58 protein-coding genes (2 of these 58 cut by a window edge) are annotated in these 55,561 nt (G+C 61.0%); 8 read left to right on the top strand and 50 right to left on the bottom strand.

Annotated features, from left to right (window positions below):
- On the bottom strand, positions 1-540 hold the beginning of the coding sequence (hrpB, locus tag J5J09_RS01060) for an ATP-dependent helicase HrpB (protein WP_208547872.1). 1,920 nt of this gene lie to the left of the window's left edge; the window shows 540 of its 2,460 coding nt (coding positions 1-540); the start codon lies at positions 538-540; its stop codon lies off the left edge, out of view.
- The gene (locus J5J09_RS01065) at positions 537-1,499 is read right to left on the bottom strand and encodes an ornithine cyclodeaminase family protein (RefSeq protein ID WP_208547873.1); all 963 of its coding nucleotides are present in this window, start codon (positions 1,497-1,499) and stop codon (positions 537-539) included. Before J5J09_RS01065 ends, hrpB begins: the two co-directional genes overlap by 4 nt.
- Positions 1,500-2,370: 871 nt before the next feature.
- On the opposite strand from J5J09_RS01065, the gene J5J09_RS01070 reads away from it, so the two are divergent.
- Entirely contained in the window at positions 2,371-4,140 is a 1,770-nt protein-coding gene (locus J5J09_RS01070) for a methyl-accepting chemotaxis protein (protein WP_208547874.1), read from the top strand.
- Between the two features lie 299 nt (positions 4,141-4,439).
- Here the strand turns inward: J5J09_RS01070 and J5J09_RS01075 are convergent, their stop codons facing one another.
- Both J5J09_RS01075 and J5J09_RS01080 read right to left on the bottom strand, forming a co-directional pair.
- A complete protein-coding gene (locus tag J5J09_RS01075; RefSeq protein ID WP_246745764.1) occupies positions 4,440-5,732 on the bottom strand; it encodes a DUF2778 domain-containing protein in 1,293 nt (430 codons plus the stop codon).
- A gap of 326 nt (positions 5,733-6,058) precedes the next feature.
- Positions 6,059-6,805: a phosphatase PAP2 family protein gene (locus J5J09_RS01080; protein WP_208547875.1), complete on the bottom strand. Its 747-nt coding sequence runs from the start codon at positions 6,803-6,805 to the stop codon at positions 6,059-6,061.
- Positions 6,806-6,897: 92 nt separating this feature from the next.
- On the opposite strand from J5J09_RS01080, the gene J5J09_RS01085 reads away from it, so the two are divergent.
- Together J5J09_RS01085 and J5J09_RS01090 are read left to right on the top strand one after the other, a co-directional pair.
- Positions 6,898-7,596 (top strand): response regulator transcription factor, encoded by a 699-nt coding sequence (locus J5J09_RS01085; protein WP_208547876.1) that lies wholly within the window; start codon positions 6,898-6,900, stop codon positions 7,594-7,596.
- Positions 7,589-8,737, top strand: a complete 1,149-nt coding sequence (locus J5J09_RS01090; protein WP_208547877.1) for a HAMP domain-containing sensor histidine kinase — start codon at positions 7,589-7,591, stop codon at positions 8,735-8,737. Before J5J09_RS01085 ends, J5J09_RS01090 begins: the two co-directional genes overlap by 8 nt.
- A gap of 6 nt (positions 8,738-8,743) precedes the next feature.
- Here the strand turns inward: J5J09_RS01090 and J5J09_RS01095 are convergent, their stop codons facing one another.
- From J5J09_RS01095 to J5J09_RS01125, 7 genes are all read right to left on the bottom strand, one after another.
- Complete coding sequence (locus J5J09_RS01095; protein ID WP_208547878.1) at positions 8,744-9,445, bottom strand: SDR family oxidoreductase; 702 nt, start codon at positions 9,443-9,445, stop codon at positions 8,744-8,746.
- A gap of 126 nt (positions 9,446-9,571) precedes the next feature.
- Entirely contained in the window at positions 9,572-9,982 is a 411-nt protein-coding gene (locus J5J09_RS01100) for a hypothetical protein (RefSeq protein ID WP_208547879.1), read from the bottom strand.
- 136 nt (positions 9,983-10,118) lie between these two features.
- Entirely contained in the window at positions 10,119-11,207 is a 1,089-nt protein-coding gene (ugpC, locus tag J5J09_RS01105) for a sn-glycerol-3-phosphate ABC transporter ATP-binding protein UgpC (RefSeq protein ID WP_208547880.1), read from the bottom strand.
- Between the two features lie 14 nt (positions 11,208-11,221).
- Complete coding sequence (locus J5J09_RS01110) at positions 11,222-12,877, bottom strand: alpha-glucosidase (protein ID WP_208547881.1); 1,656 nt, start codon at positions 12,875-12,877, stop codon at positions 11,222-11,224.
- Between the two features lie 55 nt (positions 12,878-12,932).
- Positions 12,933-14,096 carry a carbohydrate ABC transporter permease gene (locus tag J5J09_RS01115; protein WP_208547882.1) on the bottom strand — a complete coding sequence of 388 codons (1,164 nt, stop codon included), beginning with the start codon at positions 14,094-14,096 and terminating at the stop codon, positions 12,933-12,935.
- 15 nt (positions 14,097-14,111) lie between these two features.
- The gene (locus J5J09_RS01120; protein WP_208547883.1) at positions 14,112-15,353 is read right to left on the bottom strand and encodes a sugar ABC transporter permease; all 1,242 of its coding nucleotides are present in this window, start codon (positions 15,351-15,353) and stop codon (positions 14,112-14,114) included.
- 91 nt (positions 15,354-15,444) lie between these two features.
- A complete protein-coding gene (locus J5J09_RS01125) occupies positions 15,445-16,797 on the bottom strand; it encodes an ABC transporter substrate-binding protein (protein WP_208547884.1) in 1,353 nt (450 codons plus the stop codon).
- Positions 16,798-17,088: 291 nt separating this feature from the next.
- On the opposite strand from J5J09_RS01125, the gene J5J09_RS01130 reads away from it, so the two are divergent.
- A complete protein-coding gene (locus J5J09_RS01130) occupies positions 17,089-18,117 on the top strand; it encodes a substrate-binding domain-containing protein (protein ID WP_208547885.1) in 1,029 nt (342 codons plus the stop codon).
- Between the two features lie 9 nt (positions 18,118-18,126).
- On the opposite strand, the gene folD is transcribed toward J5J09_RS01130, so the two are convergent.
- From folD to J5J09_RS01325, 39 genes are all read right to left on the bottom strand, one after another.
- The gene (gene folD, locus J5J09_RS01135; RefSeq protein WP_208547886.1) at positions 18,127-19,026 is read right to left on the bottom strand and encodes a bifunctional methylenetetrahydrofolate dehydrogenase/methenyltetrahydrofolate cyclohydrolase FolD; all 900 of its coding nucleotides are present in this window, start codon (positions 19,024-19,026) and stop codon (positions 18,127-18,129) included.
- A 134-nt stretch (positions 19,027-19,160) separates the two neighbouring features.
- Complete coding sequence (locus J5J09_RS01140) at positions 19,161-19,991, bottom strand: WecB/TagA/CpsF family glycosyltransferase (protein WP_208547887.1); 831 nt, start codon at positions 19,989-19,991, stop codon at positions 19,161-19,163.
- A gap of 316 nt (positions 19,992-20,307) precedes the next feature.
- Positions 20,308-20,850 (bottom strand): hypothetical protein, encoded by a 543-nt coding sequence (locus J5J09_RS01145; RefSeq protein ID WP_208547888.1) that lies wholly within the window; start codon positions 20,848-20,850, stop codon positions 20,308-20,310.
- A complete protein-coding gene (locus J5J09_RS01150; RefSeq protein WP_208547889.1) occupies positions 20,850-21,215 on the bottom strand; it encodes a hypothetical protein in 366 nt (121 codons plus the stop codon). The genes J5J09_RS01145 and J5J09_RS01150 overlap by 1 nt, the downstream gene beginning before the upstream one ends.
- Before the next feature lie 20 nt (positions 21,216-21,235).
- Positions 21,236-21,790 carry a rod-binding protein gene (locus J5J09_RS01155; RefSeq protein ID WP_208547890.1) on the bottom strand — a complete coding sequence of 185 codons (555 nt, stop codon included), beginning with the start codon at positions 21,788-21,790 and terminating at the stop codon, positions 21,236-21,238.
- Positions 21,791-21,822: 32 nt separating this feature from the next.
- Positions 21,823-22,236, bottom strand: coding sequence for a hypothetical protein (locus tag J5J09_RS01160; RefSeq protein WP_208547891.1), 414 nt, complete (start codon positions 22,234-22,236; stop codon positions 21,823-21,825).
- Between the two features lie 4 nt (positions 22,237-22,240).
- Positions 22,241-22,993: a flagellar biosynthetic protein FliR gene (fliR, locus tag J5J09_RS01165; RefSeq protein WP_208547892.1), complete on the bottom strand. Its 753-nt coding sequence runs from the start codon at positions 22,991-22,993 to the stop codon at positions 22,241-22,243.
- A complete protein-coding gene (gene flhA, locus J5J09_RS01170; RefSeq protein ID WP_208547893.1) occupies positions 22,990-25,077 on the bottom strand; it encodes a flagellar biosynthesis protein FlhA in 2,088 nt (695 codons plus the stop codon). The genes fliR and flhA overlap by 4 nt, the downstream gene beginning before the upstream one ends.
- Before the next feature lie 119 nt (positions 25,078-25,196).
- Complete coding sequence (gene fliQ, locus J5J09_RS01175) at positions 25,197-25,463, bottom strand: flagellar biosynthesis protein FliQ (RefSeq protein WP_208547894.1); 267 nt, start codon at positions 25,461-25,463, stop codon at positions 25,197-25,199.
- Between the two features lie 69 nt (positions 25,464-25,532).
- A complete protein-coding gene (gene flgD, locus J5J09_RS01180) occupies positions 25,533-25,985 on the bottom strand; it encodes a flagellar hook assembly protein FlgD (protein ID WP_208547895.1) in 453 nt (150 codons plus the stop codon).
- Positions 25,976-26,425 (bottom strand): flagellar biosynthesis repressor FlbT, encoded by a 450-nt coding sequence (gene flbT / locus J5J09_RS01185; protein ID WP_208547896.1) that lies wholly within the window; start codon positions 26,423-26,425, stop codon positions 25,976-25,978. Before flbT ends, flgD begins: the two co-directional genes overlap by 10 nt.
- Positions 26,422-26,769 carry a flagellar biosynthesis regulator FlaF gene (gene flaF, locus J5J09_RS01190; RefSeq protein ID WP_208547897.1) on the bottom strand — a complete coding sequence of 116 codons (348 nt, stop codon included), beginning with the start codon at positions 26,767-26,769 and terminating at the stop codon, positions 26,422-26,424. The genes flbT and flaF overlap by 4 nt, the downstream gene beginning before the upstream one ends.
- 37 nt (positions 26,770-26,806) lie before the next feature.
- On the bottom strand, positions 26,807-27,853 hold the full coding sequence (locus tag J5J09_RS01195) for a flagellar hook-associated family protein (protein ID WP_208547898.1): 1,047 nt from the start codon (positions 27,851-27,853) through the stop codon (positions 26,807-26,809).
- Between the two features lie 3 nt (positions 27,854-27,856).
- Positions 27,857-29,302, bottom strand: a complete 1,446-nt coding sequence (gene flgK, locus J5J09_RS01200) for a flagellar hook-associated protein FlgK (RefSeq protein ID WP_208547899.1) — start codon at positions 29,300-29,302, stop codon at positions 27,857-27,859.
- A 33-nt stretch (positions 29,303-29,335) separates the two neighbouring features.
- Positions 29,336-30,556, bottom strand: a complete 1,221-nt coding sequence (locus J5J09_RS01205; protein WP_208547900.1) for a flagellar hook protein FlgE — start codon at positions 30,554-30,556, stop codon at positions 29,336-29,338.
- Positions 30,557-30,685: 129 nt separating this feature from the next.
- Complete coding sequence (locus tag J5J09_RS01210) at positions 30,686-31,357, bottom strand: response regulator transcription factor (RefSeq protein ID WP_208547901.1); 672 nt, start codon at positions 31,355-31,357, stop codon at positions 30,686-30,688.
- Positions 31,358-31,634: 277 nt separating this feature from the next.
- Positions 31,635-32,216, bottom strand: a complete 582-nt coding sequence (locus J5J09_RS01215) for a lytic transglycosylase domain-containing protein (RefSeq protein ID WP_208547902.1) — start codon at positions 32,214-32,216, stop codon at positions 31,635-31,637.
- The gene (locus tag J5J09_RS01220) at positions 32,146-33,585 is read right to left on the bottom strand and encodes a flagellar hook-length control protein FliK (RefSeq protein ID WP_208547903.1); all 1,440 of its coding nucleotides are present in this window, start codon (positions 33,583-33,585) and stop codon (positions 32,146-32,148) included. The genes J5J09_RS01215 and J5J09_RS01220 overlap by 71 nt, the downstream gene beginning before the upstream one ends.
- Positions 33,582-34,868, bottom strand: coding sequence for a chemotaxis protein MotC (gene motC / locus J5J09_RS01225; protein WP_208547904.1), 1,287 nt, complete (start codon positions 34,866-34,868; stop codon positions 33,582-33,584). Before motC ends, J5J09_RS01220 begins: the two co-directional genes overlap by 4 nt.
- 2 nt (positions 34,869-34,870) lie before the next feature.
- Positions 34,871-36,199: a MotB family protein gene (locus J5J09_RS01230; RefSeq protein WP_208547905.1), complete on the bottom strand. Its 1,329-nt coding sequence runs from the start codon at positions 36,197-36,199 to the stop codon at positions 34,871-34,873.
- Entirely contained in the window at positions 36,196-36,831 is a 636-nt protein-coding gene (locus tag J5J09_RS01235; protein WP_208547906.1) for a GTPase, read from the bottom strand. The genes J5J09_RS01230 and J5J09_RS01235 overlap by 4 nt, the downstream gene beginning before the upstream one ends.
- Positions 36,832-37,078: 247 nt before the next feature.
- A complete protein-coding gene (locus J5J09_RS01240; RefSeq protein WP_208547907.1) occupies positions 37,079-38,047 on the bottom strand; it encodes a flagellin in 969 nt (322 codons plus the stop codon).
- Positions 38,048-38,328: 281 nt separating this feature from the next.
- Complete coding sequence (locus J5J09_RS01245; RefSeq protein WP_208547908.1) at positions 38,329-39,501, bottom strand: flagellin; 1,173 nt, start codon at positions 39,499-39,501, stop codon at positions 38,329-38,331.
- 544 nt (positions 39,502-40,045) lie between these two features.
- Positions 40,046-41,230: a flagellin gene (locus J5J09_RS01250; RefSeq protein ID WP_208547909.1), complete on the bottom strand. Its 1,185-nt coding sequence runs from the start codon at positions 41,228-41,230 to the stop codon at positions 40,046-40,048.
- Between the two features lie 239 nt (positions 41,231-41,469).
- Entirely contained in the window at positions 41,470-42,648 is a 1,179-nt protein-coding gene (locus J5J09_RS01255; RefSeq protein ID WP_208547910.1) for a flagellin, read from the bottom strand.
- Between the two features lie 223 nt (positions 42,649-42,871).
- Complete coding sequence (fliP, locus tag J5J09_RS01260) at positions 42,872-43,606, bottom strand: flagellar type III secretion system pore protein FliP (RefSeq protein WP_208547911.1); 735 nt, start codon at positions 43,604-43,606, stop codon at positions 42,872-42,874.
- On the bottom strand, positions 43,603-44,115 hold the full coding sequence (locus J5J09_RS01265) for a flagellar basal body-associated FliL family protein (RefSeq protein ID WP_208547912.1): 513 nt from the start codon (positions 44,113-44,115) through the stop codon (positions 43,603-43,605). The genes fliP and J5J09_RS01265 overlap by 4 nt, the downstream gene beginning before the upstream one ends.
- Before the next feature lie 45 nt (positions 44,116-44,160).
- The gene (gene flgH, locus J5J09_RS01270; protein WP_208547913.1) at positions 44,161-44,880 is read right to left on the bottom strand and encodes a flagellar basal body L-ring protein FlgH; all 720 of its coding nucleotides are present in this window, start codon (positions 44,878-44,880) and stop codon (positions 44,161-44,163) included.
- Positions 44,877-45,350, bottom strand: a complete 474-nt coding sequence (locus tag J5J09_RS01275; protein ID WP_246745881.1) for a MotE family protein — start codon at positions 45,348-45,350, stop codon at positions 44,877-44,879. Before J5J09_RS01275 ends, flgH begins: the two co-directional genes overlap by 4 nt.
- Positions 45,351-45,430: 80 nt before the next feature.
- Positions 45,431-46,555 carry a flagellar basal body P-ring protein FlgI gene (locus J5J09_RS01280; RefSeq protein WP_208547915.1) on the bottom strand — a complete coding sequence of 375 codons (1,125 nt, stop codon included), beginning with the start codon at positions 46,553-46,555 and terminating at the stop codon, positions 45,431-45,433.
- A complete protein-coding gene (gene flgA, locus J5J09_RS01285) occupies positions 46,552-47,037 on the bottom strand; it encodes a flagellar basal body P-ring formation chaperone FlgA (RefSeq protein WP_208547916.1) in 486 nt (161 codons plus the stop codon). The genes J5J09_RS01280 and flgA overlap by 4 nt, the downstream gene beginning before the upstream one ends.
- Before the next feature lie 20 nt (positions 47,038-47,057).
- Positions 47,058-47,846 (bottom strand): flagellar basal-body rod protein FlgG, encoded by a 789-nt coding sequence (gene flgG / locus J5J09_RS01290; protein WP_208547917.1) that lies wholly within the window; start codon positions 47,844-47,846, stop codon positions 47,058-47,060.
- An 18-nt stretch (positions 47,847-47,864) separates the two neighbouring features.
- A complete protein-coding gene (locus J5J09_RS01295) occupies positions 47,865-48,203 on the bottom strand; it encodes a flagellar hook-basal body complex protein FliE (protein ID WP_208547918.1) in 339 nt (112 codons plus the stop codon).
- Positions 48,200-48,619, bottom strand: coding sequence for a flagellar basal body rod protein FlgC (gene flgC, locus J5J09_RS01300; protein WP_208547919.1), 420 nt, complete (start codon positions 48,617-48,619; stop codon positions 48,200-48,202). Before flgC ends, J5J09_RS01295 begins: the two co-directional genes overlap by 4 nt.
- A 4-nt stretch (positions 48,620-48,623) precedes the next feature.
- Entirely contained in the window at positions 48,624-49,013 is a 390-nt protein-coding gene (gene flgB, locus J5J09_RS01305; RefSeq protein ID WP_208547920.1) for a flagellar basal body rod protein FlgB, read from the bottom strand.
- An 86-nt stretch (positions 49,014-49,099) separates the two neighbouring features.
- A complete protein-coding gene (locus J5J09_RS01310) occupies positions 49,100-49,657 on the bottom strand; it encodes a flagellar protein (RefSeq protein WP_208547921.1) in 558 nt (185 codons plus the stop codon).
- A gap of 2 nt (positions 49,658-49,659) precedes the next feature.
- Positions 49,660-51,054, bottom strand: coding sequence for a flagellar protein export ATPase FliI (gene fliI / locus J5J09_RS01315; protein WP_208547922.1), 1,395 nt, complete (start codon positions 51,052-51,054; stop codon positions 49,660-49,662).
- Positions 51,055-51,076: 22 nt separating this feature from the next.
- Entirely contained in the window at positions 51,077-51,811 is a 735-nt protein-coding gene (gene flgF / locus J5J09_RS01320; RefSeq protein ID WP_208547923.1) for a flagellar basal-body rod protein FlgF, read from the bottom strand.
- A gap of 1 nt (position 51,812) precedes the next feature.
- The gene (locus tag J5J09_RS01325) at positions 51,813-52,592 is read right to left on the bottom strand and encodes a DUF1217 domain-containing protein (protein WP_208547924.1); all 780 of its coding nucleotides are present in this window, start codon (positions 52,590-52,592) and stop codon (positions 51,813-51,815) included.
- Positions 52,593-52,768: 176 nt separating this feature from the next.
- On the opposite strand from J5J09_RS01325, the gene motA reads away from it, so the two are divergent.
- From motA to fliG, 4 genes are all read left to right on the top strand, one after another.
- Positions 52,769-53,641, top strand: coding sequence for a flagellar motor stator protein MotA (gene motA, locus J5J09_RS01330; protein ID WP_208547925.1), 873 nt, complete (start codon positions 52,769-52,771; stop codon positions 53,639-53,641).
- Positions 53,638-54,594 (top strand): FliM/FliN family flagellar motor switch protein, encoded by a 957-nt coding sequence (locus J5J09_RS01335; RefSeq protein ID WP_208547926.1) that lies wholly within the window; start codon positions 53,638-53,640, stop codon positions 54,592-54,594. The genes motA and J5J09_RS01335 overlap by 4 nt, the downstream gene beginning before the upstream one ends.
- A gap of 66 nt (positions 54,595-54,660) precedes the next feature.
- Positions 54,661-55,272 carry a flagellar motor switch protein FliN gene (fliN, locus tag J5J09_RS01340; protein WP_208547927.1) on the top strand — a complete coding sequence of 204 codons (612 nt, stop codon included), beginning with the start codon at positions 54,661-54,663 and terminating at the stop codon, positions 55,270-55,272.
- 27 nt (positions 55,273-55,299) lie between these two features.
- Positions 55,300-55,561, top strand: partial view of a flagellar motor switch protein FliG gene (gene fliG, locus J5J09_RS01345; protein ID WP_208547928.1) — the beginning only. It continues 776 nt past the right edge of the window; 262 of the gene's 1,038 nt are visible here — the first part of the coding sequence; the start codon lies at positions 55,300-55,302; its stop codon lies off the right edge, out of view.

A 55,561-nucleotide genomic window follows, 5' to 3' on the forward strand; every position in this document is an offset into this window, starting at 1 on the left:
TTTGATAACGGGTGCCGTTTCGAGCAGTTGCGCCAAGCGATCGACATCCAGCGTCGCGGACATCACAACGATCTTCAGGTCGGGTCGCAGAGCCGATTGAACGTCAAGCGCCAGCGCGAGTCCGAAATCCGCGTCGAGAGAACGTTCGTGAAATTCGTCGAAGATAACGGCAGCGATGCCTGGCAGGTCCGGTTCCTCCAGGATCATCCGGGTGAAGACACCTTCAGTAACCACCTCTATGCGGGTGGCGGACGAGATACGGTTATCAAGACGCATCCTGTAGCCGACGGTCTGACCGACTTCTTCGCCCAGCAGGTCGGCCATGCGGCGTGCGGCAGCCCGCGCAGCAAGTCTTCGGGGTTCAAGAAGAAGTATCCGTCCGTCCTTCCGCCATTCTTGCTCGAGGAGGTGGAGCGGTACCAGCGTTGTCTTGCCGGCGCCGGGAGGGGCAGTGAGAATGGCGCGGTTACCGTCGCTGAGCGCGCGCGACAGTTCACCAAGAACGGACGAAACGGGAAGGTGCGGAAGATCGACAGTCAAGTTGCCTTGATTCCGTGTAACGACGATGTGCTTTCATAAGCCAGGATTGCCGCAGCAAGATCTTCGATCGCCGCGCCAACCGATTTGAAAAGGGTAATGTCGGAACGTTCCGATCGGCCGGGAACACGTCCTGCAACAAGTTCCGACAATTCGCCGATGATGGAGGCCTCGTTGATGACACCGTTTTTTATTGCCTGGACGATATCTCCTGCTTCCGAAAGCGCGCCCGCTCGCGTGTCGACATACACCTTCGCCCGCCGGATGACCTCATCGTCACTTTCACGCATGGACGGCTTGAAGGCACCGACAAGATCGACGTGACATCCAGGCTGGAGCCACGCACCTTGGACCAGCGGCTCTTCGGAAAGCGTAGCGCATGAAACAATGTCGGCCGACCGCACACCCGTCTCGATGTCGGGGCACCTTTCGGCATCAAGCCCGAGCGACCGGGCCATCCGCGCCGTGTGCTCGACCTTTTCCTCCGACCGGCCCCACACGAGAAACCGCCGCAAAGGATGGACGCTCGCATGCGCCTGCATCAAATTGAGGGAGAGGCGGCCAGTCCCGATCATCATCATAGTTTCTGAATCGGGACGCGCCAGATACTGAGACGCCAGTGCAGACGCCGCTGCCGTACGCCGAGCCGTCAATTCCCCGCCATCGACGACAGCCAGCAGTTCGCCGGTGCTTCCTGACGTCAGCATATAGCTGCCGTTAACGGCGGGTAGACCCCTGGAACCGTTGCCCGGATAGACCGAGACGAGCTTCACACCTGCATATTCGCCGGGTAGCCATGCGGGCATCAGCAAAAGGGTCGCTGTCGGTTCGCCGGGCACCTGAATGTCATGGTGATGCCGAACCGGCATAACGCTCGGGGCGACGAACATGGCTTCGAGAGCCTTTATAAGCGAGTCCCAGGGAAGTGCGGCGGCCGTCTCCGCTGCATTCAATACGATCATGTTGTCTTGTCTCCGTAGCGTTGGTTGGAGAGTAGCCAACGGATCTGCGCATTCAACCCGAATTGCGCCTGAATTGCTTCCTGTTACGTCTGAATAATGGGAATTCCCCATTCCTTTCAATCACTTGTATCTTTTTCGTGATTTTTTTGAGTTATGAGTTGACTTGTTTTTGGAGTGGGCCTAGAAAGCGCCTCACCGAAGGCGATAAAAACCGCCGAACGGGGTACCGGAAGGTACCACTATACTAACTAAACGAGGTGCCCCCGGTACCCCGTCCGCTTCCCCTTTGTTTCGAGTGACGGGGAAGGAAATTACAGGTGATGCCGAACCGGAGGGGGAAGACCTCTGCGGGGTTTTGGGGTGCGCGGGATTTTGGAGGGGGTTGGCGAATGGGATTGAAGGAGATGGATGGTGTTGCGCGAAAGGAAATGGTGGGGAAGTGCCCCTCATCCGCCTGCCGGCACCTTCTCCCCGCATGCGGGGAGAAGGAGGATGGAGCGCCGGCGGTGCCACGTGTCCCCTCTCCCCGTCAGAACGGGGGTGAGGCGCGGTCCGCGCAGCGGAGCAATCGATCCGGCGAATCGATTGCAGCAACGAACGCCTTGAGCTCTGGCGAAAAGCCGGCCGGGTGGCGACAGCCGGATGAGGGGGGCAGCGCGCGATGACAACAGGCCAAAGCGTCCCATACGAAAGGGGGATGTGAAATCCGGTGTCACCCTATCGGAAATTAACGCTTCATATATCACTAATATTTTACTCTCGTTATACGCGAAATCCGCTACCACCGAAATTTGTCCTCGGCCAGGCGCGATGTCCGCACCCGACGGTCACAAGACCGTCGATCTGGATCACAACGAAGGACGACACTGCCATGTTTGGCCTTTCATCTCAGCTTACCAACGCCCGGCTCGAGGCGCTCGAAACCGTGTCGGCGAACATCATGATCGCCGATGCCAAGCTCAATATCACCTACATGAATCCGGCCGTCCGGACTCTGCTGAAAGAGGCGGAGGCCGATCTCAAGAAGGAACTGCCGCGCTTCGACACGGCAACCCTGATCGGCAGCAATATCGACATCTTCCACAAGAACCCCACCCATCAGCGCGGCATGCTGTCGGCGCTCAGAAACCAGCACAAGGCGACCATCTGGGTCGGCCATCATGCGTTCGACCTGATCGTGACCCCGCTCAAGAAGGGCGACAAGATCGAGGGCTTCGTGGTGGAGTGGGCGAATGCCGCCCAGCGCCTGCTCAATCTCGATTTCTGCAACCAGCTCAAGGCGATCAGCCGGGCGCAGGCGGTGATCGAATTTCAGACCGATGGCACGATCATGACCGCCAACGAGAATTTCACGAAGACAACAGGCTATTCGACCGCCGAGATCATCGGCAAGAACCATCGCATGTTCGTTGCCAAGGGTCCCGAGGGTGACGCCGAGTATGACGAGCTGTGGGCCGACTTGCGCGACAACCGGCCGCGGATCGGCGACATCGTGCGCTATGGCAAGAACGGGGAGCCGGTCTTCCTGAACGCCTCCTACAACCCAATCACCGACGAACATGGCAAGGTGGTGAAAATCGTCAAGTTCGCCACCGATGTGAGCGGCCGCGTGCAGGCGGTCAACACCATCGGCGACGCGCTTGCCGAACTCGCCGGCGGCAATCTGACCGTTCACCTCGACCGGGCCTTCACCAAGGAGTTCGAACCGCTGCGCAACAACATGAACGAAGCGGTCAAGAAGCTCGGCGAGGCCATGGCCGACGTGTCGCGGTCGACCGACCAGATCGACAGCGGCTCGCGCGAGATCAGCCACAGCTCCAATGATCTCGCCAAGCGCACCGAACAGCAGGCGGCGGCGCTCGAGGAAACCGCGGCGGCGCTCGACGAGATCACCGTCAACGTCAAGAACGCCTCGCAGCGGACCGACGAGGCGCGCAAGGCGACGCAGGCGGCCGATTCCAACGCGATCCGCTCGGGCCAGATCGTGGCGGAGGCCGTCGATGCCATGGCGCGGATCGAGGGATCCTCGCACCAGATCTCCAACATCATCGGCGTGATCGACGAGATCGCGTTCCAGACCAACCTTCTGGCGCTCAACGCCGGCGTCGAGGCTGCGCGTGCCGGTGAAGCCGGCAAGGGTTTTGCCGTCGTCGCGCAGGAAGTCCGAGAACTCGCCCAGCGCTCGGCCCAGGCGGCGAAGGAGATCAAGGAACTGATCCAGAACTCCTCGAACGAGGTCAAGACCGGGGTGAAGCTCGTGAGCGAGACCGGCGAGGCGCTGAAGACGATCCAGGAAAACATCGTCGAGGTGAACAACCACATGGACGCCATCGCGAGCTCTGCGCGCGAACAGTCGACGGGGCTCTCCGAGATCAACTCCGCCGTCAACCAGATGGACCAGACGACGCAACAGAATGCGGCGATGGTGGAAGAAGCCTCGGCCGCCAGCGCCACGCTCGCCCGCGAAACCGAACGGCTCCGGGGTCTGGTGGCGCGCTTCGACATCCCGTCCTCCGGACAGGATCGCCCGGTCGTCGCAACCGCCGCGGCGACACCGCCGGCCCGCAAGGCCGCGCCGCGCGCCCGGCCGGCGGTCGCCGGCAATACCGCCCTCAAGCAGGAGGACTGGCAGGAATTCTGACCTGCCCGCGTGAACCGCGACGTCCTCCCCGCCGCGACACTTTCTCTTCCTCCTCGAGGCAAGAGGCCGGCCCTTAGGGGTCGGCCTCTTCTCATTTTCGGACTGGGGAACGACGTCGCGGCAATCTCGCCCGGTACCGTTTCGCCAGGCGTGTGGAGAGCGGGCCGGAGCATCAGCCAGTTGGGAACAGCCGCAGCAAGCCTTGGCGCCCCGCCGCCGTACCCTTCAAACCAACCAGGAAACCGCGCATGCAAAAGGGGCCCGCAGGCCCCTTCATCGCGTCATGCAGGACCGGTTCGTCAGAGCATCGCGAGGTAGCGCGGCAATTCGGCCATGCGCGGCACGACGATCAGGGTCGCGACCTCGCCGCGCTTGAAGGCGTTGAGGAACCGCTTGTAGTCGGGGAAGACGACGCAGCCTGACGAGTCGCCGGGAACGCGCAGCAGATAGCTGTGGGTGAGGAAGCCGTCACGGCCGTACATCTTGGCGTCGCCGACGGGCAGCATGCGGATCGCCTCGACGCCGTGGAACAGGCTTTCGCGCATGCGCAGCTTGTAGACGTTCGGCGGCGTCGAGCCGCGGTTCTTGACGTGGACGTATTTCGGATTGTCGCGATACTGTCCGCGACCGGACGACGCCGGGATCTTCTCGCCGTTCGGCATGTAGACGATGCCGGCGGTGATGTCATAGACGGCGATGCGGCTGCCGCGTCCGGGAAGCTTCGCTGTCTTGCGACCGAAGAGCGACGGGCGCTTGTCGTCTTCCTCGACGATCGGGCTGTCCGGCTTGGCGAGCGCCAGCTTGCTCGGCTTCGTCGTGCTCGGCACGAGCTTGCGCGGCGCCGGAATGTCGGGTTTCGTCAACGGGACCGGAATGTCCTCGATGAGTCCGGCCTCGGCCTCGTCGACACCTGACAGCACACGGTTGAACGGATCGTCCTCGGCCGCATCGCTCATGACGTCGGCGGAGGATTGCGAAGGCGCGTAGGCAAGCATGGTGCCGGAGGCGGTCTCACCGGCATCGGCGTCGTCACCGGTCCGCAGCGACGCCATTCTTGTCGCTTCGCTCGAAAGTTTCAAATTCTGCTTGCCGAGTTCGCTCGCCAGCGCCAGACGCGCGGTGCGCTGGTCGGCCGCATCTTCCATCGCCTCCTTCAGGATCGCGAGAGCGGTCTCGTCGGCAAGCACGCTGCGGCGCTGCGGGCGGGTGGATTTGTCGACGGATGCGAGCGTTAGGTCGCCGGGAAGCACGGCGATCGCCGGATCCTCGGTGACGGCGAGTGCGGCCATCATCCGCTCATGCGCTTCCTCGAAGGAATGCTCGTCCGCGGTCTCGACATAGCGTCCGGCCTTCTGCGGACCGGAGGAGATAGCTGCCGGCCGCTGTTCGACGGCGGCGACCAGCGGTCCGGTGCTGCTGCCGTCGAGCGGGCGTGCCGAAAACGTGCCGAGCGCCAGAACGGCGGCGCCGACAACGACGACGCCGGAGGCGGCAGCGGCAAGCACGAGGCCACCGGCTGTGAAGCGGGACAACAGGGGTGCGGAACGGCCGGCGGCAATACCGTCACGGCTGGACTTCTTCGAGGACGCCATACTCTCACTCGTACCCAGACAGGTCACTCGGCCGAGGGTTACGCTGGAACTCCAACCGCCCGAACCGCTCCGGTTATGATCGAAAGACATGAGCCCCCAAACCGGATGCTCTAAAGTATGAAAGAACTTGGTAACCAAGTCCTAAACGCATCCAACCTTAATTTAGGGATGCGGATACCCGGCCGCGATGGCCATTTTGCGTCCAAATTGTCGCAGGAAAGTGATCGGGCAGCGTGGTCTAGGCTGATGGTGACGGTCACGCTCCGGCCGAAGATATGGCCGGAGCCGTGCGGCCCGAAGCGATGACGCACGCACCGTGGGCACCATCATCTCCTGTAAAAAACGGCATCGATCATCCCGGCGTGTCGCGAGAACACCCGCCATAGCAACACAGCGACAACCCACATCACATTCCAGGCGATGACCACATCGGAGAGGAAGTGAGCGCCGAAGGCGACCCTGTTCAGGGAAATGCATGCCGCCATCAAGCCGACTATCGAGAGATAGAACTTCGCGTATCGAGGCTTGATGAAGATCACCAGCGTCAGCAGGGCAAAGGCGCTCGCCGCTTCTCCCGAAATGAAAGAGCAATTGCGCATGCACTGATCGCTGATATCCCATGGCGGCGTGAAAATGGCGCTGCCGCCGAACTCCTCCAGGACTTTTGGGCGTGCCCTGCCGACCAGAGCCTTGATCCCTTGAACGCAAAGTCCCGGACCGACCGCGAAGAAGGTGATCACGAACAGCAATTTGTGTGGCGACGCCAATCGCCTCGCCTGTTCCGTGACCATGATCGCGGTGAGCACGGCCGCCGCCGTGCCGATCACCAGCCAGGGCATGAACCGGTTGGCATCGCGCAACGCGATGAGCGCGTAATTGCTTTCAAATTCGAAACCGTTTGCGGCGTCCCAAAAAAAGCGACTTGTGATCAGATCCAGTTCAGGGAGCGCGGCGAAGATGATGGAGACGAAGCCGAGAGAAATGAGGGCATAGGGAAGGAGATCCTCCGTCTTGTCGCCCGGCTGTTGGGAAATTGTTTTTTGAAGATTGTTCAGGTGTGCCAGTTGCATCATCAGTTCCTCGTTGAGGAACCGGTTCTCGCGCCCGATTGTCAAGATTTGGCGGAGAGCTTGAGTAGGGACCGTCAAAGGCGTTAGGCTTTATCATGATTTCATCACTCGTGCTGGTGGTCGAGGACGACGCGGAGATAGCGCTGCTTCTGGAGCGCTACCTTGTCCGCTCCGGATATCGGACCGTTAAAGCATCGACGGGACAGACGGCGCTCGTCCATCTGCAGATGTTGCGGCCGGACCTGGTGGTTCTGGACGTCGGCCTGCCTGACATCGACGGTTTCGACCTGCTCGCCAAGATCCGGGCGGAATCGCCTGTACCGGTCATCTTCGTGTCGGCGATGGATGACGACACGGACAAGCTGCTCGGCCTCAAGCTCGGTGCCGACGACTATGTCACCAAGCCGTTCAATCCGCAGGAAGTGGTCGCACGCGTTGGTGCCGTCCTCAAGCGGACAAAAGGAACTGCCGGCAGCGAGGTGATCCGGCACGAGCAGATCGAGGTGCATCTGGATTCGTATATCGCCATGACGACAAACGACAATCGTCGGGTCGAGCTGCCACTCACCGCCACCGAATTTCGTCTGCTCGTCTGCTTCATCCGGTCCCCCTTCAAGACATTCGAGAGAGCCTCATTGCTGGATGCATGCATGCCGGAAAGCGAGGCGCTGGACCGGACCGTCGATACGCATGTTGCCAATCTGAGGCGAAAGCTTTCGGATGGCGGCCAGGGCGGCTACATCACTACCGTCCGGGGGATCGGCTACCGGTTCGCGAGGTCGCCAGGTGTCTAGGCGCCCTTCCCTTTCGATCCTGGCGGCGATGCTGGTCTCCTTCACCCAGATCATCACGATCGCGCTGCTCTACATTTCCGTCGACTGGTACATCGATCATGTCGAACTGTCCGCGATCGAAACCCTTCCCGACGACGCCAGATCCGCCTTTGTCAGCCTGAACAACGGCGAGGTTCCCGATCAGGACGACCTGGCGGCATTGGTGGAGCTTTACCCGCAGCTGGAGGAGATGACGGAGGCAACGCCCATCGTCGGCGTTTTAGGCTTCGGCTTTGCCCTGATCCTCTTTACCAGCGCGATAGGGGTGCTTCTCGCCTACAGGATCGTCGCCCCGCTGACCCGTTTGACCGCGGCCGCGGAACAGATCGGCAAGGGCGATTTCCAGGTCGAGGTCGAGCCGGGCGCCACGAAGGAAGTCGAGGTGCTCGCCACGACGATCAATCGCATGGCCAGCGAATTGCTCGCGCTCGAGACACGACTGAAGTTCAATTCGCGAGCAGTCGCCCACGAATTGCGGACGCCGCTGACCGTCCTGCAGGGCAATCTGCAGGGCATGGCGGATGGCGTGGTCGAGACCAGCGAGGAGCGCGTACGCGCCCTGCTTCTGCAGACGCAAAGCATATCGGGCGTCGTCGACCAGCTCAATACGCTGTCGCTGGCGGGAACTGCCGATTTTATCACAGCGAACACGGAGACTGATCTGGCTCTGCATGTCTCGGATACCGTCGACCTGTTCCAGGCCTCCGCCGGACCTGCAATCGACTGCCGAATGGAGCTTCTGCCGGCGCCTGCGAAGATCGACCCCCCTCGGTTTCGCCAAGCGCTTCTCGCCCTTCTGGAAAACGCGCGCAAATACGCGGGCGAGTTCGGCCCCATCGAGGTCAGCACCGGGGTGGACGATTCCGGGCGGTCCTTCGTCTCCGTCAGCGATCATGGCCCCGGACTGCCCAGCAATGTCGAGCATTCCTCGTTCGACATGTTCTGGCGAAGTGCTGCGGCGGACGGCCGTGGCGGGGGCGGTTCAGGGCTTGGGCTGACCGTCGTCAAGGCCATCGCCGAGGGGCATGGTGCGCGGCTGGAGGTCGGCAACAGGCCCGACGGTGGGGCCTATGCCACGATCATCTTCAACGACGGGGAGTGACTTGGGTCAGACCGCGCGGGTGAGCCCGCCGTCGACGCGGATGTTCTGGCCGGTGATGTAGCCGGCTCCGTCGGAGGCGAGGAAGGCGACGGTGGCGGCGATTTCCTCGCTGGTGCCGTAGCGCTTCATCGGCACGCCCTCACGCCGCTCCTCGGTTTTCGGCAGGCTGTCGATCCACCCGGGCAGCACATTGTTCATGCGCACATTGTCGGCGGCATAGGTGTCGGCGAAGATCTTGGTGAAGGCGGCAAGCCCCGAGCGAAAGACGGCCGAGGTCGGGAACATCGAGGACGGCTCGAAGGCCCAGGCGGTGGAGATGTTGATGATCGTGCCCGACTTCTGCGCCTGCATGACGGGCGTGACGAGGCGGGTCGGGCGGATGACATTCAGGAGATAGACCTCCATGCCGGTCGCCCACTGCTCGTCGGTGATATCGAGAATGGATGCGCGGGGACCATGTCCGGCGCTGTTGACGAGCACATCGATGCGGCCGAAGCGCTCCATGGTGCCGTCGACGAGACGCTGGAGGTCTTCGGGCGAGCGGTTGGAGCCGGTGACGCCAAAACCGCCGAGTTCGACGGCCAGCGCCTCGCCCTTGCCGGAGGACGAGAGGATCGCGACCTTGTAACCGTCGGCGGCAAGACGCCTGGCGCATGCCGCGCCCATTCCGCTTCCACCCGCCGTGACGATCGCGACCTTATCTGACATTCCGCATTCTCCCTGCTTATTTGAGAGCGCGATCATTTCGACCGGGTGGCGGATTGTCGAGTCAGAAAAAGTGAAGCCGGCGCGGTTCGTCGCGCCGGCTTCACCGCAATGGACTGTCGGACGCGCTTACCAGCTGCGGACGTCGAGCACGCGATCCTTGTGGGCCGGATGCGTGGAGAAGACGAAGATGCGGTCGAGCTCCTTCTGCGTCAGCAGGCGCAGGAAGCGGATCTCCGCAGTGTTGTTGGCGAAGGTCTTCATCAGGATGGCGCCGACCTTGCTGATGCGGGCATCCGGGATGTCGAAATAGAATTGTTTGGGCAGATCGACCTTGGTGATGAAGGCGACGATCGCGCCGCTCAAGGAAATACGGATAACATCGCAACGGCGGGCCGCCATATGGGTCATGCCGTTTTCGGTGTACTCAAGACGGCCGGCGTTCATCGTGTCTTCCATGCGGAACCGGTTCTCCCGGTCGTACATGAAGGACTCCTCGCGCTGCAGATAGGTCGTCGACGGACGATTCGCCGTGGCCATGTGTTTGCCCCATATTTCTTGTTGAACCACACCGCCAAAATAGCGGATGAGATTTAACAGTTGGTATGAGCATACGGCCAGAAATCGCCTTGCGGCGCGGCAGAATTCAACATGGATAACAATCCGTTACCGGAATTCACCGACGATAGGTTCGGCCCGCCTCGTCAAACAGGTGCAGGCGATGAGGATCGGCTGCGAAGCGCAGCTTCTCACCCTTCTTCACATCCGCGATGCCCTGCAGCTTGACGACGATCGGCTCGTCCTCGACCGGGCCGTCGACATAGAGCAGCGTGACCTCGCCGAGCTGCTCCACGATCGACACCGTACCCTCGAACAGCGCGTTGTCGCCTTTGGCGATGGTGAGGTCTTCCGGGCGAACGCCAAAGCTCGCCTTCTTGCCCTTTTCGGACGCCTCCGTCGCGACATCGACCGTCACCCGGCTGCCGTCCTTCAAGGTGATGCCGGTGCTGGCGCCGGTGGTTTCGATCGTCGCCGGCATGATGTTCATGGCCGGCGAGCCGATGAAGCGGGCGACAAAGAGATTGGCCGGGCGCTCGTAGAGCTCCAGCGGCGGGCCGACCTGTTCGATCTTGCCGGCGGAGAGCACGACGATCCGGTCTGCAAGCGTCATCGCCTCGACCTGGTCGTGGGTGACGTAGATCATCGTCGTGTCGGGCATCGACTCGTTGAGCTTGGCGATCTCGATGCGGGTGGCAACGCGCAGTGCTGCATCGAGGTTGGACAGCGGCTCGTCGAACAGGAAGACCTTGGGGTCGCGGCAGATGGCGCGACCGATCGCGACGCGCTGGCGCTGACCGCCGGAAAGCGCCTTCGGCAGACGGTCGAGATAGGGCTCAAGCTGCAGGATGGCGGCCGCCGACTTGACGCGGCGGTCGATTTCCTCGCGGCTTTCGCCGGCGATGCGCATGCCGAAGGCCATGTTGTCGTAGACCGTCATGTGCGGATAGAGCGCGTAGGACTGAAAAACCATCGCGATGCCGCGCTTCGAGGGCGGCACGTCGTTGACCTTCTGGCCGTCGATCCACATCTCACCCGAGGTGATGTCCTCAAGGCCGGCGATCATGCGCAACAGCGTGGACTTGCCGCAGCCCGACGGGCCGACGAACACGACGAACTCGCCCTGCCTGATCTCCAGATCGACCCCGTGAATGACCTTCACCTGGCCGTAAGACTTGCGGATGTCCTTCAGAACGAGTCCCGTCATGCTCTTTCCTCCCTTTAGGCGTGGCGCGCGAAATAGGCGCTCCAGGCCGGCAGATGCACCTTTTGGTTTTCTATCTTGCTGTCGAAGCCGTGGCCACTCAAGGTTTGCCACTCCCCTTCCGGCATGCCAGCGACGGCGGGTTCGGCCGACATGTTGAACATGCAGAGGATGGTTTCGTTGCCCATGGTCCGGCGATAGGTCAGGACGCTGCCCTCTACCGGATTGAAGGCGATGCCACCCTTGGCAAAGGCGGGAAATTCGCGGCGGAAGGCGAGGAAGCGACGATAGTGCTCCAGCACCGTCTCCGGCTTGCCTTCCTGGGTGTCGACGGCCTTCAGCACATGCTCGACCGGGATGGGCAGCCATGTCTTGTCGGCGGTCGAGAAACCGGCATTCTGCGAGCGGCTGTCCCAGACCATCGGCGTGCGGCAGCCGTCGCGGCCCTTGAATTCCGGCCAGAACTGGATGCCGTAGGGGTCCTGCAAATCCTCGAAGGCGATGTCGGCCTCGGTGAGGCCGAGTTCCTCGCCCTGGTAGATGCAGACCGAGCCGCGCTGGGTGAGAAGTATCGAAGCCAGCAGCTTGGCGAAGGCGTCGCGATCGACGACATCGAGGCCCCAGCGGCTGACATGGCGCACGACATCATGGTTCGAGAACGCCCAGCAAGCCCAACCTTCCGGCGCGGCATCGGCGAAGGCCTTCTGCACCTCGCCGACGCGAGCCGGGGTCAGCGCATCGGGCGCCAGGAATTCGAAGGCGTAGCACATCTGCATCTTGTCGTCGCCGGAGGTGTATTCGCCGACGATTTCGAGACCGCGCTGGCTGTCGCCCACCTCGCCGACGGCTGCGATCGCCGGGAACTCATCAAGCACGGCGCGGAAGCGCTTCAGGAATGCAATGTTTTCCGGGCGGTTCTTGTCGTAGATGTGTTCCTGGAAATTGTAGGGATTGACCGCGGGCGCCGTCGAGGCGTTGCGGCGTTCCGGGGCGAGAGCTGGGTTGTCGCGCAGTTCCTTGTCGTGGAAATAGAAGTTGATGGTGTCGAGACGGAAGCCATCGACGCCGCGGCGCAGCCAGAAGCGGACGCTCTCCAGCAACGTATTCTGAACGTCCGGGTTGTGGAGGTTGAGGTCCGGCTGGGAGGTCAGGAAGTTGTGCAGGTAATACTGCATGCGGGTGGGGTCCCACTGCCAGGCGGACCCGCCAAAGATCGACAGCCAGTTGTTGGGCGGCGTGCCATCCGGCTTCGGATCAGACCAGACATACCAGTCGGCCTTCGGATTGGTCTTGCTCGAGCGGCTTTCGACGAACCAGGCATGCTGGTCGGAGGTGTGGGAGATGACGAGATCGATCATCACCTTGATGCCGAGACGATGCGCCTCCGCGATGACGCCGTCGAAATCCGAGAGCGAGCCGAACATCGGATCGACGTCCAGATAGTCGGAGACATCGTAACCGAAATCCTTCATCGGCGACTTGAAGAAGGGCGAGATCCAGATGGCGTCGGCGCCGAGGGCCGCGATATGCGGAAGACGGGCGGTGATGCCCTTGAGATCGCCGATGCCGTCACCATTCGAATCCTGGTAGGAGCGAGGATAGATCTGGTAGATGACGGCGCCCCGCCACCAGTCCTTGTCGGGGCTCATGACGGTCTGGGAAACTGAACTCATTTAGATATTCCTGTTGGCATTCTTGCCTATCGGCATTCCTGGATTTTGTGCTCCGTCATCCACCCTTGACGGAGCCGGCGAGCAGGCCGCGCACGAGATAGCGCTGCATGAAGAAGAAGACGAGAAGCGGCAGCGCGATCGACACGAAGGCGGCTGTCGCGAGGATTTCCCAATTGCCGCCGCGCGTGCCTAGGAGTTCGACGATCTGGTTGGTCATGACCGTGGTCTCCCCTGTCGCGTCGATCAGGAAGACCTTGGCGACCAGCAGGTCGTTCCAGGTCCAGAGGAACTGGAAGATGGCGAAGGAGGCGAGCGCCGGGAAGGAAAGCGGCAGGATGATGCGCGTGAAGATCTGGAAATCGGTGGCGCCATCGACCTTGGCGCATTCGATGATGTCACGCGGCAGCCCGACCATGTAATTGCGCAGCAGATAGATCGCGAGCGGCAGGCCGAACCCGGTATGGGCAAGCCAGACGCCGAGATAGCCCTTGCCGATGCCGATGGCGAGATGAAGCCGGAGCAGCGGTATGAGCGCGAGTTGTAGCGGCACGACCAGCAACGCGACGATTGCGGCGATCAGCAATGCGCGTCCCGGAAATTCCATCCAGGCAAGCGCATAGGCCGCGAAGGCGGCGATCAGGATCGGGATCACTGTCGCGGGGATCGTCACCGTCAGCGTGTTGAAGAAGGCCTTCGACATCGAGTCCGTCGTCGAGCCGGAGAACAGCACGGTGTAATAGTTGTCGAGCGTGAACTTCGGCGGGACGGTGGCCGTGACGAACAGGCGTTCACCGCGACTTCCGGTGAACTCGACATTGTTCTCAAGTCGGTAATCGCCGTTTTCCTGGACCGTGACGCGGCCGTCCTCGCCCATGTCGGCGGTATCGCCCGGCGCGTAGGCGTCGATCGCCTGCGAGGAGGTTCCCCACGCCGAGATCGTGGTTTCCGCGGCATTGCCGTTCTCAGCCAGCAGATTGCCCTGGATGACGAAGAGGTTACCCTCCTGCGTCTGCGTCGAAGGGGCGGCAGCGCGAACGACGAGGTTCTGCTCCTGCGGGAAGAGCGCGGTCCACCAGCCGCTGGTCGCGATCTGGTCCGCCGTGCGGAACGAGGAGATGAAGAGGCCGGCCGTGGGCAGGAGCCACAGCAGAACCAGTGCCACGACGGAGATATGAACCGCCCAGACGAGACCGGATTTCTTGCCGACGATGGTAGCCATTTTTCCGCCCTCCCCTCAGCGCATTTCTTTGCGTGCGTTGTAGACGTTCCAGACCAGGATCGGCAGGACGAGCAGCATGATGACCATGGCGCTCGCCGAGCCCACGCCCCAGTCGTTGGAACGGAACAGCTTGTCGTACATGTAATTGGCGAGGACCTGGGTCTCCCACTGGCCGTTGGTCATGGCGAAGACGATGTCGAAGACCTTGAGCACCACGAGCGTGATCGTGGTCCAGACGACGACCACCGTTCCCATGATCTGCGGCACCTTGATCTTGAAGAAGATCTCGAAGTCGTTGGCGCCGTCGATGACGGCCGCCTCGATGGTCTCTTCCGGAATGCCGCGCAGCGCGGCCGAAAGGATGACCATGGCGAACCCGGTCTGGATCCAGATCAGCACGACCATCAGGAAGAAGTTGTTCCAGAACGGAATGGTAAGCCAGGTCTGCGGTTCGCCATAGGGGAAGTTGAAGGTGAAGACCGAATAGACCGAATGCAGCGACAGATAGCAGAGCCAGAGGCCAAAGAGCGCCAGCACGATGCGGACCACGAGGCCCCAAGCGCTGCTGCCGCCGCGGCGGCCGACGCCCCACACGAGCGGGTGCAGTGCCTGATAGATTCCGTAGAGCACGAAGGCCGTGAAGGAAAGAAGGATCAGCGCCGGCAGAATGCGCAGAACGAGGACCGTTTCCCAGCCGCCATCGAAGGAAAGCCACAGCGCGTTCAGGATGCCAATCTGCTCCTGACCCGCGGCGCGGGTGTCGTAGACCAGCTTGAAGATGACCGAGGCGCCGACGAAGGAGATCGCCATCGGCATGAAGATCAGTGACTTGGCGATGCTGCCCCAGGAAATCCGGTCGGTGAGCTGGGCGGCCAGCAACCCGACCGCGGTCGAGGCCGCCGGCACGACGATCAGCCATAGCATGTTGTTATAGATCGCTTCCCAGAACTTCGGCTCGCTGACCATGCGCTCGTAATTGGCGAGGCCCACAAAGGCACCGCCGGCGCTGCGGTCGCTGACCGAAAGCCAGAGCGTGGCGACCACCGGATAGGCGAGATAGAGGCCGAGGGCGAAGATCGCGGGAAACAGAAAGAGCCAGGGCCGGACGATATTGGCCCGGTTGATGTTGCGGCCGGCATTGGGGCCGGAGGAAGGGAACAGAACCCTGTCGAGGAACATGTTCGACAGGTAGAAATAACCGACACATCCGCCGACGCCGACGATGATGGTGATCAGGGCCTGCAATGCTGGATTCATGTTGATGTCCCCTCTGCCTGCCTTTTCTTTTTATGGGACCGTCCGGGTGCGAGACCCGGACGGTCATCATTCGATGCCTAAAGGCGATCGCTTACTTCAGGCCATCCCAGGAGGTCTGGATCGACTTGGCGACTTCCTCGGCGGACTTGCCACCGACATAGTCGACCATACCCGTCCAGAAGCTGCCGGCACCGACGGCACCCGGCATCAGGTCGGAACCATCGAAGCGGAAGGTGGTGGCCTGCAGCAGGATGTCGTTCATCTTGCGGACGGTCGGATCGGTGAAGACTTCCGGATTGACGCCCTTGTACGGAGTGAGGAAGCCCTTCTGGGCCATCCAGATCTCGTGCGCGATCGGCGACTTCAGGAACTCGATGAAGGCGCGAGCGGCCTTGCTGTCCTTGGTGATCGTGAAGGTGGTGCCGGCGCCGAGAACCGGGTTGCCGAGATCCTTCTCCGCGTAGGACGGGAAGTAGAAGAAGTCCGCGTCCTCGCCGACAACCGTGCCCTCGGGGAAGAAGGACGGAATGAACGACGCCTGACGGTGCATGTAGCACTGCGGCGGCGATGCGAAGAGGCCCTTCGGGCTGTCGCGGAAGTCGGTCGAGGCAACTGCACCGGCGCCGCCAGCGACGAACTTGTCGTTTTTCGCGAACCAGCCGAATTCCTCGATGGCATTGACGACGACCGGATCGTCGAACTTCATCTCGTTCGTCACCCACTTGTCGTAGTTTTCCGGCGAGGTGGTGCGCAGCATCATGTCCTCGACCCAGTCGGTGGCCGGCCAGCCGGTGGCGGCGCCCGAGCCGAGACCGATGCACCACGGAGTGCCGCCATCGGCAACGATCTTCTCCGTCAGCGCCTTTAGCTCTTCCATGGTCTTCGGCACTTCATAGCCGGCATCCTCGAAGTTCTCCGGCGAATACCAGACCAGCGACTTCAGGTCGGTCTTGAAGGGGAAGCCGTAGAAGGCGGTGTTGCCGTCCTTGCCGGCATAGGTTCCGAGATCGACCCAGGACTGGCCGGCAGCATAGTTTTCCTTGAGCCAATCGGCGTTTTCGGTGCCGAGATCGGTCAGGAAGCCGCGCTTGGCCATGTCGGACGCCAGACCCGGCTGCGGGAAGATGGCGATGTTCGGAGCGGAGCCGGCTTCCAGGTCAACGACGATCTGCTGTTCGAAGCTGTCGGAACCTGTGTAGCGGACGTCAGCGCCGGTGGCTTCGGCGAAGTAGGCGAGAACGCTCTCGACCAGCTCCTGGTCCGGACCGAGCCAGGGGCCGAAAATGGTGATCTGCTCGCCGTTGAGCTGAGTCTTCTTCAGCTCCTCATAGCTTGCCCAGTTGAACTTGGAATCCTCGCCCGGCGCGAACTTCAGTTCGGCGGCATGAACGGAGCCGGCGAGAAGTGCGGCGGCGGCGACCGTCAGTAGAAACGTCTTCTTCATGTGATTTACCTCCCATCACATTTGTTGACCGTAGCAGCTTGCCCGGGACCGAGAAAGTAGGGCAACCCAAAGCGCTTTGACAGCTGTCTACTTCCCATTCCGAGCGAAAAAGAGTCAAGTCCTTTTGTCCCGGCGGCGAAAAACGCCGCACCCTGAACAGTCGTTCCGCATCATGGCCCCCAATTGTCACATTTTCCAATTGTTTCGGGCGCCGGCCCTGTGAAATAATCAAAACGCTTTGGGCCGGGAGGCGGAGTCTGGCCAGGGCGATACGGGGAGGATTGCAGGATCGTGAACCTAAAGCAACTGTCACATCTTCTGGGGTTGTCGCAGACGACGATCAGTCGCGCGCTGAACGGCTATCCCGAGGTGAACGAGGAAACGCGCCAGCGGGTGCTGCAGGCGGCGAAGGAGACCGGATACCGGCCGAACCGGGCCGCACAGAGACTGGCGACCGGACGCTCTGGCTCGATCGGACTGGTGATGCCGATCGCCGCCGGGCAGTATTCGGACGTGCATTTTGGCGAATTCCAGGTGGGGCTGGCGGAGGAAGCGCTGCGCCACGATTTCCATTTCGTCATCACGCCTGCCAACCCGCGCGACGAGGAGCAGGCGATCCGCTGGATGGTGGCGAGCGGCAATGTCGATGGCTACTACCTTGCCTATTTGCGCGAGAACGATCCGCGTATTGCCATGGCGCTGTCGCTCGACGTGCCGTTCATAGTGCACGGGCGATCGATCGGGATCGATGCCGACTATCCCTATCTCGACGTCGACAATCTGGGCGCCTTCCGCGATGCGGCGCGGCTGCTGCTCGACCTCGGGCATACGCGATTGGCCCTTCTGAACGGTCCGGAGGACCTCGACTTCGCGATCAGGCGTCGCCAGGGCGTAGAAACCGCTCTAGCGGAGCGGGGCCTGACGCTGGACTCGAAGAATATCCGGCACATGCTGATGACCGACGAGCAAGGCCATCGGGCGATGGTGGAGCTTCTGGAGGGTGACAATCCGCCGACGGCTGTGCTCTGCGCCTCCACCGTGCTGGCGCTCGGTGCCGTTCGGGCGATCATGCGCGCGGGACTAACACTCGGCCGCGACATCTCGCTGATCGCGCATGACGACGAACTGCCTATGCTGAAACCCGAAAACTTCACGATTCCGCTGACCACGACGCGGTCGTCGCTGCGGGCTGCCGGCATCCGGGTGGCGCAACGGCTGATCGCCGAGATCAAGAAAAGCGAGCCCAGCCCGCCGAGACGGGAACTGTGGCAGGCCGATCTGGTGGTGCGGGCCTCGACCGGCCCGGCGCCCCGGAAGTAGCCCTCAAACTCAGAAAGTCGGAACCGTATGGCCGGCCTTGCGGCTGGCCGCGATCACGGTATTGGCCATCAGCATGGCGATGGTCATGGGACCGACACCGCCGGGAACCGGTGTGATGGCGCCGGCGACGGGCGCGCATTCGGCATAGGCGACATCGCCGACCAGCTTCGACTTGCCCTCACCCTTTTCGGGGGCCGGAACGCGGTTGATGCCGACGTCGATGACGGTGGCGCCCGGCTTGACCCAGCCGGCCTTGACCATCTCGGCGCGACCGACGGCGGCAACCAGGATGTCGGCGTTGCGGGCGAGCGCGGCGATGTCCTTCGTCTTCGAGTGCGCCACCGTGACGGTGGCATTGGCCGCGAGCAGCAGCAGCGCCATAGGCTTGCCGAACAGGTTAGAGCGGCCGATCACCAGCGCGTTCAGGCCGGACAAGTCCTTGCCGTGGATTTCACGGACCAGCACCATGGAGCCGGCCGGCGTGCAGGACAAAAGCCCGGTTTCGAGATCGCCGGCGGCAATTTTGCCGGCATTCACGACATGGAGGCCGTCGACATCCTTTTCCGGCAGGATGGACTGGATGACGGGCTCGGAATCGAGGTGTTTGGGAAGCGGCAGTTGAACGAGGATGCCGTGGATAGAGGGATCGTCGTTAAGCGAAGCGACGAGCCGCATCAAATCTTCCTGCGAGGTCTCCTCGGGCAGGGTGTGCTGGACGGAATTGAAGCCGCATTCTTTGGCCATCCTGCCCTTGGCCCCGACATACGCGTGGCTCGCGGGGTCGTTTCCGACGATCACCACGGCAAGACCAGGCTTCACGCCCTTCGCCTCCTCCAGGCCTTGCGCCGCCGCCTTCACCTTGTCGATGACCGAGGCAGCCACCTTCTTGCCGTCGATTACAGTCGTCATGCGCATTCCCCCGCGTTTTGCTGTCGAGTGCCGGCAATCTAACGCCAGCTCCATTCCGGAAATTGCCTGCTTCCGCCGTATGGTGTCAAAAGCAGGTCAATGCAACAGCAAAAACAACAGGTAGGGACGAGCTGTCAGAAGCGGCCGATGCCGTTCGCGGGAGGCTTGGCGCCGAAGCGCGGAGGCGTGCGGACGCGGTCGTGGCCGGAAAGCCGGCTTTGCAGAACGCGCCACATGAACAGCGGGATGCCGATGAGATAGCGACGCCACAGGCGGCGCGGCTCAAGGATCAGGCGGTACGCCCATTCGAATCGCAGGCGCCGCACCGCTTCAGGCGCGCGCGGCACAACGCCGGCAACGAAATCGAAAAGCGCACCGACGCCAATCACCAGGCGAGCATGATCTTCGCGGATATGCTCGGCAATCCATTTTTCCTGTAGCGGCGTGCCCATACCGACGATCAGGATATCGAGCTTGAGATCGGCGAGTTCCGCCACGACGGACTCCACGCCTCGACGATGGAAATAGCCGTCGGATACCGGAACGAAGGTGTGCCATGGCGCATGCTGACGAAAGCGGGCGACCGCAGCATCCAGCACGTCCTGTCGCGCGCCGATGAGACCGATACGCTTCGGCGTGGCCATGTAGGTCAGCAGAGCCGGAACGAAATCCGTGCCGTTCAGATTGGCGGTGAAGGACTTGCCGTTGAGGAACCAGGAGGCGATGTCGATGCCGATGCCATCGGGCAGGATCACGTGGTCCCGGACGATTTCACGGTAGCGGCGGTCGGAATGCAGGATATTGGCATTGTTGGCGTTGAGGAAGGACACGTGGACCTGTCCGACGGGCAGCGACGCGAGGTCGGAGACGAAGGACAAGGCGCTTTCCCAACCGAGGTCGTAGACCGGAACACCGAAAATCGACCGGCGCGACGCGATCAACGGCAGGATCAGGGTGTTATTCATGCGCAAGCCTCCTCCACGGCATTTGTCGGTGGCAGGAGCGGACGCATTTTCCCATAAGCAGGCGAGCCGACGGTCCAGGCGACAGGACTCAGGCGCGACGGAGCGCGGAACGGGGGGATGCAGTTCAAGACTCGCATGACGCAACACAACTCAGTACCAGATGAGCAGTGTCTATCAGAGAAGTCTCACATCCCGCTTAAACCAAACGCTCAAGTTGCACGCGGGAGAGTAAGGCTCGCTTTACCATAATGCACCAATGCGAAGACCCTTCCTGGTGGCGGAAGGGTCGGAAAAGGTAGTGACGGGGACGGAAACGTCAGTGGCCGGCGCTTGCTGCTGGCGCTTCGACCGCGACGCCTTCGACGATCTTGACGGGCGTGTTGGCGACCGTCGGCGTGCCCTCGCCCGAGGCGCGAACGTCTTCCTTGGAGAGATAGTCGAGTTGCTCGACCAGGACTTCCTCGATCATCGCGTCGCCGAGACGCTTGTTCAAGTCTTCCTTGACCGTGGTCCGGAAGGCCTCGACGTCGAAGGCGGAGATATTGGCGATATCGACCATGCGATTGCCGACGAGAAGCGTGAACAACTCGTCGGTCATCATTTCCGTCATCGGCAGTTCGACATCCTTGATCTTCTCCTTTTCCATCATAAAGGAGATACGGCCGAGGAAGTAGCCCTTCACCTTGCCGTCGGCAATCAACGGTATGGTGACGGACTCGCCGCGAACCAGCTGGAGCTGCGCCTTGCGCGCCTCCTCCTCGCTGACCTCGACAGGGGCCGTCGCCATGTAGACCGCGACATAGACGGAACCGAGCGTCACGAGGCAGACCCAGACGCCGGCGATCAGGAGCTTGACCATCAGGACTCGCAGTAGAGGAATTGTTCCTGGGAATAGGTGCCGTCGGCGTCGGCCTGCTGCATCGCATTCTTCAGCAGGTCGGCCACGGCGCGAACGGCCGAGAGATGCGCCTCGACGCGCCGCGCGTTGAGCGCCAGCTTCTTCTTGAGCTCGTGCATCTGCTCGATATAGCCGGCGGCAAGTTCCTTGGTGTCGGTGTCGCGGAACAGCATCGTCAGCTCATAGAGGCAACGGCTCTTGTGAGCGTTTGAAACCTTGAGATCGAACTCCGCATCGCGGCCGATCCGCTGGTTCTCGTCGTCGATGATCCGCTCAAGCCGACCGAGAACCGTCTTTATACGATAGTCGCTGGAAATGATTTCCATGATTGCTGCCACCCCGAAGCTTAAATGTCTTTATTGTCTACAGGCGACAGACCGAGGGTCTGCCGTTCGATCTCGTTGATCATGCTGATGGCGCGATTGCGGTCGTCCTCGTTTGTGGTCGGATTGACCATCGCCTCGCGACGCTTCAACGCCAGCATGTCGGAATACATCTGCTCGGCGATGCCAATGCCGCCGCGCTCGGAAATGACCTCGCCGATCTGTTCGGCCATCATGCTCTTCCAGATCTCGCCGGCATTGCCCTTGCCGTAAACGGACTCGGTATCCTCCGGCATCATCTCCTTGACGAAGGTGTTGAGCACGACGGATTCGAACTGCTTGTAGACCTTGGGAATCTCCGAGGTGCTGGTACGCTGCACATTGCCGAGGCCGGCCTTAGAGGCCGCATCATTGAGAATACCGACGGCCGTTTCAAAACCGGCGCCCTTTTCGGCGAGGCTGGTGGCGGCAAATGCCGCACGGTTGGCCTGGAGCTTCTCCTGGGCAGCAGCGACTTCCAGCGGATTGGCGGCACGCACCACATCAAGAACGAGATCGCTCGGAGGGGAGATAGCCACTTACATGATCCTCTTTTGATTGAATGCGAGGACTATGGCTCCCGAAGCTTGTCGGAGGCTGGCGTGGCAAAGCGCATGTCGACGACGTCGTAGACGGCCTCGTCCTCCTTTTCGCGCTGCTCGGCGAGACGGGCTTCCTTCATATTGTCTTCCAGCCGGTCTGCCTTGGCCCCTTCACGCAAGACGCGGGTCTCCTGAACCTGCTGGAGGCCGGCGAGTTGCTTTTCGGCGGTTGCCAGTCGGTCGAACCGGTCAGCGTAGCTCTGCGCGAACAGGCGGTGCACGGGATCGAGCGAGCCGATCGCATCCATGACCACATCCATCGCCTCGCCCACCTCGACGCGCTGACGGGCGGTGGCGGCGAGATCGCTTTCGGCCATGCGCTCGATATGGCGCTGGACAGTCACAAGACGCTTCAGCTTGTCGGACTTGCTCTTTTCGGCCATCGCGTCAGCCCATGAAGATCGCAGCGAACCCGTCGGCAAACTGCCTGAGGAGCGCGGCGATCGAGAGGTAAAGGAGGAAGATGCCCCCGATCAGCAGATAGGGGGTGGAGACGAAGTAGAGCGGTATCTGCGGTGCGAGCTTGTTCACGAGACCCACGGCGACGTTGAACATCAGGCCGAAGACGAGGAACGGACTGGCGAGCCGCAGCATGATCATGAAGACCTCGGACAGCGTATCGGTCATGGTGATCAGCAGCCGCTGGGGATCGGGAAAGCCGCCGAGCGGCATGGCGGTGTAGGAATCGATCAGCGCCTTGAAGACGATATGATGGAAATCCAAGACGAAGAGGACCATCAGACCGGCAAAGGTGATCGTGTTCGTCAGCGGGTTTTCGGCCGAGTCTTCGACGATGTCGGCACCGCCGGGCGCCGAAAAGCCGATCGACATCGCCAGAATCGAGCCGGTGAACTGCAACCCGAGCGTATAGAGCCGGGCGATCAGACCGTACATCACGCCGATCATCAGTTCGCCGAAGACGAGTTTCATGTAGACGGTCGGATCGCCGCCCGTGACACGGGGATAGATGGAATCCCAGAGCACGGGCAGGACCGCGAGCGAAACGGTGAAGGCAACGAAGAAGCGGATCTGCATCGGCAACCTGGCGGAGGAGAAACCCGGCAAAGCCATCATACATCCGCCGATCCGGCAGAAGGCGATGAACAGGGCCAGAACCGTCCCCTCGGGGTCGCTTATCATGAAATGGAGCCTAGAATCTTTATCTCGATGCCCTTGGCCAGTTCGACATGCGACAGGACCGGAAGGGTCGCGAACAACCGCTCGATGATCATGCGCACATAGGAGCGCGTTTCCGGCGACGTGACAAGCACGAAGGGTAGTCCGCGGTCCATGAATTCACGGATAACCTTGCTTGCCTGCTCGGAAAACTCCTCAAGCGCCCGCGGATCGATGTCGAATTCGACGATTTCGCCCTTCGGATCGCGCTTCAGCGCTTGGTGGAACACGAGATCCCACTTGGGGCCGAGTCGCAGTACGCGCAGGACGCCGTTATCGGTGAGGTCGCCGCAGAGCTGCTGGGCCATGCGGACGCGGACGTGCTCGACGATCTGCTCGGTCTTGCGGACATGGGGTGCCAGTTCGGCGACGGCTTCGAGAATGAGATGCAGGTTGCGGATCGAGACGCGTTCGGCGAGCAGCAGCTTCAGCACCGCCTGCAGGCCCGAGTAGGACATGTGCGACGAACATATCTCGTCGGCAAGCTTCTTGTATTCCGGGTCGAGGCGATCGATGAGGATCTTCACGTCCTTGTAGGAGAGAAGCTGCGGAAGGTTGTTGCGGATGACCTCGCTCAGGTGCGTCAGCACGACCGATACGTTGTCGATCGGGTGGAAGCCTTCGCGCTTCAGGTCCTCGGTGAAGGTTTCGAGGATCGAAACGGCCGGCATGCCGAAGGCGGGCTCGCGGATCTCGTCGCCCGGCACGCTCGGCTTGCGGCCGGACCCGGTGACGACGAGAACCTCGCCGACGCGCAGCGCATTGGAGGCGACGGTCGTGCCGTGGATGCGGATCTGGTAGCTCTTCTCGGGTATCGCGATGTCGTCGGAAACCTTGATCTCCGGGACCACGAAGCCGTACTGGCTGGCGAACTTCTTGCGCATCTTGCCGACGCGGAAAGCGAGTTCCTGGTGGGCACCGAGCAGGCGGGTGGAGACCAGCTTGCCGAGAGCAAGCTCGATCTCGGCGGTCTTGAGGACAGACTTGACCGATTCCTTCTCGGCCTCCTTCGTCTGCTGGACCTTCTTTTCCTCCTGCTCCCGCTTCAGCTTGTTTTCCGCTTCCAGCTGGCGCGGAATGAACCACGCGCCGAAGGCCATGACGCCGCCAAGTGCCGTGAACGGGATGAGCGGCAGACCCGGCACAAGGGCGAGAAGCCCCATGAGGAGAGCGGCGACCATCAGGGCGCGCGGATAGCCGGACAGCTGATTGACGACGGCCTGGTCGGTCGAACCCGGCGTGCCGCCGCGTGAGACCAGAAGGCCGGCGGCGAGCGAGACGATGAGGGCCGGAACCTGGGAGACGATACCGTCGCCGACGGAGAGCTTGACGAAGACGTCGGCCGCTTCGCCGATATCCATTCCATGGCGGAAATAGCCGATGACGATACCGCCGAAGACGTTGATGGCTGTGATGATCAGGCCGGCGATCGCATCGCCGCGCACGAACTTGGACGCACCGTCCATGGCGCCGAAGAAGGAGCTTTCCTGCTCCAGTTCGCGCCGGCGGTGCTGCGCTTCCTTTTCATCGATGATGCCGGCGGAGAGGTCGGCATCGATCGACATCTGCTTGCCGGGAATAGCATCGAGGGTGAAGCGGGCCCCGACTTCCGCGATACGGGTGGCGCCCTTGGTGATAACGATGAAGTTCACCGTGATCAGGATCATGAAGACGATCAGACCGATCACGAAATCGCCGGACATCACGAGGCTGGAGAAGCCGGCGATGACGCCGCCGGCGGCACCATGTCCCTCGTGGCCGTGGGTGAGGATCACGCGGGTCGTCGCGATGTTGAGCGACAGGCGGATCATGGTGGCAATCAGAAGAATGGTCGGGAAGGACGAGAAGTCGAGCGGTCGCTGGATCCAGAGTGCGACCATGAGGATCAGCACCGAGAAGGCGATCGAGAATGCCAAGCCCATGTCGATGAGGAAGGGCGGGATCGGCAGGAACAGGATGCAGAGGATAACGACGATACCGAGGGCAAAGCCGATGTCTCGGCCCTGGGGACTGGCCTTCGGTATTACGAGTGCGGGTGTCTGCGCCATTGTGCTTCCGTCTCTTCATGAGAAGGCGGGCGGCGGACACATTCCGCGACCCGTTCGGGACCAGCAATACTGGCCGAAGCTTGCGCGAGGGTGGCAGAGCGGTCGCGAAGACCGCCCGCTCAGAAGCCGGATTGGGCTCGCGAGAAGACCAGATTGGCGAACAGCGCGATCTGCTGGCCGACGAAAGGCGCGGAAATGCCGATCGCGATGAAGACGGCCACGATCTTCGGCACAAAGGTCAGTGTCATTTCCTGGATCTGGGTCAGCGCCTGAACGAGCGCGATTGTAACACCGACGACCATGGCGGCGAGAACGGCAGGACCGGCGGCGACGAGCACGGTCCAGACGGCGGCCTGCATGATATCAAGAGCATCTGCCTCATTCATTGCGGCAGCTCCTTTGGCACTGGTTCACGAATCAGCGCCGGGAGGCGCTGATAATGTCGTATCACCGCCTCACGTATCGGTCGAGCTGTCCGTATCGTCGGTTTCCGTCGGCAACGGCTTACCTACGGTGACACCGACCGTCAGCGGGATTTCCTCGCCGTCGGAGGTGTAGGCGACGATAGCGTCGCTGAAGACCTTGACGGATTCGATGATGCCACTCTGGCTTCCGTCGGCGTTCGTTATGGTCTTGCCGATGAAGTCCGCAGCGTTGGTGAGCGCCGAGCCGGCGATCAGGCTTTCCAGATGCTGGTTGGTCTGGATCGTCTGCTCGACCTGCGAAAAGGTGGCGAGCTGGGCGACCTGCTCGCTGGCGTCCATCGGATCGGTCGGATCCTGATTCTTCATCTGGGCGATGAGAAGCTGCAGGAACGAGTCGTAGTTCAGCGACGCCGCCGAGGACGCACTGGACGAGGCCGTCGAATTGGCGACCGAACTGTATGCCGTTACGCCGTCTACCGCCATGGTGCAATCTCCTTGCGGATGTGTTCTATGGTGGCCGGAGCCATTTCCTGGTTGTTCAGGATGCGATCCTCGATCGGGTAGAGCGCCCGGATGGCCTTCAGCGCGTCGAAGGCGCGGCCGGAGGCAACCATTCCGTCGACCCGCTTCAGCTCTGCGAGGATTTCCTCGTTCTCGAAGCAGGACAGCAACATGATGATCGACTTGCGGAACATGGCGAGCGACTGCTCGCGGCCTTCCGGATTGATCAACATCATCTGTGCGATGAAATAGAGCTGCCTCAAGGGTGTGGTCGCGTCTTCCGGCTGGAGAACGTGGTTCTCCAGGAGGAAGGTAACGTCGTTGAGGAATTCCAGAGCCACTTTGCGGTCGACGCGCAAGACCGCTCCGTTGATGAAAATCCGTTCGCCCGACTTGAGCGAGATGCGCAAAGTGCTCTTCATTTCAATCCATCCCTGATGATGGTGGTGACGTCGATAATGCCTTGGTAGTTGCTGGACTGCCGTTTCCTGATCCGGTCGCATTCCTTGAGGATCCAGATCGCGATCGAGATAAGATTTGCCCGAAGCTCCGCTTCCAGCTGATTGTCCGGCTGTTTCAGATCCTCGATGAAACGAATCCACACACGCCGGGTATAAAAGAGAGCCTCGATGGCGGCACGCGAGTAGGTCTGTTCGTCGCGCGCGGCTGCCAGAAGCTCAATCGATCTGGTCAGCGCCTGTCGCTCGCGATCTTTCGCGTCGGCGACCCCGTCCTCCATGATCTCTGCATATGAGAACTGATACATCTAGAGGTCCTTCATCTTCATTTCTCACCTTTGCTCATCAAAGGTAGTTGACCAGGCTTAGCTGCTGTATCTTCGATGTCAGCGTGTATGACGCCTCGACGAGAGACAGCAGGTTGTTCACTCGGGTGGAGGCTTCGTACACATCGACTTCGACCATCGAGGTGAAATTCGTCTCGATGATATCCTGCTGGATCTCCAGCGATGCGTTCGCCTTCTCCAGTCGCTCCTGCGACAGACCAAGCTGCGTTCGCTGCGCATCGACACCCGAAATCGTCTGTCCCGTATAGTTTACAGCCTTTTCGGTGACGACGTTGAGAACCTCTGCGTCAAGGTTAAGGGTCAGCAAACCCATGGACAGCACGGAGGCGAGCGCGAAATCGCGCATGCCCTCGCTGTTGACCGATGTCGAGGTCGCAATCGTTTCGGTGGTGCTGACGCGAGACATCATCACGTCGTCGGATGCTGTCGACCAATTGCCCCATCCCGGCACAGCGCCGGCGGCAAACATCGGCTCGACCGTATTGGTGATGAAGTCTTCCATCTGGGTCGGCGTGATGGTGGCCGTCAGCGGATCGTCCGAGTTGAAACCGAACTCGCCGAAGAAGGCCGTCTCGAAATCGGCCATGAAGACGCTGGAATCGACCAGCGGCTTCACGTCGGTGTTGATGCCGGAGAAGAGGTATTCGCCGGATACCGACATGTTGGCCATGGAGATAAAGTTGTCGAAGGCGTCCGATGCCGTCTTGCGCGCAACTTCCAGGTTGTTGGCGTCCGTCGTGCCGCTGACGACCACAAGGCCGTTCATCATGCTCTGCGCCGAGGTCGCCATCTGGTTCATGGCTTCCTGCGCCGATTCCAGGCGCTGCTTGGCGATTGCGTTGGTCTCCAGCAGAGACTGAAGTCGCATGCTCTCGCGCGACAGATCGAGCGACATGGAGGTTCGCGAGCCCAGTTCGGCGCCGACGTCGTAGTACTTGCCCGTCGTCGCTTCCTGCTGGCTCTTCAGCAGTTCGTTCTGCGCCTGCATGATGGTCAGGCGCATGGCATTTTGAATGGAAAGGCTGGATACCGTTGACGTCTTCATGACTTACCCCGCGGCCGCTATCAGCGCCTGTAGCATCTCGTCCACGGTCGAGAGCAGCTTCGACGCCGCCTTGTAGGACTGCTCGACATCGAGCAGCAGAGACAATTCCTCATCGAGGCTCACACCGGTTTCGCTGGTATAGGCCTCTTCGGCCCGCAGCAGCATTGCGGTTTTCTTTTCCGCACCGGAGGAGGCATTCGAACGATACTGTTCCAGCCAGCCAACGGAATTGGTGGAGAATTCGAGAAGGCTGGTGTTGTCGTCGAGCTGGGTCGCCGGGTCGAACACCATATCGCCGGTCATATTGTCGAGGAACGACGACAGCAGATCGGTGAAGCCGCTCAGATCGTCGGGGTTCTGGTCGTACACCATACCGTCGCGCAACAGCATCGGGTCGCCGCCGGCCGATTGCTGCACAAGCGGGTTCACCGCGATGAGGGCAGCAAGGCCTGGTTCGATCGTGCCCGTGGTCAGCGTGGTGCCGGTCGGCCAGGTAAAGAGACCGGGCATGTCCGGGCCTATGGTGGCCGGATCGCTTTCCGCGAAGGCCGTGATGAGGCCTCGGGCCACTTCATCGAGCTGGCTCTGGAATACCGGGGCGATCTCGTCACGAATCTGCAGGGAGGCCGCGATGGAACCCCGCGCGGTTGTGTCGCCGCCGACGCCGAGATTGACCGGAATACCGTCAATGTAGACGGAGTTGCCGACCACGTTTGCGTCGTAGTTCATCGTCGGAGCGAACGACACCGTGCGCGGTATCGTTTCGTAGAGCGCCGTTCCGTCCGCCGTGTAGAGGACGATATCGTTGTTGTCGCGGGTCTGGACTGTTACGCCGACGAGCTTCGAGATGTCCTTGACGATCGCATCGCGCTGATCCAACGCGTCGTTCGGATCGTCCCCGGTCGCCGTGGCCTGGACGATGATACGGTTGACCTTGTCGAGGCTGGTCAAAAGGTCGTTGAGCTCGCCGACCGCCGTCGAGATATCCTTGTCGGCCTGTGCACGAATCTGCTGGACCGAGTTCGACGCATTGTTCAGCGAATTGACGACATCGACCGCCGAGGAGACCGTCGTCTGCGCCAGAGACAGTTCGCCGGGTTTGGCGGCGAACTGTTCAAGGCTGTTGTAGAATTCGGCAAGATAGGTGGAGGGCGCCAGCTCATAGTCGTTGCCGCCGAGGATCGACTGCAACTGCTCCAGTCCTTCCAGCAGGACGTCCTGGCCGGAGCTCTCGGAGCTCGCGAGGAACATCTGCCGCTGCAGGACGTCCTGTTCGGCGCGATTGGTGGCTACCACCGTCGCGCCTTCCAGGGTCGTCATGACGACCGTCGAACGCTTCACATAGTTTTCATTGCCCGCATTGGCAATATTCTTGGAAATCACAGCCGACGTTTCGCCGGAGTTCGTGAATACGCTTTTTGCCGAATGAAGTGCAGATGTGAGCGTCATAGGATCATCCTAAGGCTTGGCTTTCGGGCCGGTTTACCGCTTGAGGTTTACGAGCACCTCAAGCAGTTCCGAGCCCGTCTGGAACACTTTCGAGTTCGCGGTGTAACTGCGTTGAGCCTCGATCATCGCGGTCAATTCTTCCGCGATGTCCACGTTCGAATCTTCCAGCGCGCCCGACAGAACAGAGCCGAAGCCGGAGTTCTGGGCGTAGCCGAGGACGACGACGCCGGAGGTGTTGCTCTGGGTGTAGAGGTTGCCGGCCACCGGGTTGAGGTTGTCCGGCGACTGCACGGTCGCAAGCGCGACGCGATAACGGGGCACGAGCTTACCGTTGGTGTAGAGAACGGACACGACACCGTCGGCGCTGACTTCGTAGCCCTTGACGGTTGCCGCCTCGTTGCCGTCGATGTTGGCCTTGACCGACCAGTCCGCGTTGAGCTGCGTGGTGCCGGTGATGTCGAGCGTAATCGGCGGCAGTTCGGCGCCGTCGAGAATGGTGTCGTCGAGCAAAGTGGTGGTCAGCGAGGTCGGCGATGGCGGCACGACGAGCTGGCCGTCGACATCGAAGGTCAGCGTGGTCGCAGCAAGCGCCGAGACCGGGGTGCCGTTGTCGTCATAGCTTGCCGAAACTTCCCATTCGTTGACCGCGGTCTTTTCGTAGGTGAAGGTCAGCAGACGTGTGTTGCCCTGGCTGTCGATCGCGACGACCGAGGTTGTCTTGGTGTCGCCGATTGCCGCGCTTGAGGGAACGTTGACCAGCAGCGTGCCGGTTTCGGACGCCTTGGCCTCGATCGCAGCCGAGGCCAGGTTAATCGGCTCGAGACCGTCGAATCCGTTGACAACGATGGTCGGATCCTCGGTCGAGGAATACTGGTAACCCATCAGGGTGTAGCCAGCCGCGTTCTGCAGCGTGCCGTCGTCCATCGGGACGAAGGAGCCGGCGCGGGTCATGTAGTTGGTACCATCGGCACCCGTGACGATGAAGAAACCGCTGCCGTTGATGGCAAGGTCGGTCTTCGAGGTCGTGTAGGAGAACGTGCCCTGGTCGGAAATGTTGTACCGCACGACGCTGTTGACGCCGCCGGAATTGTAGGCGCCGGCCGTCGACGGCAGGATCATGGACGAGAACTGGATGTCGGCCCGCTTGTACCCGACGGTGCTGGAGTTGGCGATGTTCTCACCAACCGTTCCGAGACGATTTGCCTGGGCATTCATCCCGGACACGCCGGTACGCATGGTTCCGTAAAGGCTCATAGTAAGTCCTCACTCAAGATGTCTTAGGGAGAGATTATGAAATGGGCCTTGCGTGAAGCTGTCTGAAAAGTGGCGGCTCGATCTTTTCCGTTTTACGGAGATCGGCCGCCCCAGGCCCAATGGAACAGATCAGTTCCAGTCGATGCAGTAACCGAGGAAACGCTTGGAATCGATGGGATCGAAGCCGAGCTTCTTGCGCAGCTTCTTGCGAAGCTTGCTGATGTGGCTTTCAACGACGTTTTCCTCGACCTCGTCGTCGAAGAGGCCGTAGATCGCGTTGAAGATCTGGGACTTGGATACGCGGCGACCGCGGTTCTGGACCAAATATTCGAGGATGCGGCGCTCGCGGCGCGGCAGCGGGAAGATTTCGCCAGAGATTTCCGGATCGCGGCCGTCCGCGAAGACACGAATCGGTCCGATCTCGGAGAAATTGGTGATCGCTTTCAGGCGGCGACGGATCGCCGCCGCACGGGCCATGATCTCGCGAGGATGGACCGGCTTGCGCACCACGTCGTCCACGCCACAATCGAAAAGGGCCAACGTGGCCTCCAAGGAGGGCTGGTCGCTGACCGCAATAACCGGAGCTGTGGTCCGGTCGCGTATCGCTCTCGGCAGCTCCAGGGTGCGATCACCCTGGCCCAACAAGAAAGCCTCGACAGCCGCGATATCAGAATCGGCCGCCGAGTTTACCCATTCGCCAAACTCCGCCGGATCGAAACCCGTCGAAGGAATGCCTTCACGTCCAAAAAGGGAAGTATACCCATCTTTCACGAGCTCTCGCTCATCAACCACTACGATCATTCGTCCGCCTCCGAATCAGTGTGGTGCCTCGATGAACAATGGGTACGAATCGGGCGAATCGCGGACAAGGGTAGAAAGTTAATGGTGGGTATTAATAATTGCTTAACTTTTGTGTGCCGATTTGATCTATATATAGTGGCTCGGCGCCTTTTGGCACACAATTTTCAAGTGGAAAAATTAACACTTTCCTAAAATAGGCTTGCGCGGCAATTTTCGTCCGCATTCCTGCCTTAATCGCCCAGATTCCGCTCTCATTAGCGAATGCAATTTTTGGTTGTCATGGATCGCAGAAGTTTTTGGCGTTCGGCGTCCATTTTCCGTAACCTGTCGCGACCAGATTTGAGATCACGCGACACACATAACGCTTCTGCGCGGGGTCGTTGTTCGGGCCTGCGTGGTATCTGGCCACCGCCATCGTCCACGTCTCATGGCGCTGGTGGAGGTTGGTCAGAAACTTCGCTGCGTATTCGACATTACGTCGCGGTTCGAACATCGCATCGACGGATGGGAAATTCTCGCCGTGGAAATGATGATTGATCTGCATACAGCCGACGTCGATGAGCTTCGCGCCACTGCGTCTGGCCTGGCGAAACGCCTCCAATGCCTCCTCGCGGCTCGACAGAAACACGGCCTTGCCCTCGATGTTCATAGCGTAAGGCTGGAGTGACCCCTTGCGTCCCGTCTCCGTCAGGCCGACCGAATAAAGAATGCCTTCCGGTATGCCGTACCGGGCCGCGGCGCCCCGTATCTCGCGCTCGCAAGCTCCCGACGCGGCGGATGCGTGGCTGTCAGAGATAGACGCCCCCAGCCCGATTATTGCCGTTATCAGCAACAGTGCGCGCCGCGGATATGTCTTCATTGCCGGAACCTTGATTATCGAAACTGCTGGAAAACGACTGCGAACGATCGCCACCGCCGCCATTGGACGAGGCTTGCTGGCGGCCGTCGCCCTGTGGCGCCTGTCCGGACGACTGCTGGCCGTTCTGCTGGCTCGTATCGCTCGAGCTCCGGTCGGTGCTGGCAATCGAGATCTGGATGCTGTCGACCGCATAACCCTGCGCTCTTAGCGTCTTCATGATCTCGTTGTTGTCTTCATTGAGTTTGCGATATGCCGCTCCGTTTTCGACCGTCAGATGGACGCTCAGCGTCTCACCGTGCAGTCGAAGGGTGGCGGTCACGTTCCCAAGCTCGATGGGGCTCATCTGGATCTTGAGCGTGTTCATGACCTTGCCGGCTGCCGCATGCGTTCCAACGCCAGTCAAATCAGACCCTGCCTGCAACGCGCTGACCCAGTCACGATCACCACTCATCGCCGCGGCTATATTGGCCGCATTGCTCGTGGAAACCGGAGCGATATAGCGGCGGGATTCGAGAACCGCGACCGTCGGCGTGTTGTCAGCATTGCCCGATGTGCCGGCGTCCGCCGAGGCCTCGGCGGTCTGCAGGACCAGCGGCTGCCCCTTGCCGTCGGCCCTTACCGCCCGGAAAGAAGCGCCCCCATCATCGCGCATATCCGCCGTGTCTTCCGCAGACTGCCCGTCGGCGAGCAAAGCCGCGACGTCGATATCATCGTCATTGCCCTTCTCCGCCGCATCGACCGATGCGGTCCTGGAGGCTTCGCCGTCCTGGGATCGGGTCTTGCCCGTGTTCGACTTGACGCCGGCATTTGCCTGTCCTGCCACCTCGCCGGCAGCAGCGAGCAGGCTGAAAACTTCCTCAAGAGGATTTGCGGTCGCGCCGGCTTGGGCAGCATCGGCATTCAGCTCATCCGTGGCGGCCGACTGCGCCTTGTCTGTCGTCAGATCATCGCCGGACGCGACATCCTCGAGAGCGTCCTTCGCGGTCTTTCGCACCGCAGCCTTGTCGGTCTTCGACTTCGCCTCGCCGGTCTTCTCGTCCTGTCCGACACGACTATCATCGGACGCCTGGCGGTTATGTCTCCCATGCTGGCCAGATGCTTCCATGCCGCGGATCGCAGCGGCGGCGCGGAGATCGATGATCGGCTTGCGGGACGACTGCGTGCCTTCCTGTCCATCGGCCTGTGTCGTACCGGTAGCAGCAGCGTCGGCATCGTCGTCGGGAGTTTGGCGAGAGGAGTTCTGATCCTGTTGTTCTGCACCGGAAAGCGCGTGGGAGAACCCCGGCTCGGCCGACTTGCCGGTCTTGCCTGACGCGTAAGACGCGCCGTCATTGGCATGAACCTTTGGCGCAATGCTGGGGTCAATCATGGGACGACACTTTCCTGATCCAGCAAGCTGTCGATTTCATCGAGCTTGCTTCTGCCTTTTTCGACAAATGATGTGAATTCAGGATCATCCTGCGGTGGCGTCGCGCCGTCCGCGGTCTGGACCGGCTCTGCCGCGGGAGGTTCGGCCGCGGCCTGTTCGCCGCCGTCCGTCGCTTTGGTTTCGCCATCTCCCGGTATGGTGATAAGTGTTTCAGCTTGCGTGAAACTGTCCGGATCGGGTGCCCGCAGGACCTCGCGTCCGACAGCCTCGGCGGCCGACTTCAGGACGCGATCGGACTCCGTCAGCATCGAATCGGGAATCTGCGAGATCCGCTCGACGACGGCGCCAACCTCCGATGTCGGCAGGTCTGCAAGCCCACCGTAGAGGTCTGCGAGCGCGCCTAGCGGGTCGCTCTCCTGGCCGCTGAGCTTCTTCGCCTCGACGGCCGCGCTGCGGGCAAGATCGTTTTTGCCGACGATCGCGGCCTGCCGGGCAATACGGAGGTAGATTTCCCGCCGACGGTCGGCATCCAAAAGATCGAGTGTCGCCAGGAGGTCGTCGCGGTTCAACTGCTCATAGTAATCCACGCTGAGCTTCACGAAGAGATCGGCGAACTGGCTGGCATATGGCGAGTGCAGAAAGCGGCGGGCGTAGCGCGTCGCGTAGGAAAATGCCTTGTCGACCATCTTCGCATCGGTGGCGACCGATATGGAACGGCGAAGGGCCGCCTCCTCGACGATCGTACCGGGTGCGGTGAGGCGGGCAAGATCGTAGAACTTGAGCGCGGCCGCCGGATCCTGGGTAATCGTGACATTGCCGGCGACGAGGGCAAGATAAGGCGCAATCTTCGTGTCGCGATATTCCGGAACCATCGCTGCCAGGCTTTTGGCGATCAACGTTCCCTTACCGCCCAGATACTTGCGGAGGGCGTCGCTGACACGGCTGTCGAAATTGCCGTTGACGTCACGAGCCACGAGATACTCAAGCGTCTCGGGATTGCCGCCGCTCATCGCGTAGATCAGTGCCGCGTCGACGTTCCGCACGTCGTCGAACACCGTGGAGTCGGCCGTCCGCAGCCGCTTGTCGATGGTCTCCAGCATAAAACGCTGCATCTCGGACGCGGAGTGATCGCCGAGCACGACGCTGTCCTGGACGAATTGCAGCGAACGCAGCATCTTGTAGGGAGGCAGGGTCTCGGCATCCTGCGCCACGACCGGCGCCGGCAGGCTTGCGGCCAGCGCCAGGAGGCAACAGGAAAGCCTCAGGATGCGACCTCCCAACATGATCAGCCTTGCTCCGCCTCGATCAGGATTTCGATGCGGCGGTTGGCATCGGCCAGCGGATCGTCCGGCACGAGAAGACGACGATCGGCATAGCCGGTGACCTGCTCGACGCGACCTTCGCTGAGGCCACCACGCACCAGCATGTAATAGGCGCTGTGGGCGCGGGCCATCGAGAGGCGCCAGTTGTCGTTTTCCGTCCCCTTGAATTGGCGACCATCCGTATGCCCGCGGATAACGATACGTCCCTGCTGCTGCTCCAGGAGCTTGCCGATGCGTTCCATGGCCAGCACCATCTCCTTGCGGGGGACGGCCGAGCCGACATTGAACATGGCGCTGTCGGACTGGTCGGAAATGCTTACGAGGATGCCGCCTTCGGCAGGCGTCACGATCAGGCCTTCGGCGAGCTTGCCGGCGACGCCGCCGATTTCCTTCTCGATCTGTGCCTTCAACTGGTCGGCCGCGGCAACCTGCCGTTCGAACGCCTGCTTCTCGGCGAGATCCGTTGCATCCTCGCTGCTCAGCGCGGTGTCGACATTCGTCTTGCCGTCGTTGGTCTCGGTGACCTCGGAAGGCTGCTCGACCGGCTGGTCGGCTGGCTGCTCCTCCGGCTTGACGACCTGGAGTTCGCGGGGCTTGTCCTTTGGCAGCATGGCGACCTGCGGCTGCGCTGCCAGGGGATCCTGCGGGTTGGCGGGATCGGTCTGGCCGGCCTGCGGTGCTGTTGAGGGCACCGGACCGGGCTCACCATCCGACTTCTGCACCTGCTGCGTCCAGAAGTCCGGATCGAAGGGATCGCGGTAAGCTTCACCACCGTCGGCTCCCGTGCTGGGGCCGGAATCGGCCGCACCGCCCTCGCCCTTGGCGCTGACATTGGCCTGCTGGCCGACTTCCTGGGCGATCTCGGCCAGGACCGAATAGGGATTTTCGAAGAAGTCCGCCTCGGAATAGTTCTGCTGGTCGCCGGAGCTGGAGGTCTGATCCTCACCTGTGGCGGCGGCCGAACCTTCGGTCTTGGCGTCCGCGTCGACTTCGGAACGTTCCTGCTTCTGCTCGCCTTCGGCCTGATCGACGGGCTTCTCGATGCCCTTCTTGGTCGGGCTCTCGTCGGACAGTTTGATCGGATTGAAATAGCTTGCGACCGAGGCCTTGGTTTCCTCGTTGGCGGCATTGACCAGCCACATGACGAGGAAGAAGGCCATCATCGCGGTCATGAAGTCGGCATACGCGATCTTCCAGGCACCGCCGTGGTGACCGTCGTGATCACCGCCGCCGTGGCGCTTGATGATCAGGATTTCGTTCTTGCCGTGGTGGTGGTTCTCGCTGTCGCTCATCCCATCACTTTCCTAAGGCTGGCGGTCCAGGCCGAGATGCGGGTCACGAGCACCGCCTCGCCGATCTCGACCGAGAGATCGAGATCGTCCGCCGGGACATGGCGGAGCGTCTCGGCCGCTTCCGGCAATGCGGTCTTCAATTTCTCGAACAGGGTCTCTGGGCCCTTGACGACGATCGTGCCGGCCGAACCGGCGATGATCGCGGCCTCGACCTTGGCTGCGAGTTCGGCGACGGCCTTCGTCGCGATCTCTTCTTCCAGGAAGGGCGCAATACCTCTGGCGACCTCGTCACTGACGGCGGCCGACAGGTCCGCGGCAAGTCGCTTGAGACTGCGGGCGATCGCGTCCGCCCACTTCACATCGCGGTCTTCCTCGATGCGCTTGAGTTCTTCGGCATGCGCGGCCTCGACCTCGACGCGCTCGGCCGTGTAACGGGCGGTCAGTTCGGCGGTTGCAACCTCGTAACCCTCGGCATAGGCCTTGCGGCGCTCTTCCTCGACGTCAACAGGCTCCGGCGCATCGAGCGCCGGGAATGGATCGTCGAGCGTGTCGAAAGCCATGGACAATTCGGGCTCGGGCATCGGTGCCGGCGCGGAGAAATCTTTCAGATAACGCGAGAGGTGCACGCTCATGATCGCTCTCCATGGCGCTGGCGGCAACGGAACGGCGCGACGCTTGCAGCGCCGTGCTTCGGTCTCCAATGGCGGCTTGTCATCATAACAGCTTCGATCCACTCGTGTCGGCCGACACCGGTCGTCGGCGCGGCGTTCAAACTCCATCGTCCTCGAAGGTTAAGGGACCAAACTTGTGCGAGGGTTAATGACGGGGTTGCCGCCCTACCCCACGGTTGTCGACCGGGGCGGAGCGGCAGGCTTCAGATTACTGCTGGAACAGCATCAGGATTTTCTCGGCGCTGGTGTTGGCGATGGAGAGCGCCTGGATGCCGAGCTGCTGCTGGGTCTGCAGCGCCTTGAGCTTGGTCGATTCCTCGTTCATGTCGGCATCGACAAGTCGTCCGACACCTTTGTCGATCACGTCCATGAGGTTGGAGACGAACTGGTCCTGCATCTCGATGCGCGTAATGATCGCGCCAAGGGTCGAGGCCGCGTCGGTCAGTTGCTCGAGGAGGCTGTCGACCACGCGGATCATGTCGTCGAGCGTGTCGTCGTCGGTCGTGTTGTCGATGGTGATCTCGGTACCGGTGGCGGCGGTGGTGGAGCCAACGTCGAGCAGATAGTATTCGCGCGCAGTGCCGGTCGGTGTCGACGTCAGCAGATCCGCGTCAACCGTCATCGTCAGGAGGCCGCGTTCGGCATCCTCGGTGTCGATCAAAACGGAGTTCTCGGTGTCGAAGTCGAGGGTTGTCACCTCGACGCTGCCGTCGGCGTTGCGGACGAAGGAGGACACGACCTGCTTTGTGCCCAGTGGCCCGGTATCGGTGTTGTAGAGCCAGTTCTGGCCCGAGAAGGACGCCGACTGCGTGGTCGAGATCAGCTGGTTCTTCAGCTCGTCCATTTCATCGTTGATCTTGCCCTTGTCGACACCCGGCTCGCGCGCGGCCACCAGCTTGGCCTTGATCTCCGTCATCACGTCGATGACGTTGTCGAGCGCGGTGTAGGCGGTATCGACAGTCGCGGCACCGAGGCCAAGGGCGTCCGACACGGTCGAAAGCGAGGCATTGTCGGAGCGCATCGTGGTGGCGATCGACCAATAGGCGGCATTGTCCGCCGCGGTCTCGACGCGGTAACCCGAGGATACGCGGCGCTGCGTCGTCTCGAGACTGCTGTCGATGGCCCGGAGGGTCTGCAGCGCGGCCATGGCCGCCGCATTGGTCAAGATACTTGTCATCTATGAAGCCCTGTTGCGCGTCGAAAAACATCCGGCGCGAAGTCCGGTGCTGACGGGCGGGCATCATGCTGGCCACGCGCAACGCGCGGCTCCCGTCAAACGTTAACAAATCGTTAACGGTCGCATTTAACAAGGCGCAGACGGGCTTGGCAAGGCTGGGAAGGGTAGTATTTGGCTTTCCGGACACACGCCTAAAGCCTCGCGCAAGGCCCGGAAAACGAAAGCCGCGCCCCCGGGAGGGCGCGGCCATTTCAGAGGATGCCTGATCCTTAAGCTGCCGATTAACGGAACAGCGAGAGGATAACTTCCGAAGAGGAGTTCGCGATCGACAGCGACTGGATGGCGAGCTGCTGCTGGGTCTGCAAGGCCTTCAGGCGGGTCGATTCTTCGTTCATGTCAGCGTCGACGAGACGACCAACACCCGAGTCGATCGAGTCCGACAGGCTGTTGACGAACTCGGTCTGCATGTCGATACGCATGCCGATCGAGCCGAGTTCAGCAGCGGCGCTGGTCATCAGCGTCAGGGCGTCGTCGACCATCTGGATCATGCCGTCAAGCTGAGCGGCAGTGGTGTTGTTGTCGATGACCAGGGTGTCGACAGATGTGTTGGTGGTGGTCGGTACCGACGTCAGGTCGACCGCCCACAATGCGGTGGTCGAGTCTTCGAAGGCCACTTCCTGATCGGCGACCGTGGTCTGGTCTACGGCGACAACCCATGTGTCGTCGGCAACCTTGACGTAGTCGGACGTGCCGTCGTTGGCGTAGTTGCCGTCGAAGGTCGATGCGCCGCCGCCCTGTGCGATCACGTAATCCGTGTCAAAAGAGGCAACAGAATAGGAAGAAACAACGCCGGCAACGTTGATGTTGAGGCTAATCGCATTGCCTTCGATCGAGGTGATGTTGTCGAGAATGCCGGTGTCGCCGGCGGTGTCGAACAGAACGGTCTGGGTCGACAGTTCATAATCAACCTTCTTGACCGATACATTGCCGGCATCGTCACGGACGAAGGAGCCGACGACGCTCTTGGTCTGTGTGGATGTTACGTCAGCCTGCAGCCAGTTCTCGCCGGAGAACGAAGCAGCTTCCGAGATCGAGCGGAGCTGATCCTGTAGCTGGGAGATTTCTTCCTGGATCTTGTCCTTGTCGACGCCGTCTTCGGTTGCGGCAACGAGCTTGGCCTTGATTTCCTTTACCACTTCGATCGCCGACTCCATACCGGCGTAAGCGGTGTCGACCTTAGCAGCGCCGAGGCCGAGGGCATCCGACACGGCCGAAAGGGCCATGTTGTCGGAACGCATGGTGGTTGCGATCGACCAGTAGGCGGCGTTGTCCGAAGCCTCGCCGACGCGCAGACCGGAGGAAACGCGAGCCTGCGTTTCTTCCAGGCCGGAAGAAATCGAACGCAGGGTGGAGAGTGCAGCCATAGCCGCGACGTTGGTCAGAATACTCGTCATAATGATGTGCCCCTTGGCGAAATGTTAGACAGGGACATTCCGGATTTTACCGGGAACGGGTGACGTGCATCATGCATGTTAACGCCCCTGTGGCTGGGTTAACCCCCGTTCGATGGGAGGACCGTAGCCGGGCCATGGTTAATCATTGGTGAAGCAAGTTACTGATTTTACTTAATAAAACGTAACTGAAGGTAACCGTTTATTAGTGGATATTTCCGCTTCCTTAACAAACGGACCTCCAGCGATCGCGGCCGTTAACCGGTGGTGCCACGGCGCTTTGGATGGATCTCCTTGTTTTCCGGGCATAAGCCGCCGATCCTGCCCGGACCAACCGTTCCCGCCCGTTAACGATTGCGGATGCATGGCCTTGCGGTTTGTCAGGTCCCGACGGTTAAATTTTTCCCGATTTTTTTTACAGACCGGTCGCGGCAGACGACGCGGGATTTCCAGGGACGGAAGACAAACAAAACTGGCCGCACCGTTGCCGGTGCGGCCAGTTTCCAAAGTTTCGTAGGGTGGCGGGCTATGCGCCCGGCTATCCCGCTTACTGACGGAAGAGCGTCAGGATGTTTTCCGAGGCGGTGTTGGCGATGGAGAGCGACTGGATCGCCAGCTGCTGCTGCGTCTGCAGGGCCTTCAGCCGGGTCGATTCCTCGTTCATATCCGCGTCGACCAGACGGCCGATGCCCGAGTCGATGGAGTCCGTGAGGGACGCGACGAAGTTCTGCTGCATCTCAATTCTCATTCCGATAGAGCCAAGGTCGGCGGTTGCGCTGATCATATCCTCCAGAGCGTCATCGACCATCTGCACCAGCGCATCGATCTGCCCCTCGGTGGTATTGTTGCTGATGCTGAGCGTCGAGACCGACGTCGAGGTCGTACCGGCTGTGGATGTCGTGTCGACCGCCCAAAGGGCCGTCGTCGAATCCTGGAAAGCAACCTCCTGCGTCGGCACCGTCGTCTGGTCGACGGCAAGAACCCAGGTATCGTCCGCGACCTTGACATAGTCGCTGGTGCCGTCGTTGGCGTAGCTGCCGTCGAACGTAGAGGCACCGGCACCCAGGGCAATGACTTCATCGGTCGTGAATGCAGCGACGGTGTAGGCGGAGGTGACGCCACCGATATTGATGCTGAGCGTAACGCTATTGCCTTCGAGCGAGTATTCGGTATCGAGAATGCCGTCGTTACCGCCGGTGTCGAACAGGACTGTTGCGGAGCTCAGCTCGTAATCGATCTTCTTGACCGAGACAGCACCGGTCTCGTCGCGGATAAAGGAGCCGACAACGCTCTTCGTCTCGAAGCCGCCGCTTGCGGCGAGGTCTGCCTGCAGCCAATTCTCGCCGGAGAACGAAGCGCCTTCGGCAATGCTCACCAGTTGGTCCTGCAACTGCGCGATTTCTTCCTGGATCTTGTTCTTGTCGACGCCTTCTTCGGTCGCGGCGACGAGCTTGGCCTTGATTTCTTTCACGACCTCAACGGCCGTTTCCATCCCTGCGTAGGCGGTGTCGATCTTGGCGGCGCCGAGACCGAGGGCGTCTTCGACAGCCGACAGTGCCATGTTGTCGGAGCGCATGGTGGTCGCGATAGACCAGTATGCGGCGTTGTCGGAGGCTGTGCCAACCCGCAGGCCGGACGAGACGCGGGCCTGGGTTTCTTCCATGCTGGCGTCGATCGTGCGGAGAGTCTGGAGAGCGGCCATGGCCGCGACGTTGGTAAGGATGCTGGTCATTTAAATAGTGCCCCTTGATTGGCGATTGGGAAGGGACATTCCGGATGGCACCGGGAACGACGGTCAGCATTCATGCCTGCTAACGTTCTTTTAAGGTGTGTTAACCCGTCGTTTCGATGCTTTGATCTAACTTAAACATGGTTAACAAAAGCTAAACGGCCGTTAACAAAAGTAAACACGCCGCGCCCAAGGGCGCGGCGTGCTCAAAATGCCTGAAATCAGGGTCTGCGGACTTCCGATTAACGGAAGAGCTGCAGGATGACGTCGGTCGACGAGTTGGCGATCGACAGCGACTGGATGGCAAGCTGCTGCTGGGTCTGCAGTGCCTTCAGGCGGGTCGATTCCTCGTTCATGTCGGCGTCGACGAGACGACCAACACCGGCTTCGATCGAGTCGGACAGCTTGCCGAGGAACTCGCTCTGCATGTCGATGCGCATGCTGATCGAGCCGAGGTCGGCCGTCGCGCTGGTCATCAGCGACAGAGCGTCGTCTACCATCTGGATCATACCATCGAGCTGGGCAGCGGTGGTATTGTTGTCGATGGTAAGGGTCGATACGGATGCCGTTGTATTGACTGGAGCCGATGCCAGATCAACAGCCCACAGGGCATTCGTCGAGTCTTCATAGGCGACTTCCTGATCCGTGACGCCTGTCTGATCGACGGCCAGAACCCAGGTGTCATCGGCGACCTTGACGTAGTCGGACGTGCCGTCACTGGCGTAGTTGCCATCGAAGGTCGAGGAGCCAGCGCCGTTGGTGATAACGTCTTCGGTTGTGAAAGCAGCAACCGTGTAGGCCGAGGTCACACCTGCAACGTTGATGTTCAGGGTAACAGCGTCGCCATCGATGGTGGTCGTGGCATCGAGAATGCCGGTGTCGCCGCCGGTGTCGAACAGGACCGAGGTCGTCGACAGTTCATAGTTCACCTTCTGGACGCTGACGCTGCTGTCGGTGCGGACGAAGGAACCGATGACGCTCTTGGTTTCGGTGCCGCCGGCAGCCGTCAGGTCGGTCTGCAGCCAGTTCTCGCCGTTGAACGATGCCGATTCGGCGATCGAGATGAGCTGGTCCTGGAGCTGCGAGATTTCTTCCTGGATCTTGTCCTTGTCGACGCCGTCTTCGGTCGCGGCAACGAGCTTGGCCTTGATTTCCTTTACGACTTCAACAGCCGATTCCATACCGGCATAGGCCGTGTCGACCTTTGCGGCGCCGAGGCCGAGGGCGTCGGAAACGGTGGAAAGCGCCATATTGTCCGAACGCATGGTGGTCGCGATCGACCAATAGGCGGCGTTGTCGGACGCGGTGCCGACGCGCAGGCCGGACGAAACGCGAGCCTGGGTCTTGTCGAGATTCGACGAGATGGAGCGGAGGGTTTCCAGCGCAGCCATTGCTGCGTTGTTGGTCAGAATGCTGGTCATTTAAGTGTCCCTTAAAACGAAATACTGATGGGGACATACCGGACTGAATACTTACCGGTCACAGACCGTCGGCATCATGCCATTTGGTGCCGCCCGCAGCGGCTCCCAGACCGGTCGTGTGAGTTCAAAAATCACAGCCAATTATTGCCAACGCCTTAACAGAACGGGTCCAGAGGGACTCGTCTCGCGTGCATAGTAAACAAGGATTGAATCGATAAGGTTGTCAGGCGAAGGATCGCACCAGGCTTCCGACCATCAGGTTCCAGCCATCGATCAGCACGAAGAACAGGACCTTGAAGGGAAGCGAAATCGATGTCGGCGGTAGCATCATCATACCCATGGCCATGGTGATTGTTGCGACAATCAGGTCGATGACCAGGAACGGCAGGATGACGAGGAAGCCGATCTCGAAGCCGCGGCGGATTTCCGACAGCATGAAGGCAGGGATCAGGACGCGGTAGTCGACACGGCCCTCGGTGATCGTCGTCTGGCCGCGTTCGTTGGCGATATCGACGAAGAGGGCGAGATCCTTGTCGCGGGTATTCGCCTGCATGAAGGTGCGGAACGGCTCGGCGATGCGCTGGATGGCCTCCGCCTCGGTGATCTGATTGTCGAGCAGCGGTTGGGCGCCATCGCTCCAGGCCCGGTCCATGGTAGGCGCCATGACGTAGAAGGTCATGAACAGCGCCAGGCTGACCAGGATCATGTTGGACGGCGTGGTCGCAAGTCCCATGCCGGAGCGCAGGATCGAAAAGGCGATGATGAAGCGCGGAAAGCTCGTCACCATGATCAGGATGCCGGGGGCGACCGAAAGAACGGTCAGCAATCCGAAGGTACGGATAATCCAGGCCGCGACCGAGCCGTCGATCGGCTCGTTGAAGATGTTGGGGAGTTGCTGAGCGTGCGCAAGCTCCGGTACCGCCATCATGACGGCGAAGAGAAATAGGAATCGAATCATTCGATCACGAAGGTCCTGAACATCACCTTCGTTACTCGTCCTTCGGAGCGGAGGTCAACACGCTCCTGGATGTCATCCTTCAAATATTGAAAGCCACGCGGCCCCTCGACCTGCTGGAGGGAGACGGTGCGCAGATAGGCGAGGATATCCTGGTGGATGCTCTCGGCGATAACGACGTCAGGAGCGCCCTTGAACAGCAGAGCAACCTCGAGACGAATCCAGTTTTCGGACGGATAGGCGAGATTGGTAGTGATGGGCTCGAGCTGAACGATACCGTTCGCCTCGGTGGCGACGTGTGGCAGGCCTTCTTCTTCCTTGCCCCCGCCGTGACCTCCCGCCGCCTCGGCAGCTTTCTTCGCCTCGTCCTCGGCGACCTGCACCTTCGGCGCGATCATGCCGCCCACGACCCAGCCGCCACCGGCGCCCAGCAGCGTGAGGATCGCGATGGCCACGATCATCATGACCATCGGAGATGTCTTTTTCTTCTGTTCGGTTTCCTCGGCTTCCATGTCCGGCTTTCCTGGCGTGGCGCTCTGCCCTTGAACCCGCCCTCCTTAGAAGGGCGAGTAGATGTCGACGACCTGCTGGCCGATCGGCGGCTGCTGAACTTCGGTCAGGCGGCCACGGCCGCCGTAGGAGATGCGGGCCTCGGCGATGCGCTCGTAGGAGATCGTGTTGTCGGCATCGACATCCTGCGGCCGAACGATACCGGCGACGTTGAGGATGCGGATTTCGTGGTTGACGCGAACCTCCTGCGAACCGCTGATCAAGAGATTGCCGTTTTCCAGCACACCGGTGACGACGGCCGCGACCAGGAGCGTCAGCTTCTCGGACCGTTCTGTCTTGCCCTTGCCCTTGGAACTCGTATCGGAGTCCGACCCGAGATCGCCGGTGGAGCCGGCATCCGTCGAGAAGCCCAGGAAGTTCTGGACATTGAGGCCCCATTTAAGGCCTGTCGAATTGGTACGGCTGCGATCGGTCGCGTTTTCGAACGAGGCCTTGTCGTTGATCTGAATGTTGACGGTGAGGATGTCGCCGACATTCAGCGCCCGCGCGTCCTTGAAGAGCGCCGACTGACTGTCGCTCCACAGCGAGTAGCCGCGCGCCACCTGCTGGGGCTGCTTAGGGTAGAGTGCCATCTGCGGCGTCTGGCTATAGCGCAGACCGCTGCCGATCGGGCTCATCGCCGGCGCGTTGCCGATTTCCTTGACCGTCTGGCTTTGGCAACCCGCCAGGACTACGAGAGCCAGAACGGCCGGAATACGAGTGTTCATGTCGGGTCCTTCGATGTGGTGGGGTCACCGGCGCTCGACATGATCGAGGCGACCGTGGCGGCCTTTGTCGGCTCCATTTCAGCGAGGATGAGGCTCGACTGACGCGGAGGAAGTTTCATGATGATGGCGGCGGCCAGGATTGCATCGGTTTCCTGGAGCTGCGGCGCGGCGGCGTCCGCCGGCATCTTCTTGTAGATTTCCACCAGCTGGCCCTCGGCCTGCTTCATGAAATCGTTGCGGCGTTTCAGCCAGTCCTCGTATTCGGCTTTCCGCTCCTCAAGCACGGCAATACGGCTGTCGACACCGGCCTGGAGCTGCTCCAGCTCCTGCTTCTGCAGGAGGTAGCGCTGATCGCGGGCCGGATCGGCGATCGATGTGCAGAACTTCTGGATTTCTTCCTGCGTGACCGCATCAAGGACCGACGGCTGCGGCACGGCGGCTTCCTGGGAAACCGCCACGGCCGGAGCCATGGTCCAAGCGACGCCGATAAGCAGACTGGAAACGACGGCATAACCGAGGGGACGGATGGACTTCAGACGATGTGCTGCGATCATTGCAGGACGAGCTCCGCTTGAAGGGCGCCGGCCGACTTGATCCCCTGGAGGATCGCGATGATGCCGTCGGGCTTGACGCCGATATTGTTGAGGCCGGCGACGAGGGTGCGCAGATCCGGCCCCTCGACGATGGCGACGTTGCCGCCTTCCTTCTGGGCGAGAATATCGGTCTGCGGCTGGATCGCCGTCTGGCCGCGCGAGAACGGCTCAGGCTGGATGACTTGCGGGGTTTCCGTGACCTGGACGGTCAGCGTGCCGTAGCTCACCGCAACCTTGGCGACGCGGACATCGGCGCCGATGACGATGGTACCGGTCCGTTCGTTGATGACCACCTTGGCCGGCGTGTCCGTTTCGACAACGAGGTTTTCGATATCGGCCATCAGGCGCGCAAGATCCGCGGTCCTCGGCTTTTCGACGACGACTTCCTGCGAATCGCGCGCCTCTGCGATCGGTGCGCCATAGTTGGCGCGCGCATAGGCGTTGATCGTATCGGCAATGCCTATTGCGGTGGTAAAGTCCGGGTTGCGGAGCTGCAAGACGAGGTTGATGGCGTCCTTGAACTTGGACGGCAGTTCGCGCTCGACGATTGCGCCGTTTGGTACTCGGCCAGCCGTCGTGACACCTTCGGTCACAGATGCTGCCTGACCCTGTGCACTGAAGCCGGAGACGATGATTGACCCTTGCGCGACGGCGTAGATTTGGCCGTCGGCGCCGGACAGCGAGGTCATGATCAGCGTGCCGCCGCGCAGCGAGGTCGCGTCGCCCAGCGAGCTCACCGTTGCGTCGATACGACTGCCGGGGCTCGCAAAAGGCGGAAGGTTGGCCGTGACCATGACGGCAGCGGTGTTCTTGGCATTCGACTGGCCGCCCTGGGTCGAGATGCCGAGGTTCTGCAGCATAGCGCGCATGGATTGTTCGGTGAACGGCGAGGCGCGAAGGCTATCGCCGGTTCCCTGCAGGCCGACGATCAGGCCGTAGCCGATCAGCTGGTTGTCGCGGCCGGATTGCAGCGAGGCTATGTCCTTGATGCGCGACGTGCCGCCGGCGGCGCCTGCCGGCAGCGGCGCAAGCCCGAGCGCGAGCGTGTGCAGAAGCACAAGTGCGAAACGGAAGACTCTCATCGTGCAATCACCTGAACAGTACCGTCAGCCATGACCGTGCCTGTGACGATCACACCCGAGTCGAGATTTCTGACCTTGATCACATCGCCTATTGCCGCGTCCTGCAGCGGCGAGCCGGCGGCGGAAATCATCATGTTGCCGATTGCGAAGGTGAGCCGGAGATTTGTGCCGCGCTTGACCGCAAAGGGTTCGCGCAGCGCCGAAACGGGAATCGTGCGGCCGGGCAGAAGCGTGCGCTTCGTCACCATGCCGATGACCTGAGTCATCGAATCGGCATAACCGCCGGCGAGGTTCGGATTGGTGATTTCCACCTCCTCGACCTGTGTCGGCGAAATTTCCTCGCCGGGATAGATGATGGCGGTGGGCACGACGGCATAGCGGACCTGAGCGGTGGCCGTTGCCACCGATCCGAGGAGCAGCATGGCGACAGCGATCAATGCCGCCGCGATCCGTTCATCGATCCATTTGCGGTAAAACGTCATGTTCGACCACCTCCATTGTCTTACTTCAGGTTTTTGCTGACGATCTGGGCCATTTCGTCGGCAGTGGTGATGACCTTCGAATTCATCTCGTAGGCACGCTGCGCGGAGATGAGGTCGGTGATTTCCTTTACCGCGTCGACGTTGGACGCTTCGAGATAGCCCTGCTTGATGTAGCCGAAGCCCGGATCTTCCGGCGCCGCGACGATCGGCTCGCCCGATGCGGCGGTCTCAGCGAACAGGTTGTCGCCGAGCGGCTTGAGGCCGGCCTCGTTGACGAAGTTGGCGATCGTGAGCTGGCCGAGTTCGGTGAAGTCGGTATCGTTACCCAGGCGAGCCGATACCGTGCCGGTGCGGCTGATGGATATCTCGCTCGCGTCATCGGGGACGATGATGCCGGGGACAACCGCATAACCATCGATCGTCACAAGCTGGCCGTCCGGACCCTTGTTGAAAGCGCCGGCGCGGCTGTAGAGCGTCGTGCCGTCGGGCGACTGGATCTGGAACCAGCCGCGACCGATCAGGGCGACATCCAGTTCGTTGGTCGTCTGGGTCAGTTCGCCTTGACTGTGGATGTTTCGGACAGCCGAGGTCTGTACGCCGAGGCCGATATTGGCGCCTTCCGGCACGATCGCCTGGTTCGCACGGTTCGGCACGCCCTGGGCGCGCTCTGTCTGGTAGAGAAGGTCGGCGAACTCGGCACGCGCGCGCTTGTAGCCCGTCGTGTTGATGTTGGCGATGTTGTTGGCGATGACCTCAAGATTGGTCTGCTGGGCGTCCATACCCGTGGCGGCGATAGCAAGCGCTCTCATTTTACGTCCTCAGCTCAGTCAGATCTGCATCTTGGTGATTTCGAGATAGGCGTTCACGATCTTGTCGCGGAACGCGATGGCGGTTTGCAGCGACTGTTCCGCTGCGAGCACGGCGTCAACGACCTCGCGGGTGTTGGCGGTGCCCTTGATACCTTCGAAAGACATGAACTCGGCCTGCTTGACGTTGTTCATGGCGTCCGTCGCCATGTCGCCGAGAACCTGGGCAAAGCTCCCGCCCGTCTGCATTCCGGGCGTGACGGACGGCGTCAGGCTCGTCGTCGTCGACATGTCGTCGGTAATCGAGCCGAGACCACCCGTCAGCGAGAGAGAACCTACGTTCTGAACAGTATCAATCATTGAGAGGCCTTCAGAAGGTTGATGGTCGCGGAGATCAGCTCGCGCGTCTGCTTGACGGTCTGGAGATTGGCTTCGAAGTTGCGATTGGCCTCGCGCATGTCCGCCATCTCGATCAGCATGTTGACGTTCGGCATCTTGACGATGCCACGCTCGTCGGCCGCCGGGCTGCTCGGGTCGTATTCCTCGATAAAGTCGGAGTCGTCGACGCCGAGCTTCTTGACGTCGACCAGTTCGGCACCCGTCAATTTATCAACCTCGGCGCCGAACGTGATCGTCTTGCGCCGATAGGGATCGGCACCTGGCGTGTCGCCGGTCGAACGAGCGTTGGCGATGTTTTCCGAGACGATACGCAGGCGGGTGGACTGGGCCTCCATGCCACTGCCGGCGATCTTGAGGGACGCTGCCAAAGAATCCATGATCTTACCTCTTTACCGTCATCAACATCATGCGATGGAAGGATGAGACGAGATTGGTGTTGAGTTCGAACTGACGCTTGATCTCGCCGGTCTTGGAGAGTTCTCCCGAAAGGGAGACTGTGTTGCCGGACTCCTGGACGCCGATCTCGTTGTTGAGGTCGGCCTCCTCGACATTCACGTCGCCCTTGCTGCCGAGTGCGGCCATGTGGGCGGGATGCGTCCTCGCCATCGCGCTGGTGCTCGTGGAATCGAGAACGGCGCTGAACGGCGTGATCTCCTTCGCGCGATACTTCGGCGTTGCGGCGTTGGCGATGTTGCCGGCAACCACCTCCTGGCGGATGCTCAGCCATTCAGCCTGCCTGGAGGCCAGGGAAAAAAGCTGGATGGGATTCATAGGTTTCTCCAATCGTTCTGGCTGAAACCTAGGCCGTTAATCTTGCGTGGGACTTACCCAGCACGGCGCCGCGATGCGGCGCCTTATCAGTTCTCGTAGATAGCACCGGTGGAGGTGACAATAACCCATTTGCCGTCACGCATTTCGAGCGTCGCGACCTTGCTGTTATCCGGTAGAACCGATCCGACGCGCACCATGAACATGCCCGAATCGTCCTCGATGAGCGCGCGGCCATTGGCTACGTGAAGCAGCCTGAAACCGCTGCGACCAGGAAATGGTTGGGCGCTCGCCGCCGGGGAATCGACCGCCGTCTTTTCCTCTCCGAGGTTGGAGACGGTTGCCGTCGTTACGGCATCCACGCCCGTGCCATCCTCGGAAACAGCTCCATCGTCGTCCTTGTCGACCATGGCGAGCGGCGAAACACTGAAGACGTTGCGGGCGGGTCCCTCCGGCAGATCACGCGTCCTCTCCCAGGCCGCGACGCGCACGCCGAACTTTTCCTCGTTGAAGAACACATACCACGGGAATACTGCCGCCGCGCAGGCCAGGGCGATGCCCGCGCCCGCGAGCAACTTGTCGATTACCGGTGACGCGTTCGGCTGCCGATGCGTTGATTCGACCTGGACGGTTTCGGATTCGGTCATTGCTACCCCCTCGGCTTTGCCGCGACAGGCTGCCCCCCGGCAGCAGATTTCAGAGCGTTGGCGAGATCGGCATAAGCGTCAGCCGTGGGCCGCTCGGACGGCAATTGTTTCAGCACTTCGTAAACAACCGGTACCTGTTTGATCGCCATATCGAGATCGGGATCACTGCCGGTCCTGTAACCGCCGATAAGACGCAGGTCACGGGTTTCCTCGAAACGGTGAATGAGCGTTTTCAGGCGACTGACCAGCTTTTCCTGCTCCGGAGTCCAGGCCTTGCGCGCCATACGGGAAATCGAGGCCAGCGGGTTAATCGGTGGATAGCGCCCTTCCTCGGCAAGGCTGCGGTCAAGCACAATGTGGCCATCAAGAATTCCGCGCGTCGAATCCGCGATCGGGTCGTTATGGTTGTCGCCATCGACAAGAATTGAGATGATCGCGGTAATGGTGCCCTGGCCTTCCTCGCCGGGGCCGGCGCGCTCCAGAAGGCGTGGCAGTTCAGTGAACACAGAAGCCGGATAGCCGCGTGCGACCGGTGGTTCGCCGGCGGCCATGGCGACCTCGCGTATGGCGTGGGCAAAGCGCGTGATGCTGTCGGCGATGAAGAGAACGTTTTCTCCCTTGTCGCGGAAGTGTTCGGCGATGGTCATCGCGGACAGCGGCGCCATCTTGCGAAGCATCGGGCTTTCATCGCTCGTCGCGACGACCGCGATCGACTTCGACATGTTGTCGGCAAGCGTGTCCTCGATAAACTCACGGACTTCGCGACCGCGTTCGCCGACGAGGGCGATCACGACGCGGTCGAATGCATCGGCGCGGGCCAGCATTGACAGCAGCGTCGATTTGCCGACGCCGGAGCCGGCGAAGATGCCGAGGCGCTGTCCAAGGCAGAGCGGCGAAAAGATGTCGATGGCGCGGACACCGGTGCGAAAACCTTCATCGACCCGGCGCCGGGCCATCGACGGAGGAGCGCTTGCGGAAATGGATCTGCGGACGTCGCCCGGCGCCAGCGGCCCCCTGCCATCAATGGGCTCGCCCAAGGCATTTATGGTTCGTCCGCACCAGCTTTCATTGGGAGCGATGCGAAACGCGCCCTTGCGTATGACCACGTCATGGATGCCAATCGGTTCGCCGGGCTCGATCGGACAGACATAGGCCGCGTCGGGCTCGACCCGAACGACCTCACCGAGATGAATGCCGGTTGCACTGCGGTGGGCGACAAATTCGCCGAGCCGGACATGGCGCGAGAGGCCTGTGACGGTGTAGTGGCCGGCCGCGATGGTCCGGACATGCCCCCCGTTTGTCACCGCATGCTCGGGCGCGGCATAGCGTTCGGCAAGGCCCACCAATTGGGTCAGCTTGCCAGTTACCGATACCGGCGGGGCATCAAGCTCGATCATGGTTCACTCCCGGAAACGCGGATCAGCTCGATCCGCCGAGCGTTCTGATCGCCTCGGACATCGTCCGCTCGCTCTCGGTGATCAGGGACGAGATGCTTTCGAAGGCACGGTTGACCTGAATGAGCTGGGTCATTTCACCGATGCCATTGACATTGGAATTCTCGATATAGCCCTGAAGAACGGAGATTTCGGCGTTATCGACAACCGGCTGCGGATCGTCGACCGTCGTCACGCCGCTGTTTTCGTAGCGCAAGAAGCCCTCACGGACATCGGCGGTGAAGAGACCGAGCTGCGCCACCTGGACGCCGTCCTGCATGATCATGCCGTCAGCGCCGACTTCCGGCGGTCCGCCAGCGCGATTGAGCTGTATCGGCGCGCCACCAGCATCGAGCACCGGATATCCCCGGGACGACACCAGCTGTCCGGTTTCCTGAATGGTAAAGCGGCCGTCGCGGGTCAACACCATGCCGACGGGCGTATCGATCGCAAACCATGCGTCACCCTTCACGGCGAAGTCGAGCGCATTGTTGGTCTGCTGCAGTTCACCCGAGCGGGTCGAGAGATAGTCGTTGCCCTGCGACACGAAGGCGATCTTGGCGTTCAGGTCGTTCTGCGTCTTGCTCAGAACCTCGTCGAACTTGACCTCGGTCGACCGGAAGCCGACCGTGTTGAGGTTGGCCATGTTGTCGGCGATGGTCGTCAGACGCCGTTCCAGCGCGATCTGCGAGGACAGGGAAACATACAATCCGGACTGCAACTTAGCTGCCTCCTAGCTTCAACGAATTAATGGAGATGAGCAGATCCGCGGAAATGCCATGGCCGGCGGATGAGCCGAATACGGCGAGCGGATCGTAATTCTGCGACGGGTTCTTGAGCTCCCACATCGCGGTGAAGCGCTCCAGAAACTTGCCGACATATTCAGGATCCTGAAACTCCTCGATGCTCAGGCGCTTTTCGAGGTACTGCGCCTGCTTGTCGATGTCGGACGCAGCGATCTCGTCCGGCAGATCAAGCGCGACACGCGCCACTTCGGCCAAGGCATCGTCGGCGAGAATGTCGTAGCCGGACGTGATCTTCGAGGCGTTGCGCTCGAAGTAGAGCGCAAGCCGGACGCCGGTATTGTCTTCACCGGCCTCCTCTTCGAGAGACTGGCGCATGTACATGTCGACCACGCCCTGCTGCGCCTTGGTAAAGGACGTCGCAGCCTCGCCGAACGCTTCGAAGTTCAGCGTCTCGGCCAGGCCAGCATATCGGCTGTCGCTCAGCTGATTGGCGAAGGCGTCCTCACTTGAAACACCTTCGGTCAGGACCTTGCGGATCAGCGCCTTGGCATAGGCCATGTCTTCCAGACCATGGGCTTTCAAGGCGTAATTGTAGAGACGTGTATCGGCCATGAATTCGTCGACCGACTTGATCTCTCCGATACGCGACAAATAGTATTCCGTCTCGCGCGCGACATCCGGCTTCTGGGATATGCGCTCGATCGACTTGCCTATATTGCCGCTGATCTGCTGATAGCTGATATATGTTGTCGTCACGGCCTTCTGCCTCTTGATTGAAACAATCGGGCTTCCGTTATCGCTCTAAATGGCAGCAAAGGCTTGTGCGAAACTGTTTGTAGGTTCACAAACCATGAAGGGGAAAATCGACAGCCTCACGCAAGGAACTGTGCCTATCGTCCAGTCTGAGACTTAACGTTCTGGTTGGGCACGACATGAATATCATCATCGGATTTGTGATCACCGTAGGCTGCGTGTTGGGCGGCTTCATGGCCATGGGCGGCCATGTCGACGTTCTGGTCCAGCCTTTCGAGCTGGTCATCATCGGCGGCGCCGGGGTCGGCGCCTTCATCATGGGCAACCCGATGAAGGTGGTAAAGGATTCCGGCAAAGCAATCGGCGAGGCATTCAAACACGCCGTGCCCAAGGAACGCGCCTATCTGGACGTCCTTGGATGCCTTTACTCGCTGATGCGCGACCTTCGCACGAAGTCGCGTAACGAAATCGAAGCGCACATCGACAACCCGGACGAATCGCCGATCTTCCAGGCGGCGCCGTCGGTCCTGAAGAACAAGGAACTGACGTCTTTCATCTGTGACTACGTCCGCCTCATCATCATCGGCAATGCCCGCAGCCACGAGATAGAGGCGTTGATGGATGAGGAAATCAACACGATCCTCCATGACAAGATGAAGCCATACAACTCGATCCTGGCAATCGGCGATTCCTTCCCGGCCATCGGTATCATCGCGGCGGTTCTCGGCGTTATCAAAGCCATGGCGAAGATCAACGAGTCGCCGGAGGTTCTGGGCGGTCTCATCGGCGCCGCGCTTGTCGGCACGATGCTCGGCATCTTCCTGTCCTACTGCCTGTGCAACCCGCTGACCTCGCAAATCAAGATCGTCCGCACCAAGCAGCATCGCCTCTACATCATCGTCAAGCAGACGTTGCTCGCCTACATGAACGGCTCCGTGCCGCAGGTCGCGCTGGAGTATGGCCGCAAGACGATTTCGGCCTACGAACGTCCGTCGATCGACGCCGTCGAGCAAGAAATGATGAACCCCGGCGGTGAGAACAAGGCGGCATGAGCATGAGCGAAACCGAGACCCAATCCTCCCCCACCCCGACCATGGATCGCGCGCTGCTCGCCCGCTTGACCGGCGGCTTGGGCGACAGAAAGACGCTGGACCGGCTCTGCAGCGATGTCGGACGGCTCTATGTCGAGTTCCTGCCCGACGTGATCCACAGCGAAACCGGCCTGACGGTGACCGTCTACTACAAGGGCCACGAATCCGGCCTCAAGAACGACCTGATCGCCGATCTGGGCGAGAATGTCGCCCTCACCGATGCTTCGTTGCGCAACTGGTCGCCGAGTTTCGTGCTTGCTTGCGGCAACGCCTTCATCATCACGCTGATGGAAAACCTGCTCGGCGCCCTGTCGGGAACGATCGAGCAGCCAATCGAACGGCCGCTTTCCGGCATCGAACTCGATCTTTCCAGCATGGTGTTCGAAAAGATCGGCAGCGTATTGCGCTCGGGCGTCAACGCGCCGGGTGGATTCGAGACGCTTCTCGAAAAGGCCCACAACGCCGAGGACCGGCCGAAGCCGGACGAGGATCACGAGGACGAGTACGCCGTTGCGATCCGGATGGGTATCGACCTCGGCGAAGTCGTCTCCGAGTTCGTCCTGATCATTCCGCAGAAGGCGCTGCTGAAGACCGTCGTCACAATACCGCGTTCGAAAGGACAGGGCGGACGCAATTCCGAATGGTCGGAGCATCTGGCCGAGCAGGTACGACGCTCCCAGGTGACGCTCGAGGCGAGGATAAGGCTCCAGCCGCTCACGCTTGGCACCGTCTCGCGTCTGGCCGTCGGCGACGTCATCGCGTTCGAGGAACGTGGCGACGTCACGGTGGATGTCAGCGCCAACGGCAAGGACCTCTACAGGTGCGAGTTTGGACGGTCGGGCGAGAAATACACGGTTCGGGTCAAGGACAACGTCACGACCGACGACGACATCCTCCGCCATCTGATGGGATGAGCGGCAAAATCGCCGCTAGGGTACAACGGGCAGGTTGAGGCAAGTTTCAACAGGAATAATGATTTCATGGCTACGAAAAAGACATCTGTGACCGAAGAAGACGCGCTGGATTTTCCGGCGGCGACCGATGCCGATTTCGACCAGGCGGTCGGCGACCTTCGCGGCGTGCTGAAAGCCGACGAGGAGGGCGGACTGCCTGAACTCGGCGGTGACTTCAGCGCCGATTTCGGCGATTTTCCGGCGGCCGGCGGCGAAGCAGAGACAACGTCGTCGTTCGATTCGGACTTTGGCGGCGGCGACTTCGGCGGTGGCGATCTCGGTTCCGACCTCGGCGGCGGTACCGACTTCGGTGGCGACGATTTCGGCGGCGGCGCCTCCTTTGGTGATTCGTCGTCGAGCATGCAGGCTCCCGGCAGCGCACTGACGGCAAACCTCGACCTGATCATGGATATTCCGATCGAGGTTCAGATCGTGCTCGGCTCAAGCCGCATGCAGGTCTCGGGACTGATGAGTCTCGAGGAAGGCGCCATTATCGCGCTGGACAAGAAGATCGGGGAACCGGTCGAGATCATGGTGAACGGCCGCAAGATAGCTCGCGGCGAAATCACCGTGTTGGAAAATGACGACACCCGTTTCGGTGTCAAGCTGATTGAAGTATTGAGTACTAAGGCGCACTGACCCAGTTAGGGCCAGAGGGGAAAGACCATGATGGACTTTGACGACTTTGGTAGCACTGCGGTCGGCAAGCCGCTCTCCCAGGCAGACAAGGCGGCCGCCGTGCTGCTGGCCATGGGCAAGGGCGTTGCCGGCAAGCTGCTGAAGTATTTCACACAGGCCGAGTTGCAGACGATCATCGCCTCGGCCCAGACCCTGCGCGCCATTCCACCGGACGAGCTCAACGATCTCGTCAACGAATTCGAGGACCTGTTCACCGAAGGTGCGGGCCTCATGGACAATGCCCGGGCGA

This window comes from Ciceribacter sp. L1K22, assembly GCF_017599385.1.
In the GTDB taxonomy this organism is placed as follows: domain Bacteria; phylum Pseudomonadota; class Alphaproteobacteria; order Rhizobiales; family Rhizobiaceae; genus Allorhizobium.

Excerpts from the sequence above, each read along its gene's own strand:
- J5J09_RS01065 (WP_208547873.1), bottom strand. The coding sequence starts at position 1,499 with ATGATCGTATTGAATGCAGCGGAGACGGCCGCCGCACTTCCCTGGGAC.
- J5J09_RS01070 (WP_208547874.1), top strand. The coding sequence starts at position 2,371 with ATGTTTGGCCTTTCATCTCAGCTTACCAACGCCCGGCTCGAGGCGCTC.
- J5J09_RS01075 (WP_246745764.1), bottom strand. The coding sequence starts at position 5,732 with ATGGCGTCCTCGAAGAAGTCCAGCCGTGACGGTATTGCCGCCGGCCGT.
- J5J09_RS01080 (WP_208547875.1), bottom strand. The coding sequence starts at position 6,805 with ATGATGCAACTGGCACACCTGAACAATCTTCAAAAAACAATTTCCCAA.
- J5J09_RS01085 (WP_208547876.1), top strand. The coding sequence starts at position 6,898 with ATGATTTCATCACTCGTGCTGGTGGTCGAGGACGACGCGGAGATAGCG.
- J5J09_RS01095 (WP_208547878.1), bottom strand. The coding sequence starts at position 9,445 with ATGTCAGATAAGGTCGCGATCGTCACGGCGGGTGGAAGCGGAATGGGC.
- J5J09_RS01100 (WP_208547879.1), bottom strand. The coding sequence starts at position 9,982 with ATGGCCACGGCGAATCGTCCGTCGACGACCTATCTGCAGCGCGAGGAG.
- ugpC (WP_208547880.1), bottom strand. The coding sequence starts at position 11,207 with ATGACGGGACTCGTTCTGAAGGACATCCGCAAGTCTTACGGCCAGGTG.
- J5J09_RS01110 (WP_208547881.1), bottom strand. The coding sequence starts at position 12,877 with ATGAGTTCAGTTTCCCAGACCGTCATGAGCCCCGACAAGGACTGGTGG.
- J5J09_RS01115 (WP_208547882.1), bottom strand. The coding sequence starts at position 14,096 with ATGGCTACCATCGTCGGCAAGAAATCCGGTCTCGTCTGGGCGGTTCAT.
- J5J09_RS01120 (WP_208547883.1), bottom strand. The coding sequence starts at position 15,353 with ATGAATCCAGCATTGCAGGCCCTGATCACCATCATCGTCGGCGTCGGC.
- J5J09_RS01125 (WP_208547884.1), bottom strand. The coding sequence starts at position 16,797 with ATGAAGAAGACGTTTCTACTGACGGTCGCCGCCGCCGCACTTCTCGCC.
- folD (WP_208547886.1), bottom strand. The coding sequence starts at position 19,026 with ATGACGACTGTAATCGACGGCAAGAAGGTGGCTGCCTCGGTCATCGAC.
- J5J09_RS01140 (WP_208547887.1), bottom strand. The coding sequence starts at position 19,991 with ATGAATAACACCCTGATCCTGCCGTTGATCGCGTCGCGCCGGTCGATT.
- J5J09_RS01145 (WP_208547888.1), bottom strand. The coding sequence starts at position 20,850 with ATGGTCAAGCTCCTGATCGCCGGCGTCTGGGTCTGCCTCGTGACGCTC.
- J5J09_RS01150 (WP_208547889.1), bottom strand. The coding sequence starts at position 21,215 with ATGGAAATCATTTCCAGCGACTATCGTATAAAGACGGTTCTCGGTCGG.
- J5J09_RS01160 (WP_208547891.1), bottom strand. The coding sequence starts at position 22,236 with ATGGCCGAAAAGAGCAAGTCCGACAAGCTGAAGCGTCTTGTGACTGTC.
- fliR (WP_208547892.1), bottom strand. The coding sequence starts at position 22,993 with ATGATAAGCGACCCCGAGGGGACGGTTCTGGCCCTGTTCATCGCCTTC.
- flhA (WP_208547893.1), bottom strand. The coding sequence starts at position 25,077 with ATGGCGCAGACACCCGCACTCGTAATACCGAAGGCCAGTCCCCAGGGC.
- fliQ (WP_208547894.1), bottom strand. The coding sequence starts at position 25,463 with ATGAATGAGGCAGATGCTCTTGATATCATGCAGGCCGCCGTCTGGACC.
- flgD (WP_208547895.1), bottom strand. The coding sequence starts at position 25,985 with ATGGCGGTAGACGGCGTAACGGCATACAGTTCGGTCGCCAATTCGACG.
- flbT (WP_208547896.1), bottom strand. The coding sequence starts at position 26,425 with ATGAAGAGCACTTTGCGCATCTCGCTCAAGTCGGGCGAACGGATTTTC.
- flaF (WP_208547897.1), bottom strand. The coding sequence starts at position 26,769 with ATGTATCAGTTCTCATATGCAGAGATCATGGAGGACGGGGTCGCCGAC.
- J5J09_RS01195 (WP_208547898.1), bottom strand. The coding sequence starts at position 27,853 with ATGAAGACGTCAACGGTATCCAGCCTTTCCATTCAAAATGCCATGCGC.
- flgK (WP_208547899.1), bottom strand. The coding sequence starts at position 29,302 with ATGACGCTCACATCTGCACTTCATTCGGCAAAAAGCGTATTCACGAAC.
- J5J09_RS01205 (WP_208547900.1), bottom strand. The coding sequence starts at position 30,556 with ATGAGCCTTTACGGAACCATGCGTACCGGCGTGTCCGGGATGAATGCC.
- J5J09_RS01210 (WP_208547901.1), bottom strand. The coding sequence starts at position 31,357 with ATGATCGTAGTGGTTGATGAGCGAGAGCTCGTGAAAGATGGGTATACT.
- J5J09_RS01215 (WP_208547902.1), bottom strand. The coding sequence starts at position 32,216 with ATGAAGACATATCCGCGGCGCGCACTGTTGCTGATAACGGCAATAATC.
- J5J09_RS01220 (WP_208547903.1), bottom strand. The coding sequence starts at position 33,585 with ATGATTGACCCCAGCATTGCGCCAAAGGTTCATGCCAATGACGGCGCG.
- motC (WP_208547904.1), bottom strand. The coding sequence starts at position 34,868 with ATGTTGGGAGGTCGCATCCTGAGGCTTTCCTGTTGCCTCCTGGCGCTG.
- J5J09_RS01230 (WP_208547905.1), bottom strand. The coding sequence starts at position 36,199 with ATGAGCGACAGCGAGAACCACCACCACGGCAAGAACGAAATCCTGATC.
- J5J09_RS01235 (WP_208547906.1), bottom strand. The coding sequence starts at position 36,831 with ATGAGCGTGCACCTCTCGCGTTATCTGAAAGATTTCTCCGCGCCGGCA.
- J5J09_RS01240 (WP_208547907.1), bottom strand. The coding sequence starts at position 38,047 with ATGACAAGTATCTTGACCAATGCGGCGGCCATGGCCGCGCTGCAGACC.
- J5J09_RS01245 (WP_208547908.1), bottom strand. The coding sequence starts at position 39,501 with ATGACGAGTATTCTGACCAACGTCGCGGCTATGGCTGCACTCTCCACC.
- J5J09_RS01250 (WP_208547909.1), bottom strand. The coding sequence starts at position 41,230 with ATGACCAGCATCCTTACCAACGTCGCGGCCATGGCCGCTCTCCAGACT.
- J5J09_RS01255 (WP_208547910.1), bottom strand. The coding sequence starts at position 42,648 with ATGACCAGCATTCTGACCAACAACGCAGCAATGGCTGCGCTGGAAACC.
- fliP (WP_208547911.1), bottom strand. The coding sequence starts at position 43,606 with ATGATTCGATTCCTATTTCTCTTCGCCGTCATGATGGCGGTACCGGAG.
- J5J09_RS01265 (WP_208547912.1), bottom strand. The coding sequence starts at position 44,115 with ATGGAAGCCGAGGAAACCGAACAGAAGAAAAAGACATCTCCGATGGTC.
- flgH (WP_208547913.1), bottom strand. The coding sequence starts at position 44,880 with ATGAACACTCGTATTCCGGCCGTTCTGGCTCTCGTAGTCCTGGCGGGT.
- J5J09_RS01275 (WP_246745881.1), bottom strand. The coding sequence starts at position 45,350 with ATGGCTCCGGCCGTGGCGGTTTCCCAGGAAGCCGCCGTGCCGCAGCCG.
- J5J09_RS01280 (WP_208547915.1), bottom strand. The coding sequence starts at position 46,555 with ATGAGAGTCTTCCGTTTCGCACTTGTGCTTCTGCACACGCTCGCGCTC.
- flgA (WP_208547916.1), bottom strand. The coding sequence starts at position 47,037 with ATGACGTTTTACCGCAAATGGATCGATGAACGGATCGCGGCGGCATTG.
- flgG (WP_208547917.1), bottom strand. The coding sequence starts at position 47,846 with ATGAGAGCGCTTGCTATCGCCGCCACGGGTATGGACGCCCAGCAGACC.
- J5J09_RS01295 (WP_208547918.1), bottom strand. The coding sequence starts at position 48,203 with ATGATTGATACTGTTCAGAACGTAGGTTCTCTCTCGCTGACGGGTGGT.
- flgC (WP_208547919.1), bottom strand. The coding sequence starts at position 48,619 with ATGGATTCTTTGGCAGCGTCCCTCAAGATCGCCGGCAGTGGCATGGAG.
- flgB (WP_208547920.1), bottom strand. The coding sequence starts at position 49,013 with ATGAATCCCATCCAGCTTTTTTCCCTGGCCTCCAGGCAGGCTGAATGG.
- J5J09_RS01310 (WP_208547921.1), bottom strand. The coding sequence starts at position 49,657 with ATGACCGAATCCGAAACCGTCCAGGTCGAATCAACGCATCGGCAGCCG.
- fliI (WP_208547922.1), bottom strand. The coding sequence starts at position 51,054 with ATGATCGAGCTTGATGCCCCGCCGGTATCGGTAACTGGCAAGCTGACC.
- motA (WP_208547925.1), top strand. The coding sequence starts at position 52,769 with ATGAATATCATCATCGGATTTGTGATCACCGTAGGCTGCGTGTTGGGC.
- J5J09_RS01335 (WP_208547926.1), top strand. The coding sequence starts at position 53,638 with ATGAGCATGAGCGAAACCGAGACCCAATCCTCCCCCACCCCGACCATG.
- fliN (WP_208547927.1), top strand. The coding sequence starts at position 54,661 with ATGGCTACGAAAAAGACATCTGTGACCGAAGAAGACGCGCTGGATTTT.